The organism is Kitasatospora sp. NPDC015120, from assembly GCF_043080305.1.
In the GTDB taxonomy this organism is placed as follows: Bacteria; Actinomycetota; Actinomycetes; order Streptomycetales; family Streptomycetaceae; genus Kitasatospora.
The window spans coordinates 476678-532460 of record NZ_JBIBVJ010000001.1; the positions used below are offsets into that span (position 1 = coordinate 476678).

Genomic DNA, 55783 nt, shown 5'->3' on the forward strand with positions numbered 1-55783 from the left:
GCCGCCGCACAATGGGGCTCCGGCGAGGACCGGGGCCACCGGTGCGGATCCCGGGCCCCGTCCGGCGGTCCGGCTCGCCGGCGACTTCAGGAGGGATCGGGCATGGGGCACGACACGGTGGAGAGGCCCAGTCTGTCGTTCGACCGGGCCGGGGAGCCGGAGCGGGGCACCCCGTACGCGCGCTACGTCCGGCTGGACGAGCTGCACAGTCTGCAGCACCCGCTCAGCGAGACACCCGCCGAGCTGTCGTTCATCGTCACCACCCAGGTGATGGAGCTGCTGTTCGGCCTGCTGCGGCACGAGTGGACGCTCGCCCAGCAAGCCCTGCGCGAGGACGACCTGCCGGGCGCGCTGTCCGCGCTGCGCCGGGGCACGCACGTCCAGGACGTCCTGGTGGAGTCCTGGGACCTGCTGGCCACGCTCACCCCGGCGGAGTTCAACTCCTTCCGCCCGCTGTTCGGCGAGGCCTCGGGCTTCCAGTCCTCGGCCTTCCTGCACCTGGAGTTCCTGCTCGGCAACAAGAACGCCGCGCTGCTGGCCATGTACCGCGACAGCCCGCGCACGCACGCGGAGCTGGCCGCCGCGCTGCGCTCCCCCGGCCTCTACGACGACGCGATCGCGCTGCTGGCCCGTCGCGGCCTGGCCGTGCCGCGGACCGTCTCCGAACGGCGCCACCAGCCGGACGAGGCGGTCGCGGCCGCCTGGCGGCGCGTCTACACCGAGCCCGGGTACGCCGCCCTGCAACCGCTGGCCGAGGCGCTGCTGGACGTCGCCGAGCGGGTGACCCGCTGGCGCCAGCGCCACCTGGCGGCGGTCAAGCGGGCGATGGGCGGCAAGCCGGGCTCCGGCGGCTCCAGCGGTCTGACCTGGCTGCGCCGCTCGGCCGAGCAGGACGTCTTCCCCGAGCTGTGGGCGATCCGGGACGCCATGTGACGGACCCGGGCACGGCGGGCATGAACGGGTGGGCAGTGGGCACGAGGAAGCACGGGAGAGGCCGGACATGATCAGGCGCGAGGAGTGCGCGGCGCTGGACGCCGCCGACCCGCTGGCGGCGTTCCGCGGGGAGTTCGCCCTGCCGCCGGGGGTGATCTACCTGGACGGCAACTCGCTCGGCGCGCTGCCGGTCCGCACCCCGCAGCGGGTGCGCACGGTGGTCGAGCAGGAGTGGGGCCGGGAGCTGATCCGCAGCTGGAACGACGCGGGCTGGTTCGAGCAGCCGTACCGGCTGGGCCGGCGGATCGCCCCGCTGGTCGGGGCCGCCCCGCACGAGGTGGTGGTCTGCGACACCACCTCGGTGAACCTGTTCAAGGTGCTGGCGGCGGCGCTGCGGCTGCGCCCGGGCCGCTCCGTCGTGCTGGGCGACCGCGCGGCCTTCCCGACCGACCTCTACATCGCCGAGGGCGTGACCGGGCTGGTCCCGGGCACCCGCAGCGTGCTGATCGACCCGGCCGGGCTGGACGCGCACCTGGACGGGGACGTCGCCGCGGTCGTCCTCTCGCACGTCGACTACCGGACCGGCGAGCTGCTGGACATGCCCGGGATCACCGCCCGGGTGCGGGCCGCCGGTGCGCTGATGATCTGGGACGTCTGCCACTCGGTGGGCGCGCTGCCGGTCGAACTCTCCGCGAGCGGCGCCGACTTCGCGGTCGGCTGCAGCTACAAGTACCTCAACGGCGGCCCCGGCGCGCCGGCCTTCCTGTACGTCGCCGAGCGGCACCTGGAGGCGGGTGCGCCGCAGCCGCTGAGCGGCTGGTTCGGGCACGCCCGTCCGTTCGCCTTCGAGCCCGGCTACGCGCCGAAGGAGGGCATCGGCCGCTTCCTCACCAGCTCCCCCTCCCTGCTCGGCCAGGCCGCGCTGGACGCCTCGCTGGACGTCTGGGAGCGGGCCGACCAGGCCGCCGTCCGGGCCAAGAGCCTGGCGCTGACCGATCTGTTCATCGCCCTGGTCGAGGACCTGGACGGCATCGAGGTGGTGACCCCGCGCGAGCACGCCCGGCGCGGCAGCCAGGTGGCGCTGCGGCACGCCGACGGCTACCCGGTGGTGCAGGCGTTGATCGCCCGCGGCGTGATCGGGGACTTCCGGGCGCCGGACCTCATGCGCTTCGGCTTCACCCCGCTCTACCTGTCGCACACCGAGGTGTGGGACGCGGCCCGGCACCTGGCGCAGGTGCTGGAGAGCGGGGAGTGGAAGGACGAGCGCTTCTCCCGGCGGGGCGAGGTGACCTGACCCTCCGGGGGCCGGCCGGGCCGACCGTCGCCCCTGAACGGGCCGACGCGGACAGGCTCGGTCGGGCGGCCGTGCTTGCGCTTCGGGGTTGCACGGCGAGGTCGCGGCCGAGCACCGGGGAAGCGGCGTGAGGGCTCCTCGCCGATCCGGCGGTGTGCCGGTCCGCTCCCCCTCCTGTGCGCACGGCCTGCCGGGCGGGCGGGCGGGGGCGTGAACGGGTCGGGCCGCCCGGTCGGGGAGACCGGGCGGCCCGAACTGTGCGGTGTGCGGCTACCGCGGAGCGGCCTTAGCTGTGGCGGCCGCGGCGACGGGCGGCCAGGACGGCGAGGCCGCCGAGGGCGATCAGGCCGGCACCGATGCCGAAGAGCAGCGGGCCGTTGTCCGAACCGGTCGACGCCAGCTGGCCGCCGCCCCCGCCGCCGCCGTTGGCGGGCGCCGGGAGCTGGGTGGCCGGGCCCTCAGTCGTCGGACCGCCGACGCTGGGCGCGGCGCTGGACGAGCTGGAGGTGGCGGCGGGGCTGGTCGGCGCGGCCGAGGTGGTGGTCTCGGTCGGTGCCGGGGACGTGGCGGCCGGGGACGTCGGCGACGTCGCGGTCGGCGTCGGCGTGGTCGCGGTCGCCGTCGGGGTCGGGGTCGGGGTCGGCGTCGGCGTCGGGGTCGGGGTCTGCGTCGGCGATGCCGTGGTCTCGGTCGGCGTCGGAGTCGGCGTCGGCGACGCCGTGGTCTCGGTCGGCGTCGGAGTCGGCGTCGGCGACGCCGTGGTCTCGGTCGGCGTCGGAGTCGGCGTCGGCGACGCCGTGGTCTCCGTCGGCGTCGGAGTCGGCGTCGGAGTCGGCGTCGGCGATGCCGTGGTCTCCGTCGGCGTCGGGGACGCCGTGGTCTCCGTCGGCGTCGGAGTCGGCGTCGGCGTGACCTCGCAGTCCGGCAGATCCCCGTCGAACGGGTAGTTGTGGATCTCGTAGCCGCCGTTGCCGGTCTGGATCAGGTTGCCCGCCAGGTACACCCGGCCGTTGAGGCCCGCCATGTCGATGGTCGTGGTGCCGGCCGGGTTGCCCGCCATCACCGAGCCCTGGAACTGAGCGGTGCCGTTGACCTGCGCGCTGGTGGCCGTGGGGAAGTTCCACATCAGCTTGGAGCGCATTTCGGTGGTCGGGTCGCCCGGCAGGCCGGTGCCGGTGAAGGTGTTGATGACCGGGTCCGCCGACAGCATGTTGACCACGACGGTCGCGCCGGCCGGGATGCCCGTGAACACCAGGCCTATCTGACCGCCGGTCGGCGAGGTGAGGTTCCCGGTGACGTTGAAGACCTGCTTCATGCTGGTCCCGTCACCGGTGAAGGTCGCCTCGCTGGTGGTGAGCGCGACGGTACCGGTGGCGGCGGCGCGGCCGACGCAGGCGGAGACGTCCTCGATCTGGGTGAGCACCGACTGGTACGGCGCGGCGGCGTTGGCGTCCTGGATCACCTCGCCCGGCGGGTCGACGGCGACCGTGCCGGTGAGCGTGCCGGCGTGCCGCAGGTTGCCGTAGGCCTGGCTCGCGGAGTCGAAGCCTCCCATCAGCAGGCTGTTGCCGGGCTGGACGGTGACGTTGCCGCCGACCGTGAGGAAGTCGCTGCCGTTCGGCGGGACGACCCGCGAGCCGACGCCGACCACGCCCGCGTTGAAGTTGCCGCCGCCGTTCTTGTCGACGGTGAAGTCCCCGAGCGTGACGATCCGGCCCTCGGCCTCGGCCGCCCGGCCGGAGACGGTGTAGTTCCCGCCGGTGAAGACGCTGATGGCCCCGTCCCGGCCGGGGAAATCGCCGTTGTTGACCGGCGGCCAGGTGGCGGGACAGTCAGGCCCGCTGCACGCGCCCAGCGGCGGGGCCAGCGGTGCGGCCGAACCGATCGTCAGCGCTGCCGCGAGCGGAAGCAGCGCGGTGGCGGCGGCCGCCGCCACGATCCGGGCGTTCCGACGTCCGCGTGGGGCTGGGATCCGCCCCACGATGGGTCTTCTGTGACGGGGCGTACCCGTGCTCTGACTCATCGACACAATCCTCCGTGCAGAGAAGAAGGCAGGCGGAAGAGCACGCCCGCCGTGTTCAGTTGATTGCGGATCATCCCGACTCATCAGGAAGAGTCCATAGATGTCGGCACATCCGATATCAAATCGGACGTTCCGTACCATACAGACCATCAGTGTTCATATGAAAATCCTGAGGTTCATTGCGCCAAACGTGTCGCCCCCGGGCACCCGCGACCCCGCTAAGTTGGTGGCATGACCTCCGACGCGATCGCCACCGTCGCCACCAGCGCCGACGTGCTGCGCCACCCCGGGGCCGGCGAGCACCTGCTCACCGCCGTGGAGAAGGAGCGCGCCGCCCGGTTCCGGCACGAGTCCGGGCGGGTCGACTTCATCGCCGCGCACGTGCTGGTCCGGCTCTGCGCCGCCGCCCTGCTCGGCGTTCCCGCCGACCGGGCGGTCCTCGCCCAGCACTGCCCCGACTGCGGCAAGGGCGACCACGGCAAGCCGTACCTGCCCGACCACCCCGGCATCGAGGTCAGCCTCTCGCACACCAGGGGCGTGGTCGCGGCGGCCGCCGCCCACCGGCCGGTCGGCGTCGACGTCGAACTGACCGGCCGCGGCGGCACCCTGCTCGATGTCGCACCCCGGGTGCTCACCGCCGAGGAGTTGCGGCGGGTGCGGGAGCACCCGGACCCGGCGCGGGCCTTCCTGCGGCTCTGGGTCCGCAAGGAGGCCCTGATCAAGATCGGCCGCACGACGCTGGACGGCCTCGCCGGCGTCGACCTCTCCGGGCTCCCGCTCGACCTGCCCGGCGGCCGGCCGCAGCTCAGCCCCTTCGAGGGCCTCCAGCTCCTCGACTGGGTCGACGAGGCGCACGGCGCGGCCGTCGCGGCGGTCAGCGAGGTGCCGCCGCGGGTGGTGGAGCTGGGCGCCCTCTGAGCCCCACCTGGGAGGGGCCGGTCGGATAAGCGGTGTTAGCGTCCTGGGCGGGGCGGGGAGAACCGGCCGCCCCGGCTGCCCGCGCCGCGACCGCCGACGGGGCCGCCCCCGATGAGTCCCAAGGGTGCCCCGCCATGGCCAAGTTCCTGCTGAGCCTGCACGTCCTCGCCTCGGTGCTGTTCATCGGCCCGGTGGCCGTGGCCGTCAGCATGTTCCCGCGCCGGGCGAAGGCCGCGCTGGCGGGCGGGCCCGAGCAGGCCGCGGACGCCGGCATGCTGCGGCTGCTGCACCGGATCACCCAGGTCTACGCGCTGCTCGGGATCGCCGTGCCGGTCCTCGGCATCGGGGTCGCCCAGGTGATGGACGTGCTCGGCCAGTCCTGGCTGATCGCCTCCATGGTGCTGACCGCGGTCGCCGCCCTGGCGCTGCTGCTGTTCGTGCTGCCCGCGCAGCAGGCCGCGGTGGACGCGCTCGGCGCCCCGGCCGGCTCGGAGGAGCACGGCAAGGCGGTCAAGGGGCTCACGCTGCTGCCGATGACGGCGGGCGTCTTCAACCTGCTCTGGGCGGTCGTCGTGGTGCTGATGATCATCCGCCCGGGCTCGACCACCGGCGCCTGACGCCCCGGCGCGGGCGGTAGTACCCTCCCGGCCATGACGATCATGGTGGGGATGGGGCCGGAGGCCGCCGGGACGGGCGTGGGCGTGCTGCTGCGCGGCTGGCGGGAGCGGCGCCGGCTCAGCCAACTGCAGCTGGCCCTGCTGGCCGACTCCTCGGCCCGGCACATCAGCTTCATCGAGAACGGCCGCGCCCGGCCCAGCCAGGAGATGGTGCTCAGGCTCGCCGAGCACCTCGACGTCCCGGTCCGCGAGCGCAACGCGCTGCTGCTGGCCGCCGGGTACGCGCCGCACTACCCGGAGAAGCGGCTGGACGACCCGGCGATGGCGGCCCTGCGCTCCGGCATGGAGCGGCTGCTCGCCTCGCACGACCCGTACCCGGCCCTGGTCGTCGACGGGACCTTCCAGGTCCTCGCCGCCAACCGGGCGCTCGGGCTGCTGCTGTCCGGGGTCGCCCCGCACCTGCTGGAGCCGCCGCTCAACGCGATGCGGATCACCCTGCACCCGGAGGGCGTCGCGCCGCGGATCCTGAACCTGCGGCAGTGGCGGCGGCACCTGCTGGAGCGGATGGAGCAGCAGGTCGGACTGGTCCGCTCGGAGCCGCTGCGGGCGCTGCTGGAGGAGGTCCGGGCCTACCCCGAACCGCCCGGCGCGGCGGCCGGCGGGGGCGAGGAGGACATCACCGAGCTGTTCCCGTTCGCGCTGCCGCTACGGATCGTCCACGAGGGGCGGGTGCTGTCGTTCCTGTCGACGATCGCGACCTTCAACACGCCGATGGACGTGACCGTCTCCGAGCTGGCCATGGAGACCTTCCTCCCGGCCGACGAGGAGACGGTCGCGTTCCTCCAGGACGCCGTGGGCACGGCGCGGTAGTCAGCCGGGCAGCCGGCGCAGGGCGGTGAACTGGAGACCGGCGAACAGGGCCACGGTGGCGGCCTGGAGCGGGATCCAGACGTAACCGGCGGTGGTCGGCTCGAACCACAGCTCCATCGCCACCACGCTGAGCACCGCCCAGACCAGGTTGACGTCGATCACCGCCCGCACCGCGAGCCCCGGCGGCTGCGGGCGGGTCGCCAGCAGGCCGACCGCGAGGCCGAACACCGCCAGGACGGCGCCGAGTTCGAGCAGGGTCGAGCGGCCGACGCCCAGCAGCTCGCCGAGCGGGCCGGGGAAGGCCAGATAAGCGAGGCCGTTGCCGCCGCTGACGACGGCGTCGAGGGCGAGGAAGCCGCGCAGCGCCCTGAACGGGGCGGGCGCGGTGCGGCGGGCGGTGGTCAGGGTGTGCGCGGACATGGCGGACCGGCCTCCGGGGGTGGGGTGGGATCCCGGTCGGCGGTGCCGCCGCCGGGTGAGCACCACTGTGCCGGGGCCCGGAGCGGGCGTCGATTACCTCGGACGTCATGCGCCTCGGACGTCAGGCGCCCCGGACGTCAGGCGCCCCGGACGTCAGGCGCCCCGGGCGTCAGGCGCCTCGCGCGTCACGCCCGGGCCGGGCGGCGGGGGCCCGCGGCCCCCGGCCGGCGCAGCACCGCGCCCGCCCGTTTGACCGCCCGCGCCACGATCGTGGTCTCGGCCCGGCCGACGCCGAGCGGGCCGAGAGTGTCGGTGACGAACCGGTAGAGCCCGCCGTGGTCGCGGCAGAACACCGCCGCCATCAGGTTGGCCGGCCCGCTGGTCGCGAGGACGCCGTGCACCCGGGGGTGCCGGGCCAGCGCCGCGCCGACCGCCGCGAGCCGGCCCGGCGGCACGTCCAGCCACAGGTTGGCGTCCACCGCGAAGCCCAGCAGCCGCGGGTCGACGCTGACATGGGTGCGCACCAGCCCGGCCCCGTCCAGCCGGTGCAGCCGGCGCCGGACGGTCGACTCGGGGGTGCCGACGGCCGCCGCGAGCATCGCGTGGGACTGCCGGGCGTCCTCGCCGAGCCGGGCCAGCAGCGCCCGGTCCAGCGCGTCCAGCGGCACACTGCCCGGGGCGGCCCGCTCGGCCGGCGGTGCGGCGAGCGCGGCCGCCTCGGCCTCGGTCAGGTGGCCCGAACGCCACTGGCCGGCGTCGGCGAAGGCGTGCAGCACGGCGTGCACGGTGGTCTCGGCGACGGCGGCGGTGGCGGGCAACTGCCCGTGGAGCAGGCGGTCGCGGGCGCCGGCGTCGCTGAGCATCACCGCGCCGATCTCCTGGCCGCCGAGCATGACGTCGACGAACGGCACGTCCGGCCGCTCGGCGAGGGCCTGGGCGACGGTGTCGGCCCTGCCGCCCAGCACCCGGATCCGCAGCAGCAGCGCGCCGACCGCGGCGTCCTCGGCGTCGGGCATCCGGACCACCCGGACCAGGCCGGTCTGCTGGAGCCGGGTGAGCCGGCGGGTGACCGTGCGCCCGGAGACACCGAGCACCTCGGCGATCCGCCCGGCCCCGGCCCGGCCGTCGACCTGGAGCGCGCAGACCAGCCGGCGGTCCAGGCCGTCCAGCACGGTGTCCGGATCAGCAGCTGTGACGTCCATGGTGTCCGATCTCCGTCGATCCGTCGCCGTTCGGCGTCCTGTCCGGCCGCTCCGACGGTACTCCTGGAGCAGGCGAGCAGGACGAACGGGAGAGGGACGATGGGCGACGACGAGGTGCGGGAACTGCGCGGGCTGCTGGCGGGCGTGGAGACGGCGGTCCGGGCGGTCGGCGCGGGGCTGGCCGCCCGTCGGCCGGACGGGCCCGCCCCGGTGTCCACCCTGGCGCGGGCGAGGGCGCGGTTCGCCGCGCTGGACGGCCCGGCGTCCGCCGAACTCCGCTCCCGGCTGGGCGCGTTGCACCCCGGGGCGGGCTGGGTGGACGGCGAGCTGGAGGGCGCGGTGCCCGCCGAGGGCGAGTGGTGGCTCTGTGACGCCACCGACGGTGCGGTGCAGTACCTGCTCGGGCTGCCGCAGTGGGCGGTGACCTCGACGCTGCTGCGGGACGGCGCGGCGGTGCTGGCCGTGGTGCACGCCCCGCAGCTCGGCGCCACCTACCGCGCGGTGCGCGGCGGCGGCGCGGAGCTGGACGGGCGGCCGATCGCGGTCGCGGAACGGGAGTTGGCGGTGACGGTGGCCGGGACCAGCCAGCCGCCGCTGGTCTCGCGGGACCCGGTGGCGCTGCGCCGGGCGGGCGCCTCGCTGTCGGTGATGGCGGGCGCGGTGCCGGCGGTGCGCAACCTCGGGCCGACCTCGCTCCAGGTGGCCCAGGTCGGCTCCGGACACCTGGGACTGTTCTGGGAGTTCGGGCCCGACGCGCCCAATCTGCTGCCCGGCGCGCTGGTCGCGGCGGAGGCGGGCGCGACGGTGACGGACGCCGCCGGCGCCGCCTGGACGCCCGTCGCGGACGGCTTCCTGGCCGCCGCGCCCGGCCTGCACGCCCGGGCGCTCCCGCTGCTCAGTGGAATTGACTGAACCTCACATCCGCTACAGCGAGGCCGCGTTGTCGGGGCCGGCGGCGGGCACCGGCTTGGCGCGGTCGATGATCGCCGCGGCGTCCGGGCCGGGCGGCAGGGTGCCGAAGGCCGCGCCGTGGTCACCGCCGAGCCGGGAGGCGCAGAACGCGTCGGCCACCGCCGGATCGCCGTACCGGACGAGCAGCGAGCCCTGGAAGGCCAGCGCCATCGCCTCCACCAGCCGGCGGGTGCGGTACTCCAGCTGGTCGAGGTCGGTGAGCTGCTTGCGCAGCCCGGCCACGGCCGCGTCCAGGCGGCGGTCGGCGCCCGCGGCGGCGTCCAGCTCGCCGAGGAAGGCGTCGACCGTCTCCGGGCGCTTGGCCATGGCGCGCAGCGCGTCCAGGGCGGCGACGTTGCCGGAGCCCTCCCAGATGGAGACCAGCGGCGCCTCCCGGTAGAGCCGGGGCATGCCGGATTCCTCGACGTAGCCGTTGCCGCCCAGGCACTCCAGGGCCTCGGCGGCGTGCGCCGGGCCGCGTTTGCAGACCCAGTACTTGGCGACGGCCAGGCCGAGCCGGCGCACCAGCGCCTCCTGCTCGTCCCCGGCGAGCGCGGCGTCGGTGGCCTGGGCGAGCCGCATCGCCACCGTGGTCGCCGCCTCGGACTCGACGACCAGGTCGGCGAGCACGTTGCGCATCAGCGGCTGGTCGGCCAGCGCCTTGCCGAAGGCGCGGCGGTGCAGGGCGTGCTGCACGGCCCGGGTGGCGCCGAGCCGCATGCCGGAGGCGGCGCCGATGGTGCAGTCCAGGCGCGTCATGTTGACCATCTCGATGATGGTCCGCACGCCCCGGCCCTCCTCCCCCACCAGCAGGCCGTACGCCTCGTCGTACTCGATCTCGGCGGAGGCGTTGGACTTGTTGCCGAGCTTGTCCTTGAGCCGTTGCAGGTGCAGCCGGTTGCGGGTGCCGTCGGGCAGGACGCGTGGCAGCAGGAAGCAGCTGAGGCCGCCGGGCGCCTGGGCGAGGGTGAGGAAGAGGTCGGACATCGGCGCCGAGGTGAACCACTTGTGGCCGGTCAGCCGGTAGCCGCCGTCCGGCTGCGGGACGGCGGTGGTGGTGTTGGTGCGGACGTCGGAGCCGCCCTGCTTCTCGGTCATCGACATGCCGGCGATCAGCCCGCGTTTGCCGTGCGGCTCGCGCAGGCCGAAGTCGTACGTGGTGGCGGCGAGCAGCGGCTCGAACTCGGCGGCCAGCGCCGGGGTGGCGCGCAGCGCGGGGACGGCGGCGTAGGTCATCGAGACCGGGCAGGTGTGGCCGGCCTCGACCTGGCCCCAGACGTAGAACTTGGCGGCGCGGGCGGTGTGCGCGCCGGGGCGCTCGTCCCGCCAGGGGGCGGCGTGCAGGCCGTGGCCGACGGCCGTGCGCATCAGCTCGTGCCAGTACGGGTGGAACTCGACCTCGTCGATCCGGTGGCCGAAGCGGTCGTGGGTGCGCAGCACCGGCGGGTTCTCGTTGGCCAGCCGGCCCCACTCGGCGGCCTGCTCGGAGCCGGCCAGCCGGCCGAGTCCGCGCAGTTCTGGCTCGGCCCAGCCGGCGCCGGCCCGGTGCAGCGCGGCGAGCAGCGCGGGGTCGGCGGAGGTGTCGTGCCCGTACGGCGGCGGGACCTGGTTGGTGACCTCATGCGTCGCTGGCATCGCGTTCTCCAAGGGCTCGGAGGGTGAAGGAGACGAGGGCGGGGACCACGGCGCCGGGGGCGGTCCCGGGGTCGGGCGGGGGGACGGCGGCGAGCGGGCCGGTGAGCGCCTCGGCGGTCGCGCCGACGATCGCGGCGGCGGTGAGCTGCGGGTCCTGGGGCGGCAGCTGCCCCGCGGCGAGGGCGGCGGCGATCTCGGCGGCGAGCACGTCGCGGAAGGTGCGGCGGAAGACCAGGCGTTCGGCGTCCACCACGGTGTCGGCCGGTTCGACCAGCAGGGCGTGGGCGAGCCGGGGGGCGCGCAGGGCGCGGGCGGCGAAGGTCTCCACGACGGCCGCGATGCGCTCCCGGGGGGTGTCGTGGCGGGCCACGGCCTCGTGCACGGCGGCGACCTCCCGGGTGACCACCCGGCGGAAGAGCTCGACGGAGAGGTCGGCCTTGCTCGCGAAGTGCCGGTACATCGAGCCGGTGGCGATCCCGGCCCGTTCGGCGACGGCGGCCATGCTGCAGCCGCCGTAGCCGCGCTCGGCGAGCAGGCCGACCGCGGCCTGGAGCACCGCCTCGCGCTGGGCGTCCAGGCGGGCTTGCACGGCGGGGGTGCGTCGGTAGGCCATGCAAGCATTGAAGCACTGATTCACTGCTTCGGGGAGGGGGTGCGCGGGGGCCCGCAGGATCGCGCAGGGCCCGCAGGATCGCGCAGGGGTGCGCGTGGGTGCGCGTCATTGCGCGCGGGTGCGCGCGGCCGGGGACGGCGAAGGGCCGCCCGGCGGCCGGGCGGCCCTTCGTCGTGCTTCGGTCGGGTGGGACCGGACGTGCGCCGGACGGACTACAGCCGGACGCGGTCCTGCCGCAGCCCCGCCTCGTCCAGCGGGCCGATCGGCGGCACCTGGTACCCGCCGCTCAGCGCGCGGGCGGCGTCGGCGCCGAGGCCGGCCCACTCCAGCACCTTGGCGGTGGCCGCCGCGGAGTCCCCGGCCGGGAGCCCGGCGATGTTCGAGCCGTGGTTGCCGCCGGGCACGGTGTAGACGTAGCTGTCCTCGCTGCCCCGGCCGAGGCGGAACGGCTCGGCGCCCCACGGGTCGTTCTGGCCGTAGACGAAGATGATCCGCTCGGCGGAGCCGCGCACCCAGCGGTCGATGTCGCGCATGGCGGACGGGTCGAAACGCATCGGGATGCTGCGCGGCACGTAGGTGCGCGGCGCGTACAGCTCCTTGTAGTCGTAGTGCAGCACGCCGGCGAGGTGCGAGACGTCGAAGGCGGGCGAGCCCAGCTCGGTGCCGGCCTGGTAGTAGTACGCGGTGTACCCCGCGAGCGCCTGGTCGCTGTTGCCGGTGATGCCGACCTGCGCGTCGAGCCAGGCGTACAGCGCGTCGTCGGTGCCGGCGGCGCCCGGGACCTTCGCGCAGTCGGCCGCCAGGCTGTACTGCCAGAACGCCCAGACCGAGTCCAGCACGGCGAGCTCGTAGGCCCGGTCGGCGCTGCCGATGGTGGTGAAGGTGGAGCCGGCGGCGGCGTTGTCGGCGGCGTAGCGGGCCTCCAGCCGGTCACGGCGGACCAGCAGTTCGCGCTGGGTGGCGTTCAGCGCGGCCCGGCACTCGGGGGTGCCGACGGTGCGGAAGAACCGGCTGTACGCGGAGTCCTCGCGGTCGTCGACGTCGTTCGGCGCGACATAGGCGATGGTGCCGGCCACGTCGTCGGGGAAGAAGCGGCGGTGGTAGGTGGAGGACATGCCGCCCTTGGAGCCGCCGGTGGAGAGCCACTCCTCCTGGTAGATCCGCTTCAGTGCGGTGATCAGCCGGTGTGCGTCGGTGGCCGCCTGCTTGATGCCGGCCTTCGTCCAGTCGGCGGGGGCGGGCCGGGACGGCGTGAAGTAGCGGTACTCGATGGAGACCTGGTTGCCGTCGACCAGCCGGGTCGGCTCGGTGCGGGTCGGCGCGGTGCGCAGCGTGTAGCCGTTGGTGAAGAAGACGGTCGGCCGGTCGTAGCCGCGGTGCAGCACGCTGAGGCGCTGCTGGAAGGTGCCCAGCCAGGGGCGGTTGTGGTCGACCGGCTGGGTGTAGGTCAGCAGGAAGAAACGGTGGCCGGTGGTGGTGGGCTGCTCCTCGGTGACGGTCATGCCGGGGATCGCCGCCAGCCGGGCCTTCACGTCGGCCGACGGGTCGTCGGCGGGCGAGCCGGGCCGGGCGGCCGCGGCGGCTGCGGCGGCTGCGGCGGCGTCGGTCCCGGTGGCGAGGGCCGTCGGGGCCAGGCCGAGGCCGAGCAGCGGTATCAGCAGAACGGCGACCAGCAGCCTTCTCATCATGGTGGTCATCAACTCTCCATCGGGTCAACGGAACTGGGTGGTGCCGTGGTCCGTACTACTCTCCGGCAGCCGGTGGTCGGCCGCCGGGCGGACCGGCCGTCCGATAGACGGCCGAATGGGCCACCCGCCGGTCGCGGATGGCCCATCGGGGGCGAACGTGCTGGTCAGGGGCGAGGCAGGGTGCAGCCGGCCTTCGTCAGGTCGAGCCTGTTGCCGGTGCTGAAGCAGGCGGGGATGAGGTACGTCTCCTGGGCGTAGCCGATGCCCCGGCGGACCGTCACCGTGCCGTTCTGGTCCACCTCGCACGGGTTGTTCAGGGTGCAGCGCTGGCCGCTCTCGTTGATGGTGTTGTTCACCGCGACGACCTGGCCGCTGGTGGCGTCGACGACCGGCGAGCCGGAGGTGCCGCCGATGACGTTGCACCCGGAGGTGTAGCGGAGGGAGTCCTTGAAGGTCCAGTCCGCTTCCTTGAGCCGGTAGGCGAAGCCGTCGGCCGAGCAGGAGTAGATCCGCTTCCAGTACCCGGAGACCACCCTGATCGAGGTGCCCTGGACGGGGTGGGTGGCCGCGACGGTCAGCGGGGCGATGCCGTAGCCCGACTGGATGGCGGCGTAGGTGGTGTTCAGCTGGTAGATCGACACGTCGGTGTCGGTCATGGTGCCGTAGACCAGCTTGGTGGCGCGCAGGGTGCCGGCCGAACCGCCGCTCGCGTTCAGCAGCGTGAAGGTGCGGCTGGAGGCCTGGTTGACGACCACCTGGCCGGGGCCGGGCATGCCGGTCTCCAGGCAGTGGCCGTTGGAGAGCACCAGCGCCGGGTCGTTGGCGGTGGAGGCGGGGAACCGGACGAGCGAGCCGGAACAGTTGCTGAGGGCCACGGTGCCGGCGAAGGTGACGGCGGCGAGCTTGCCGGCCTGCGCCGGCTCGCTGCCGACGGGTGCGGCGGCGGTGGCGGCGGTCGCGGCGTTCACGGCGGTCGCGGCGGCGGGCACTGCGGCCGTACCGGCGGGCGCGGCGGTGGCGGCCGGGGCTCCGGCGAGGGCGGTCGCCCCGGCGGTCAGGAGCGCGGCCAGCATGCCTATGAGCGGCTTCTTCATGAGAGACCTCTCGGTGTGGGGGTGCCCCAAAGCTGGCGCGGACATGACGCCCTGTCAAGGGATCGGGCGCCGGACCGGGTTCCGGACACCGTGTTCCGGCCGACCGACTCCCGCACGCCCCCGCGACGGCCCCGGTACTGTGGCCGGGACGACAGGGACGACCACCTGGGGGGCTCACATGGCCGGTGACAACCACGCGGACGGCGCGCGACGGGGAGGGACCGGCGGCCGGCTGCTCGCCGTGAGCGACCTGCACGTCTCCTACCAGCAGAACCGTGACCTCGTCGAACAGGTGCGGCCCGGCTCGCCCGAGGACTGGCTGATCGTGGCCGGTGACGTGGCCGAGTCCACCACCACCATCCGCTGGGCCCTGGGCCTGCTCGCCGAACGCTTCGCCAAGGTCATCTGGGCCCCCGGCAACCACGAGCTGTGGACCCACCCCAGCGACCCGGTCCAACTGCGCGGCGTCGAGCGCTACGAGCACCTGCTCGGCATCTGCCGCGAGTTCGGCGTGGTCACCCCCGAGGACCCGTACCCCGTGTGGACCGGCGCGGGCGGCCCGGTCGCGGTCGCCCCGCTGTTCCTGCTGTACGACTACTCCTTCCGGGCCCCCGGCACCACCACCAAGGAGGAGTCACTGGCCGCCGCCTACGACTCCGGTGTGGTCTGCGCCGACGAGCGCTTCCTCCACCCGGACCCGTACCCGGACCGTGACTCCTGGTGCCGCGAACGCGTCCGGCTGACCGAGAAGCGGCTCGCCGAACACGACCCCGGGCTCCCGCTGGTGCTGGTCAACCACTACCCGTTGGTCCGGCAGCCCACCGAGATCCTCTGGTACCCCGAGTTCGCCCAGTGGTGCGGCACCGAGCTGACCGCGGACTGGCACCGCCGGTTCAACACCGCCACGATGATCTACGGGCATCTGCACATCCCCCGGCGCACCAGCTACGACGGGGTCCCGTTCGAGGAGGTGTCGCTCGGCTACCCGCGCGAGTGGGGCAAGCGCGGCGTGCCGGACCCGCTGCTGCGCGAGGTCTTCCCCGGCGCCTGACGGACGGCGGGCGGCGCGCCGGTCGCTCCCGGCGCGCCGCCCGTCACCCCCGCCCTACTCCCCCTGGTTCCCCTGGTTCCCCTCCGCCCCCGCCCCCGCCCCCTGCCCCTGCTCCTGCTCACCGTTGCTGCCCTCGGGCCGCGCCAGCACGACCCTCAGCTCGCCGTCCGACACCTCCGCCACGAGCGTGTCCCCCTCCCGCACGGTGCCGTCCAGCAGCAGGTTGGAGATCCGGTTGTCCAGCTCTTGCTGGATCGTCCGCCGCAGCGGCCGGGCCCCGAACTCCGGCTGGTAGCCGCGGTTCACCAGCCACTCCTTCGCCCCCTGCGTCACCTCCAGCGCGACGTTCTGGGCCCTGAGCCGGCGCCGGGAGCGGTCCAGCAGCAGGTCCACCACCTGGAGCAGGTCCTGGCGGGTGAGCGCGTGGAAGACGATCACCTCGTCGATCCGGTTCAGGAACTCCGGCCGGAACTGCCCCCGCAGGTCCCGCATCAGGTCGTCCCGGATCTCGTCCACGGCACCCGCGTGATCGAGGATCCGCTGCGAGCCGATGTTGCTCGTCATGATCACCACGGTGTTGCGGAAGTCGACCGTCCGGCCCTGCGCATCCGTCAGCCGCCCGTCGTCCAGCACCTGGAGCAGCAGGTTGAAGACGTCCGGATGGGCCTTCTCCACCTCGTCGAAGAGCAGCACGCTGTACGGCTTGCGGCGCACCGCCTCGGTGAGCTGGCCCGCCTCGTCGTAGCCGACGTACCCGGGCGGGGAGCCGACCAGCCGGGAGACGGTGTGCTTCTCCTGGAACTCGCTCATGTCGAAGCGGATCATCCGGTCCGGGTCGCCGAACAGCAGCGCGGCCAGTGCCTTCGCCAGCTCGGTCTTGCCGACGCCGGTCGGGCCGAGGAACAGGAACGAGCCGGTCGGCCGGTCCGGGTCGCCCATCCCCGCCCGGCCCCGGCGCACCGCCTGGGCTACCGCGGTGACCGCCTGGTCCTGGCCGATCACCTTCTCGTGCAGGTGCTCCTCCAGCCTCAGCAGCCGCTCCCGCTCGGTCGCGTTCAGCTCGGCGACCGGGATGCCGGTGCGGCCGGAGAGCACCTGGGCGATGTCGTCCGCGGTGACCGCCACGACCTCCTCGCGCGACTCGGCGATCGCGGACAGCTCGTCCTCGGTCTGCCGCAGTTCGGTCTTCAGGTTGGCGGCCCGAACGAACTCCTCGTCCGCCACCGCCTCCTCCAGCTCGCGGCGCAGCTTGGTGATCCGGTCCTGGACCGGCATCGCGACCGTCGAGCCGCTCAGGCTGCGCAGCCGCACCCGGGCGCCGGCCTGGTCCAGCAGGTCGATCGCCTTGTCCGGCAGGAAGCGGTCGCTGACGTAGCGGTCGGAGAGGCTCGCGGCCGCGTCCAGCGCCTCGTCGGTGAACCGCACCTGGTGGTGCGCCTCGTAGGCGTCGCGCAGGCCGTGGAGGATCTCGACCGTCTCCTCGACGCTCGGCTCCGGCACCAGCACCGGCTGGAAGCGGCGCTCCAGCGCGGCGTCCTTCTCGATGTGCTTGCGGTACTCGTCCAGGGTGGTCGCGCCGACCACGCTCAGCTCGCCGCGGGCCAGCGCCGGTTTGAGGATGTTGCCCGCGTCCATCGAGCCCTCGCCGCCGCTGCCCGCGCCGACCACGGTGTGCAGCTCGTCGAGGAACAGGATCACGCTCTGCTCGGCCGCCGTGACCTCGTCGATCACGCTCTTCAGCCGCTCCTCGAACTCGCCCCGGTACTTGGAGCCGGCCACCAGCGCGGTGAGGTCCAGGGTGACGACCCGCTTCTCCTTGAGGCTCTGCGGCACGTCGCCGGAGACGATCCGCTGCGCCAGGCCCTCCACGATCGCCGTCTTCCCGACCCCCGGCTCGCCGATCAGCACCGGGTTGTTCTTGGTCCGGCGGGAGAGGATCTCGACGGTCTGCTCGATCTCCCCGGCCCGGCCCACCACCGGGTCCAGCCGGCCCGCCCGGGCCTCCTCGGTGAGGTCGCGCCCGTACTCGTCCAGGGTGGGCGTCCGGCTCTGCCCGGCCCCGCTCCGCTCCCCGCCCGTCCCGCGCCCGTCCAGCACCGTGCGCAGCGCCTCCTGCGAGGGCGCGACATTGCGCAGCGCCGCACCGGCCCCCGAGCGCTCCTCCTCCAGCAGCGCGCCGAGGATGTGCTCCGGCCCGATGTACGAGGCCCCGGCCCCCTGCGAGCGGGCGTGCGCGGCCAGCAGCGCCCGTTTGGCGGCCGGCGTCAGCGCGGGCCGCCCGTCGGCCGCCGGCACCCCGCTCCCGTCCCCGGCCGGCAGGACCTTGTCCAGATCACCCGCCAGCCGGTCCGGATCGATCCCGGCCCGCTCCAGCATCCGGCGCGCCGGCTCCACCCGGGTGGCCGCCCACACCAGGTGCGCGGTGTCGAGATCACTGCTCCCGTCCTCGGCCGCCCGCTGGGCCGCCGAGGACAGTAACTCCTGGGCCGACTCACTGAGCAGCCGCCCGATCGGCACCCGCTGCACGGCGGGCGGCGAAGCCAGCGGGCTCATCCCGAAGAACCGGCTGAGCAGATCGGAGAAGGGGTCGTTCGACCCGAACGGCGGCATGGTCACGGAGGCTCACCTCTCCCAAACGGTTAGCGCCCACACAAACACACCCCGCCACCCCCCGCCTCCCGAAACCGACCCCCGGGGACCGCCCGCCACGAGCCGTCCCGCCCCGAGGCGAGAACAGCGCCACTCCTCCGCCGTCGTCGGACAGCTGAGTCGTCCCTGCTCATCACAACAGGTACGCCGAGTGATCGGCTCTGGACTTTCAGGCCGGCCGCTGGAGGATGCCAGGCCTCCGGGAACGACAGGCGGACTTGACCCGACTGAGCGTCAACGCCTGACCGCACACCCCCGCAGAATCCGCCCCTCACTCCTCGCCCGGCAGCAGACACGGGACGGGTGAAGCCATAGAAACGATCAAGGGCCAGTTCGGGAGGATCGTGCCTCCGAACTGGCCCTTCGCATCGGTGGGCGCGGACGGTTTCGAGCCGCCGACATCTGCTTTGTAAGAGCAGCGTCCGGCTGTACGGCCTGACCTGCACCTCGCGCGACCTGCCCGCTCCCCGGCCACCGCACCGCCGGCACCCGCGACTGACCGCCACGTACCGCCCGATCTGGCACGCCTGTGGCACGCCCCTATGCGCGATCCGCAATCCGATGCACACCGGGCATGCGCCTCGCTCCTGATCGACAGCCTAGGCTGGACTACTACCCTGATGCCCAAGAGAGACCTCAGCAGAGGCAGTTCGCAACTCTCCGTCCACCTGCCGAGCCAGCTCACCAAGCGCCGACACGTCAGCAGCTGTTACAGGCGCCTCTAGTACACCGCCATGCGCCAGCACGTTCCGCATGGACTGATATCGAGAAATCTCCGAATATCGCCCAGCATCCAGATACCCTTCTGAGACCAACAGGGCAGCCATTGCCGACGAGTTTGGCGTGTACCTCAATCCGAGCCTCTCGCACCACCTACCCAAGGTAAGCTCTAGTGCAGATGCGACAAGAACGAAGGCCGAAGAAACAAAATATGGATTTCGCGAATCGACACCCATATCGGCCATTTGAATTGCCGATGAAATCCGATTATGAATGTCATCATCACTATCCGGCAAGACGATCTCAGGAGCAGATAGGATGACAACCTCAAGGTCCCACCCTTCAATCCCCTGAATCCTCCGCCGCAGATCCTCAATTGCGCGAAGCTTATCCTTCGATCGCGCAAGGCTTCCTCGTGCGACGACCTCATATACGATTCCCCCGTCGGGCCCCTTCGCGATCGCATCAAACTCACGCCCTGGCGACACCGAGAACGGCAGATCATCCGGCCCAGGGTTAACAATCATGACCCAGCCTTCAGGCAGCCTGGAGGCCCGCTCCCGCAAAGCTAGCTGCTCGGCTCGGCGCCAATCCATGGCAGCTCCTCCTGACTCATCGCCTCAGCGATAGAAACATAAACGAACGGATCACCGGCAATGACATGCGGCAGAATAATCGCCGGGGGGTTGCGGATAGACAAAGTTCCGGAGATATCCCTGCGGGAGCCAGAGACATCCTGCACCTGACTGTCATCTGCAATCACTTCCGGATGAATACCGTCCAGGATTCTCTTCAGCATGTTGTCGACGTCAAGGCTATCCTCAACATGGAAGAAGACCACGGACACAGCAACATCAGAGATTATTGGGAATCCCTCGGCCGGGAGGTTCCGAGTCGCATGTTCTCGAACAGTGGCAATCCACTGCTTCTTTCCGGGGCCCTTCGCGTTGACTGAAATGGGAATTCCCGGTACGACAAATTCCCACTTCATTCATCCGCCCCACGACCGCTGAATAAGTTGCTCGCCTAGGCCATCATGCCACTCACGCGAGCCTGTCACCAGTCTCAAGCCGACCCCCTGCGTCCCGCGCAGGCGGCGGAGCGGTTTTGGCCGGTGTCCTGTCTGGTCTGGGGTCGAGCATGATCGGGGGGCCGTAAGCTGTTGCGACTCGGTCAGGGCTTTTGGGCCTGACCGCAATTTGGCCGAGTGGCCCCCCGGTCTTGCTCGACGCGGGTCCCAGTCCGGAGAGGTGGGTAAAACCGCGGAGCCGCCCGCCCCAGCCATCGCAGGCTCTGGCCTCAGCCGCCCTGCGCGGCCGGCCGCCGCCGGAGCGGGGCGAAGACAGGAGCGGCGGCGAGCGGCAGGGCCGCGCGCTGGCGCGCCGTGCGCGCCCTTGATGAAGTAGAGAAAGTCGTAACAACTCCTCCTCGAACTCCACCCAGTGGTTAGAATTCTAACGCTCGCCGGGGCTCAGCCTGCGGCCCGTCCACCTAGCAACTGCCGGCCGTCGTGGGTCCGGATGCTCGGGGCCGCATCGCTCCGGAGGGCGTCCAGCACGCGGACCGCGAAGACCTCGCCCATACGCTCCTCGACCTCGCCCGGGGTGAGCCAGTCGACCGCGGTGGACTCGTCGGAGAGCTGCTCGGTGCCCCCTTCGGGGTGGCAGCGGAAGACCAGGGCGACGACCCCGCGCGTCACGTTCTTACCGCCTCTTCTAGAGGAGAAGCAGCCATTGCTGTGTTCAAGGTCGACACCTCCACCGCGTTCGTGTTCGTCGCCGTCCCGCCGGCGCCGAAGGTGGTGAACCGGCAGACCGGGGAGATCGCGGTCGACAAGGAGACGGGCGCCCGAATGATGACCGTCGGGCTGACGATCGCGGACGACGGTGAGGCCAACCTCTACACCGTGTCCGTGCCGGAGACCGGGATCTCGGACGGGCTGGGCGTCGGTATGCCGGTCGCACTGACCGGGCTGAAGGCGCGGGACTGGGAGAACGAGTTCAACGGCCAGAAGCGGCACGGGATCTCGTTCCGCGCGGCGGCGGTCACCTCGCTCGTTCCGGTTCAGGGCTGACGGCCGTGGCCTCGGGGGTTCAGTTCCTCACCGAGGTGGCTGCTCCGGTCGGCGCCGTCGCGGGTGGGGCCGCGCTCGCTCGGGCCAAGGCCCCGGCGCTGTACTGGTCGGCGATCGGTCTGCCGGTCACCGCGGCACGGCTGTCCGCGACCTACGGCAGCACCATGGACGCCTGCGGGCTGACTGTCCCGCCTTCCCGGCTGCGGGTGCTGGTGACCCGGGCGACCAGCACCCGGGAGATCCGGCCGGTCCCGCCGCGCATCCGCCGGGCCACCCCGACCACGACCGGGCTGCGGCTCCGCCTCCGGCTGGCGCCGGGCCAGGAGCCGGCCGATGTCGCCGCCTCGGCGGAACGGCTGCGGCACGCCTGGGGTGTGCACAGTGTGCACGTGATCGTCGTCCGGCCGGGTGTGGTGGAGCTTCGGATGACCGGGTTCGATGTGCTCAAGCGGGTACGGATGCCGCGCCGTCGACCGGCCGGGGCGCTGGCCGTGCCGGTGGCGATGAGGGAGGACGGGACGGCGTTCGTCCGTGACTACCTGGCCGTGCCGCACGCGCTCACCCTGGGCACCACGCTGTCCGGTAAGTCCGTCTACATGCGCAACCTGATCAGCGGACTCGCCCGGCTGGACGTGGCGCTGGTTGGGATCGACTGCAAGCGCGGTGTCGAACAGGCCCCGTTCGCCCCGCGGCTGTCGGCGCTCGCCACCGATCCGCAATCGGCCGACGGCCTGCTGGACGCGTTGGTGGAGGTGATGGAGGAGCGCTACGACCTGCTCCGTAACCACCAGGGGATCGCCGGGTCGGTGGCCTCGCACGAGATCACCTCGGACATCTGGGGCCTGCCGCCGAAGCTGCGGCCGGTGCCGGTGGTCCTCCTCGTGGACGAGGTGGCGGAGCTGTTCATGGTCGCCACCCGCAAGGATGAGGAACGGCGGGACCACATGGTCACCCAGCTGATCCGGCTGGCCCAACTCGGCCGGGGCGCGGGGATCTTCGTGGAGGCGTGCGGTCAGCGCTTCGGCTCGGAACTGGGTAAGGGCGCGACCATGCTCCGCGCCCAGTTGTCGGGCCGGGTGGTCCACCGGGTCAACGACCGCCCGACGGCTGAGATGGGCCTCGCGGACGTCTCCCCGGAGGCGGTGCTGGCCGCGACGCAGATCGCTCCGGACATGCCGGGCGTCGCGGTCGCCGGGGACTCCTCGGGCGGCTGGTCCCGGATCCGCACACCGCACCTGTCCCTCGCCCGCGCGGCCGAGATCTGCCGCGCCAACGCGCACCGCACTCCGACGCTGGCGGGCCTGGAGCCCTTCCGGCCGGTGGTCCCGCCGGTCCTGGTCGTCCCGCCGATGCCCTCGGCGCCGCCGCGCTTCGCCGCGGCCCCGTCCGCCGAGTAGCGCACCCGCTCCCCCATCGGCGCATCGCGCCACGTCCCTACCCCGCCATGTCCGAATCCCGGAAGGGGACCGACTGTGCGTCTGCCCCGCCCCGACGCCGTACTGATCCAAGCCGCCATCGCCGGCGCCCTCTCCTTCGCCCACCTGCACGACCTGGCCGCAGCGGCCGGGCAGCACGGCTGGAAAGCGTGGGCCTACCCGGTCTCCGTCGATCTGCTGCTCGTCGCCGCGTGGCGCAGGATGCGGATGCTCCGCGCCGCCGGCGAACCGGCCCGCGCCGCCTGGACCTGGTTCGCCATCGCCCTGGCCGCCTCGCTCGGCGCGAACGTGGCCACCGCCGGGCTGCTCGACCTCGGCCACGTCCCGACCTGGCTCCGCATCTTGGTCGCCGGTTGGCCCGCCCTCGCGTTCTTCGGCGGCACCCTGCTGGCTCACAGCAACGGGGAGCCTGCCGCCAGCCCGGCCGTCGTCGACGACGCGCCGCTGCCCGTCTACGAGCAGCCGGCCGCCATGACGCAGCCCGAACCGGTCGAACCGCTGCCCGTCGCTGAGGAGTTGCCCAGCCTCCCACCTGCGCCGGCCCCGGCGCCCGCACCGTCGGCCCCCAACCTCCCCGCCGCGCTGGTCGACCACGCCCGCAAGGTCGCCGACGACCACCGCGCCCGCACCGGCGAGCCGATCGACACCGACACCCTCGGCTCCCGCCTCGGTGTCCCGCCGCAGCTCGCCTCCGCCATCGCCGTCCAGCTCGCCTGATCCGACAGGAGGCCCGCATGCCCCGCCCGATCCGCCCCCGCAACATGATCCGCATCGGCCCGGTCCACGTCGCCACCTTCTACGACGGCCGCGGCCGGGAGCGGCACAGCGCCGTCTGCACCGCCCCGCGCTGCGGCTTCTCCGCAGAGTACGACTCGCGCGCCGCCGCCGAGATCGCCGCCCGTACCCACCGCTGCACCGTCCGCTGACAGGAGCACCTGCCATGTCCGTCACCCTGCCCGTGGTCCTCGTCCTCGGCATCGCCGCGTGGGCCGCCATTCGCTTCCTCGGCGTCCGGCTCTGGGTCGCCGTCGTGATCGGCCTCTTCGGCTTCTACCTCGCCGACACCTTCGTCGCCCCGTTGATCGACGGCACCGCCCGCACCGGCGTCCAGGTCGTCAACGACACCCAGCGGGAGAAGCCGTGAGCACCGCCCTCCTGCTGCCGCGCTCCCTCGCGCTCACTCCGGAGGGCGCCGCCTTGGTCGCCGAGATCGAGCGCTACCTCGCCCAACTGGCCACCACCGCACCGCCGGCCGTCCCGTACGTCTGCCCGCTCGGCTCCACGGTCCAGCCCTGGAACTCCGGCTTCCCCGTGCCCCGCCCGACCCTGCTGGACCGCCTCACCCACCGCCCCGCCCGCCCGGTCCCGGTGACCGTGGCCGACCACCTCCGCCTCGCCTCCCGCTACATCTCCGCCTTCGGCTGGCTCCAGGGCGCGCTGTGGGACCCCGCCGGCCGGGTCTGCCTCCTCGGCGCCCAGGCCGCCGTCCTCGTCCACGGTTACGGCACCCCGGACACCGCGGTCTGGGCCCGCGCCCAGGTCATGGAAGTCCTGCACGCCACCGGACGGCCGGTCAGCTCGCTGGACCAGTACAACGACCGACCCACCACCCGGCAGGCGGACGTTCACCTCCTGCTCGACCGGGCCGCGGCCCGCGCACAGTCCCTCGGCCTCTGACCGGTCCCGGGGCGGACAAAGCCGCCAAGCATCCCACCGCCCCGGGGTCCGCAACCCGCATCGGAAGGACCCCGCACACATGGACCTCGCCCCGATCCTCGCCGTGGCCGGCGTCCCGCTCGTCTGCTGGAGCGCCCACGGCACCTGGCTCCACCGCCGACTCGCCCACGCCCGCCGCGACCCGCTGACCGGCCTGCTCACCCGCGACGGCTCCACCGCCCGCGCCGAACGGCTCATCCGCTCGCACGCCGAGCATGTGACCGTCCTCCTGGTCGACCTGGACGACTTCAAGGCGGTCAACGACAACCACGGCCACGCCGCCGGGGACGCCGTCCTCGCCGCCACCGCCGACCGGCTCACCCGCTGGTGCGGCTCCCACGGCCTGGCCGCCCGTCTCGGCGGGGACGAGTTCGCCGCCGTCGTCCTCGACTCCGCCCACCGCCTGGACGACCTGCGCGCCGCGCTGCGCGAACCGGTCCCGTTTGCCGGCGCCCTGCTTCCGGTCGGGGCCTCCGTCGGCGCCTCGCACCCGGCCGCGCTCCTGCTCACCGAAGCGCTGTCCGCCGCCGACCGCGACATGTACGCCCGCAAGCCCAACGGCCGCAGCGCACGCCGCCGCTGACCGGCCCCGGGGCGGCAAAAGCCGCCAAGCATCCCGCTGCCCCGGAGCCGCAACCCCTTCCCGAACCGAAGCCCACAAAGGAGAGCACCATCATGCCCCAGCACCACCACGCCCCGGCCCGGATCACCCGCATCTGCCCCGACTGCAACGGCTTCGCCCGCGCCGCCGTCGCCACCGGCACCCGCCTCCCGGACGGCACCCGTGCCACCCTCCACACCCTCTGCCACACCTGCGAGGGCACCGGCACCGGCACCCGCCACACCGCCGCCGCGGCTCAGCTCTGAGGTGACCCGCTTGTCCATCACCACCCAGGTCGTCCCGGACCGGCTCGCTCTGGCAGACCTCACCAGGCTCGCCGCCCGGGGCGACCTGCCTCAGCTGACCGAGCAGATCCGCCGCACCGGAGGCTGCGCCAACCCCATCCACCTCCAGGGCTTCCGAACCCTCACCCACGGCCCGACCGGCGCCGTCTGGCACCGCTACTCGACCGACCACGAACCCGGCCACCGGCTCAAGGTCGCCTGCGGCAACCGCCGCGCCTCCCGCTGCCCGTCCTGCGCGCGCACCTACGCCGCGGACACCTACCACCTCATCCGCGCCGGACTCGCCGGGGACCAGGCCAAAGGAGTGCCGGCCACCGTCCGCTCGCACCCCCGGGTCTTCGCGACCCTCACCGCCCCGTCCTTCGGCCCGGTCCACAACCGCCCGGACTCCCGGGCATGCCGCTGCGGCACCGTGCACCCCACCGGGTCACCGCTCCTGGGCACCCCGCTCGACCCCGACACCTACGACTACGCCCACGCCGTGCTCTGGAACAACCACGCCCCCGACCTGTGGCGGCGCTTCACCATCTACCTGTTCCGCACCATGGCCAAGCTGTCCGGGCTCACCCAGAGGGACTTCAAGGAGCGCGCGAAGATCTCCTTCGGCAAGGTCGCCGAGTACCAGCGCCGCGGCGCCGTCCACTTCCACGCCGTCATCCGCGTCGACGGACCGGAGGGGCCCGGCACCCCGCCGCCCGCCTGGGCCACCCTCGCCCTGCTCAACGCGTCGATCCGCGCCGCTGCCCGCCGCGCCGGCGTCCCGCTCGCTGCCGCCGGGGGCCGACCCGCCCGCGTCCTCCAGTGGGGCACCCAGGTCGACGTCCGCCCGATCGGCGCCTTCGCCACCGGCGAGATCAGCGAACAGGCCGTGGCGTCCTACGTCGCCAAGTACGCCACCAAGTCCGCCGAGACGACCGACTCCGTGGACCGCCGGATCCTGGAGCGCCACGAACTCGACCGCCACGACCTCCCGGCCCACACCCGCCGCCTGATCGAAGCCTGCTGGGACCTCGATCCGCACTACCCGGACCGCCTCCTCGCCCACTGGTCCCACATGCTCGGCTTCCGAGGCCACTTCTCCTCCAAGTCGCCCACCTACTCGACCACCCTCGGCGCCCCCGCCAGGCCCGCACCGACCACCGCGCCGAACAGTCCCGCCAGGAACTGCGCGAGCAGCTGCTCGCCGCCGGCCTCCCGGACCTCGACGACCTGGCCGACGCCGAAACCCTCGTCCTCGCCCACTGGACCTACGCCGGGGCCGGCAACACCCCCGGCGAGTCCATGCTCGCCGCCGCCGTCGCCCGCGAACTGCACGAACGCCACACCGCCGACCGCCAGGAGCTGCGCGCCCAACTCGCGCGAGAAGAGGGGGACGCCGCATGAACCGCCTGCTGACGGTCAAGGAAGCCGCCGAGCTGCTCGGTACCTGGGAGACCAGCAGGGAGCGATTCCCCCGCCGCCTGGTCGCCGAGCGACGCATCACCTTCGTCAAGGTCGGCCGCCACGTCCGCATCCCCGAGGACGCCCTCGCCGCTTACGTCGCCGAGCGCACCGTCCAGCCGGTCAGCCGGAGCCGTCGACTGCGGAGGGCCGCCTGATGGCCAACGCCAAGGGAAGCCGCCGGCGCTTCGGGTCGCTCCGTCAGCTGCCTTCCGGGCGCTGGCAGATCCGCTACCCGGACCCGGTCACCGGGCTGACGCGCAAGGGTGAGGAGACCTACCCGACCAAGACCGATGCCGAGATCGCGCTCACGCTCATCGAGGCGGACATCAAGCGCGACAAGTGGACCGACCCCGACGCCGGAAAGGCCAAGCTCGGCGACTTCGCCGCCACCTGGCTGCGGGACCGCAAGCTGGAGGAGAGCACCCGCGAGCGGTACGCCATCACGCTCCGCCAGTACATCCAGCCCGGCCTGGGCCACCGGACGCTCGCCGAGATCACCCCGGCGCGGGTGCGCTCCTGGCGGTCCGCGCTGCTGGAGGGCGGGGTCGGCGAACCCTCGGTGGTCAAGGCGTACCAACTGCTGCGGGCCATCATGAACACCGCCCTCGACGACGAGTTGATCCAGCGCAACCCGTGCCGGATCAAGGGGGCCGACACCTACGACGTGCCGGAGCTCCCCGTTCTCTCCGTGACCGAGGTGTTCGCCGTCGCCGAGGCGATCGGACCGCGCTGGCGGGCCCTGGTCCTGCTGACCGCCTTCACCACGCTCCGCTTCGGCGAGCTGGCCGCGCTCCGCCGGCGGGACGTCGACCTCGCGAACCGGCTCGTCCGGGTGCAGCGCAACCAGGCGGAGCTGAACAGCGGGCGGCTGTACGACAAGGCGCCGAAGAGCCGCGCGGGCTTCCGGCCGGTGGCCTTCCCCGCCGAGATCGCCGACGACCTGGCCTACCACCTCGACCAATACGCCGGCCCCGGCCCGGACGGGCATCTGTTCATCGGCCCCCGCGGCGGCAAGCTCCGCCGGAGCAACTTCCGGGACGACTGGATCCGAGCCCGCACCGCTGCCGGGGTGAGTGAGGATGCCCACTTCCACGACCTCCGCCACACCGGCAACACGCTCGCCTCGCAGAACGGAGCCAGCACCCGTGAGCTCATGACCAGGATGGGCCACAGCAGCACCCGGGCCGCGCTCATCTACCAGCACATGACCAGCGACCGGGACCGGGCCATCGCCGATCGGATGGGGGCCGCCGTCCGCCAGGCGCTCGGCGAGCAAGTAACGACGGCGTAGGAATCTAGCGCAGATGACACAGAGCGGGTAGCGCCAGAGAATCAACCGAGGGCCAGTTCATGAGGATCATGTCTCTGAACTGGCCCTTTGCGCTGCTGTGCGCGCCGCACACCAGGCATTATGACCATCTAACCTCGGACAGCCCATACACCATGCAATCCGCTCGTGGACTGTCATCGCTCATTCTCAGTCGGAGCCCTACAGAGAGGCACGATCCTGGCGCCACCTATTCGACATAAGGAGGTACTGATGTCGGTGCATGTGTGCCACAGCACAGTGGACGCGATCGAAGGACGTGTCGACCGGCACGGAGGTGCGGTCATTATCCGCAACTCGCTTGTTCGGTCCCTAGAGAGCATGGAACGTCTGAGGATGGTCCGTCTCAAGCAAGTCTTCGCCATGCTGTCCGCCCGCGGGCTGGACTGCTATCCCCGCATTCCTACGTTCTCCAACGAGTGGTGGAGCTTCTTGGTCTATCGTCGTGATCTCCTCACGGTCGACCTTGTGGCTGCGGCAAGCGAGGAAGCAACCAGGGCGGCCGTCGAATGCGTACTCAAGGCGCGAAGCAACTCCCCCTGGAGCTACACCGCGCCTAGCACAGTGGAGCTGCGCTCTGCGGTCAGGACTCTTGGTGAGAAGAAGCTGCCCCGAACCACATAGGTGGGCGTGGCGGGTCGGATCTGGCACGCCAGTGGCACGGGAAGAGTAGGGCCCCGCGAACGACCAAGGGCCAGTTCGGGAGGATCATGCCTCCGAACTGGCCCTTCTCCGCTGTGGGCGCGGACGGTTTCGAACCGCCGACATCTGCTTTGTAAGAGCAGCGCTCTACCGCTGAGCTACGCGCCCCCGGTCGTGTGGGCCCGGTTCGGGCGCACGACGAATGCTTAGGGTACCTGGTCCGGGGGGTGGTGTGGTGCAGGTGGTCGGGGGGTGGGGCGGGTGGGGTGCCGGTGGGGTGGGGTGATCGGGAAGAATGGGCGGTGGATCAGCGGTCGGAACAGGGAGCGCGCAGTGAGGGTGGCCGGCGGAGGCGGGCGGGGGCGGCGGTGGCCGGGGAGTGCGGTGGCCGAGGCGCTGGTGTTGCCGCTGGTCGTCGCGGGTGCGCTGGGGGCTGCGGGGGCGGCGTCGTTCGGAGCCGGCGGGGGCTGGTGGGGGCGGCGCGGCGGGGACGGCATGCGGGCGGACGCCCGGGCGGCGCGGGACGCGGCGCAGCAGGCGTTCTACGACGTGGACTCCACGCAGCGCGAGGTGCGGCTGGCCGTGGAGACGGTGCGCTCCGCCGGGGACGGCGCGACGGCCCGGCGGGCGGTGGCGGACTTCGAGGCGATCTCCGGCCGGGTCGACCAGGTGACCGTGAACTACCTGACCGCCCTCGACGCGCACGATCTGGACGCGGAGGACCTGGAGTCGGGGGCGGCGGCCCGGGCGAAGCACCAGCTGGACGACGTGAAGGGGCAGCTCGGGTCGGCGCTCGCGGAGCTGAACGACTTCCTGCGCAAGCTGCAGCCGGCGCTGGAGCGCGCCGAGCAGCAGCTGATGCGGGTGACCCCGGCGATCGAGCAGGCCAAGCGGGCGCTGCTGGGCGCCAGCAACGCGCTGGACGCCGCGCGCGGCGCGGGGCTGCGGGCGGACGAGCTGGCGGCCCGGCTGGCCGAGCTGGCGCCGGAGCTGGGGCGGCTGAACGAGGGCGTGGCGCAGCACGGTGTGCCGGGCACGCTGGAGCGGGCGGACCGGGTGCGCGAGCGCGCGGAGGCGATCGCCGCGGAGGCCGGGCAGCTGCCGGAGCGGGCCCGGGAGATCGACCGGCGGGTGGCCAGTCTGCGGACCAGGATCCAGGCGCTGGAGACCAAGGCCGGGACGGTGGAGCCGGCGCTGAGCGAGCTGCGCCGGCGGTTCACCGCCGCGTGCTGGCAGGACCTCCAGCGGGTGCCGGACCAGGTCGCGGAGACCGGGCGGGCCGCCGAGGGCAAGCTCGCCGAGGCCGCCCGGGCCCGGGACGAGCAGCGCTGGGCGGACGCCACGGGAGCGCTGGGCACGGTGCGCGCGCTGCTGGACACGGCGGACGGTGCGGTGGTGGCGGTGAACGACCGGCTGCGGCAGCTGAACGAGGTGCAGATCGACCCGCACAAGGAGGTCGAGCGGGCCCGGTTCGCCCTGCGGGACGCCCAGCGGCTCGCGATGGCCGGGCGGCACGCGCCGGATCCGCGGCACGCCGGGCCGCTGGACGCGGCGGTGGCCCGGCTGGACCGGGCGGTGGCGGAGCTGGAGGCGGCCGGGCGGCACCCGGACTACTGGCGGTTCCTGACCGAGCTGGCCGCGGTGCGGCAGACGGCGGCGGACGTGGTGGAGCTGATCCGCGGCGAGCTGGGTAGTGGCGCGCGGTAGCGGGCGGCGGGCAGCGGGACCGGCGACAGCGGGCGGTGGCCCGGATACGCTGGCGGACATGCCTCGTTACGACTTCCGCTGCCGCGCCTGTGGCGCCACCTTCGAGCTCCGCCGTCCGATGGCGCAGGCCAACGACCCCGCCGTCTGCCCGCAGGGCCACCAGGACACCGTGAAGCTGCTGTCGACCGTCGCCGTCACCGGTGCGGCCTCCGCCGGCGGCGCGCCGCAGCAGGCCCCGTCGGCCGGTGGCGGCGGCGGGGGGTGCTGCGGCGGCGGCTGCTGCGGCTAGGAGACCGTGACGTCGGCGGGCGCGGGCTCGGCGGCCCCGCCGCGCACGCGGGCCAGGAAGCGGCGGACGATCTCCTCGCCCGCCGCCACGCCCACCTCGTCGAGCGCGGTGACGCCGGGCGCCGTCCACCCGGTGTCGGCCAGTTCGCCGTGGCCGGGGCGCCAGGCGGCGTCGGCGGCGCGCAGCAGGTCGGCGTCGAGCAGCGAGTCCCCGGCGGCGAGCACGGTGGCCCCGCCCACCCGTCGCACGACCTCGGCCAGTGCCGCGCTCTTGCTGAGCGGGGCCGGCACGGCGTACACCTTGCGCCCCTGGAGCGAGACGGTCCAGCCGCGGTCGGCGCACCAGCCGGTGAGCTCGGCGAGCCAGCCCGCGGGCAGTTCGGCGCGCTCGACGACCAGGTAGGCGAACAGCTCGTCGGCGACCCGCCGCTTGTGGGTCCACTCGGGGTCGGCGCAGAGCGCCAGGTGCTCGACCACCTCGGCCAGCGGCGCCGCGCCGCCGGCCAGCCGGGCGGCCATCTCGTCCTGCCAGTCGGCGTCCGGCACACCGTCGACGAGCAGTCGCCCGCCGTTGGCGCAGATGGCGTACGGCGGGACCCAGCCGGGCGTCGGACCGGGCAGGTTGACCCGCTCGTACTGGGCCCGGGTGCGGGTGGTGGCGGGGACGAGCACGGCCTCGCGGGCGAGTTCGACGAGCAGCCCGGCGGCCTGCTCGGTCATGAACGACAGCGCCTTGCCGTCGTGCACCTCGACGGAGAGCAGGCGCGGCGCGAGCGGGTCCGGCACGTCGAGGGCGAGGGCGCGGTTGGAGTAGATCAGGGTGCGGTCGAGGTCGCTCGCGACGACGCAACGGTCCACGGCGCCGCCGTTCATGCCGCCGCTCAGGTAACCAGTCATCGGGGCTCAGGACTCCTTCACCAGGACGGCCGTGCCCGAGGCGCCGGTCGCCCCCCGGGTGTAGCGGGGGTGGATGAGGCCGACGCAGGAGTACGGCAGGTCGTCCACCTCCTCGACCGGGACCCCCCGCTGGGCGGCGAGCAGCCGGACGTGGTCGAGGTCGGCGCCCGCGCCGCGCCGGGCCAGCACCCGCCAGGGGACGCGGCGCAGCATGACCCGGGTGGTCTCGCCGACGCCGGGCTTGACGAGGTTGACGTCGTCGATGCCGAACTCGGTGCTGATCCGCTCGACGGCGGCCCAGCCGGCCCAGTCGGGGGTGCGCTCGGCGGCGTGCCCGGGGGCGAGGAAGCGCCCGGCCGCCGCGACGGCCTCGGCCCGGACGTCCGCGAAGTGGTCGGTGACGGTGTCCAGGAAGGCACCGGAGACGTCGGCGCCGGCCAGCTCGGTGTAGTGCTTGGCGCCGTGGAAGTCGTCCGGGCCGATCAGGCCGGCCCGCAGCACGGTGCGCGAGACCAGGCCGGAGACGGTCGAATTGAGGCAGGCGGAGGGGATCAGGAAGTCGTCCCGGGTGCCGAAGGTGGACACGCAGCGGCCGGGGTCGGCGAGGACGGCGAGGCCGGGGTCGAAGCCGGTGCCGGCGAGCGCCTCGGCGAGTTCCCGGGTGATCGCGCCCTTGCCGGTCCAGCCGTCGACGAACACCACGTCGGCGGCCCGGTGGTGGGCGTCCAGGTAGCGCAGGGCGACCGGGTCGATGCCGCGGCCGCGGACGATGGAGACGGCGTAGTGCGGGGCGTCGACCCCGTGCCCGGCGGCGAGCCAGCGGCGGATCAGGATGCCGACGGGCGTGCCGGCCCGGGCCAGCGAGGCGAGCACCAGGCCGGGGCCGCGTTCGCGCAGCAGGGTCTCGGCGACGGTGCCGACGGCGAGCGCGATCCGCCGGGCGGAGGCCCGCAGGGCCTGGTGGAACAGCTCCTGGTACTCGGGGCTGGGCTGGTACTCGACCGGCAGCGACTCGGCGTAGTGGGCGCCGCCGTTCTGCACGGCCTCCTCGCGCTCCTCGGTGGGCGCCTCCAGGGCGACACCGGAGAGGTCCTTGAGCAGCCAGGACACCTCGTCGGCGCGGTAGGAGGAGAACGCCGGGCCGTGGAGCGGGGCCGGCAGCGGCCCCGGGGCGGGCGCGGCCGGCGCCGCGGCCGCTGCCGGCGGCGCGGGGAGCGCACCGGGCCGGTGGGACGGCAGCACGGCGAGCACCACCCGGTCGGTGACCCGCCGCAGCCGGCCGATCAGGGCCCGCTCGCCCCGGTGCAGGGCCGGGGTGTCGGCGACGTCGTCGACCACCAGGACCACGGTCGCGAAGCGGCGGGCCGGGTCGGCGCCGGGGGCGACGTTGTAGACGTAGCGCTCGCGGGAGGAGTCGTCGGCCGGGTCGTCGTGGGCGGGGAAGGACAGCCGGGTGCGGATGGCGTAGCCGGGGTGGTCGACCGCGAGGACGGGCGAGCGGGTGGTGGTCGAGCTGTGGACGCGGTCGGCGCCGCCGGGGAGCCGTTCGGCGAGCGCGCCGGCCAACCGCAGCGGCGCGTACATCAGCTCCTCGAAGCCGAGCACCAGCACCCGCCCGCCGCCGGCGCCATCACCGTCGCCGCCGTCGCCGTCGCCACCATCACCGTCGCCGCCGTCGGCACCGCCGCCGTCGGGGCCGCCCCCGCCGTGGCCCTCGCCGATCGCCTCCGCCAGCTGCCCGGCGAGCGCCGGCAGCGCCGCCTCCAGCCGGGCCCGGTGCTCCGGGGTGAAGCCGTGCCGTCCGCCGTCGGGCAGCCCGGGCGGCCAGTCCAGGTCGACGCGCACCAGCGGCGCCTCCGGGCCGGCCGGCGGCTCGGGGGCCGGCCCGGCCTCGGCGATCAGCCGCCCGGCCCGGTCGAGGATGTCCGCGGGCAGCTCGACGCCGCCGTCGGCCAGCGCCACCAGGTCCAGCCGGACGCCGAGTTCGGCGGCGGTGTCGGCGAGCCGCCGCCGGTCGGCGGCGCCGCGCAGGTCGACCAGGGCGGCCACCACGTAGTGCTCGCGCGGGTGGCGGGCGTGCAGGGCGCGGATGGTGTTGAGCACGGTGGTGCCGGTGGAGAACTCGTCGTCCACCAGGACGAGCGGCCCGTCGCCGGCCAGCAGCCCGGGGTCCGCGGGCAGCAGCAGGTGGGAGGTGGCGTGCGAGTGCTCCTCCTCGAACCCGCCGAGCGGGGCGATCCCGGGCACCGGGCGGCGGGTGGAGTGCAGGTAGGGGGCGTCCAGCCCGTCGGCGACGCTGTGGCCGAGGCCGGTGGCGGTCTCCGCGTAGCCGAGGACGACGGCGCCGGAGAGGGCCCGCCCGCCGAGCGGGGCGAGCAGGTCGCGGACGAGGCGGCCGAGTTCGAGACCGGCGCCGTGCACCACGGCGGGGCGCTGCGGGACGTGCTTGCCGAGCACGGTGGAGACCAGCAGGTGGGCGCGCTTGCGGTTCTCCCGCAGGGCGAGGCCCACCAGTTCGGGGAGGCGCTCGGAGCCGGTCAGCACGACGCCGGCCCGCTCGGCCACCCAGCGGCCGGTCCACTCCCGCGTCCCGGGGCGCTCGTGCGCTCCGGGGCGCTGCTGCTCTGCTGCTGTCACGAAGGGTCCTGCTTTCGGTGGTGCGGTGCGGTGGGCACGGCCGGGGAGTCGGAGGTCGGGGGTAAGGGGCCGAGGGGTAAGGGGCCGAGGGGTAGGGGGCCGGGGGCGAAGGGCCGGCGGGCGAAGGGCCGGCGGCGGCTCAGCGGCAGAGGCAGGCCGCCAGCAGCTCCGCGAAGCTGACGTCCTCGCGGGCCACCCCGAACACCTCGGCGCGCAGCATCACCCGCTCCGCCCAGGCACGGTGCGGCTTGGCCTCGTTCATCTTGTTGGTGTACGCCGAGCGCAGCACCCCGCCCCCGCCGCGCTCCTGCTGGAGGATGTCGCGGGCGTCGCTGTACTCCTCGTGCGTGACGACGGAGAGCGCGTGCACCGCGGGCACATGGCTGGGGTGGATGCAGGTCTTGCCCAACAGGCCGTTGGCGCGGTCGAGTTCGATCTCGCGGATCAGCCCGTCGAGGTCGTGCTCGATGATCCGCCGGCGGACCGCCTCCCGGGAGGGCTCGGCCTCGGCGAACGGGGTGCGGCGCAACTGCGGCTTGAACATCCGCTCCTGCACCGGGAAGTACTCCCAGACCGGGCCGGTGACGGTGAAGCCGGTGCCGTCGGCGCGGCCGAGCACATTGACCACGTCGCCGATCACCGAGGCGACCAGGGCGACGTCGTAGGCGGTGAGGTCGGGCGAGCGGCGCAGGCCGTAGGCGGAGCACAGGTCGGTGACGCCGAGGCGGACGGCGAGGACGCGCTCGCGGTGCTTGTCGAGCAGCCGGGCTATGCCGAACAGCTGCTCGCGGCGGGTCTCCAGGTGGGCGAGCTCGGGGGACTCCAGGACGGGCATGGCGAAGAGCCGGTGCCCGGTGGCGGCCTCGGCCGCGGCGAGCGCCTCCAGGAAGTCCCCGCCGGTCTCCTCGGTGAACTTGGGCAGCACGAAGCCGGTGATCACCCCGATCGCCGGTCCGAGCCGCTCGGCGAGGTCGGTGAGCTGGGCGGCCGTCCGCACTCTGATGAAGAGGAGGGGAAGATCCTGTGTGCAACCGGTGGAGGCCCCGGCCTCGCCGCCACCCTCCGTGACCTCGGCCCACAGCTCGCCGAGCCGGGCCACCAGGTTGGCCTCGGCGTCCGGCACCTCGTGGTCGGCGATGGCGTCCTCCAGGCAGAGGACCATCGAGACGACCCCCTGGGCGGCCTGCTTGCGGATGTCCGCGCGCAGGGTGGGCCGGGTGGCCGGGCTGTAGAGCGTGGCGCCCAGCGCGGTCGCCAGCACGGCCGGGTCGTCGTCCGGGGCGAACTCCCCCGGCGCCGCGAGAAAGAGCCGGTCGCGGACGTCGTCCGCGAGGTGGCCGAAGTGGCGCAAGGTGCTCTCCTCAGGAGTTCGGCCGCCGGTCCGGCGGTGGCGGGGAGGGACGGGTGACGCGCCCCGGTGCTGCACCCGGTTCAACCCGCGCGACGGCCGCGGTGGTTCCCGGCCCGGTTCCGCCGGTCACCGTCGACCGGTCCCCGGAGTCCCCCGCCCGCCCATCGTACGGACGGCTCCGGGCGCACGCCGGTTCCGCAATGGCGAATTCTCGGAAGGTTACCCTCCACTTCACAAACCGCAAGCGTTGGCAAAGTCCCACCCCGACGCCTCCCCCGGTCACGTTGTCCGAAGGGGTGGCGAACAGGCAGGATGGTCGGCTATGACGCACGTGATGGCCAAGGGCGCCAACATCGCACTGCCGGTGGCGGCGGTCCGCGCCGTGCTGCGCTGGAGCGCCACGCCCGGTGCGCCGGACGTGGACGCCTCCGCCCTGCTGCTCGGTCCGGGCGGCAAGGTTCGTTCGGATGCCGACTTCGTCTTCTACAACCAGCCGCGCCACCCCTCCGGCCTGGTGCGCCACCTGCCCAAGCAGCAGACCGCCGACGGCGGCGAGATCACCGACACCGTCGAGGCCGAGCTCGGCAAGCTGCCGGCCGACGTCGACCGGGTGGTGCTGGCCGGCTCCTCCGAGGGCGGCTCGTTCCGCGCGGTGGGCGGGCTGCGCCTGCAGCTCTTCGACGCCGCGGCCGGCGAGGGGGCACCGGCCCTGGCCGAGTTCGCGATGGCCGACGGGGACGAGGTCACCGCGCTGGTCGCGGGCGAGCTCTACCGCCGGGCGGGCGCCTGGAAGTTCCGGGCCGTCGGCCAGGGCTACGCGTCCGGGCTGATCGGGCTGGCCACCGACTTCGGCATCACCGTCGAGGACGAGGGCGACGCGGGCGCCCCGTCCGCCCCGGCCCCCGCCGGGCCGACCGCCGCCCCGGCCACCGACCCGCGGACCGCGCTGCCCGACCCGCGGCCGGCCGGCCGGCCCGAGCCGGGCACCTTCACCCTGGCCCCGGCCGTCCCGCAGCCGCAGGCCGCCGCCCGCACCGCCCCGGCCCCGTCCGGCGTCCCGGCCAGCACGCCCCCGCCGCCGCCCAACCCGCCCACGGTGCCGCCGAACGTCCCGCCGGCCCCGGCCGCGCCGCCGGCCCGGCAGCCCGGCTACGGCTACCCGCCGCCCGCCACCGCGCCCCACGGCCCGCAGCAGGGCGGCTACGGCTACCCGCCGCAGGCCCCGCCGGCCCCGCAGCAGCAGGGCGGCTACGGCTATCCCCAGCAGCAGCCCCCGGCCCCCGCCCCGGCCCAGGGCTACGGCCATCCCCCGCAGCAGGCACCCCAGCAGGCATCCCGGCAGGCCCCGCAGCAGGGCGGCTACGGCTACCCCGGGCCGGCCACCGCGCCCCCGGCGCCGCAGCCGGCGCCCGCCGCCGAGGAGTTCGCCCTGCCCCCGCAGGGCCCGCAGTTCCAGCCCCGCTGAGCCGCCGCCCGGCCCGGTGGTCCGCCGGGCCGGGGCTCACTGCGGCTTGTACCCCCGCTGCCACTGCATCCCGAAGCCGTACAGCCGGTCGATGTCCGACTGGAACCCGTTCACGTAGCGCACCTCGCGCCGCACCGTGAGCATGTTGTCCCCGGCGTTCTCGATCAGCACCACCGCACAGGACCGCGCCGCCGGGGCCCGCTCCTCCAGCTTGACCTCGATCCGCGGCCCGGACTGCGGCACGATCGTCACCACCGCGTTGGTCTGCTCGAAGGCGGGCGTGCCGTCGTAGATGTACACGAACACCAGCAGCCGCTTGAACTGGTCCTTCTTCTCCAGGTTGATGTACATCGTCTCGCCGGACGGCGCGCCGTACTGGTCGTCGCCGCTGAGCTTGACGTACGGCGCGTGCTGGAGGTCCCCGAGGAAGCCGCCCAGCGGCTGCACCACCCCCCGCTTGCCGTCCGCCAGCTCGTACATGCAGGCCAGGTCGAGGTCCACGTTGACCTGCGCGTTCTGGGAGGAGTCCGGCTCCATCGGGCGCAGGATCCGCGGGTTGAAGAACCGTCGCACGGCGTCCCCCGGGGAGGTGCGCGGCGCCCCGGTCCGGGTGGTCCAGTGCAGGTTGACGTAGAGGTAGCCGGTGGTCGCCGCCGCGCCGGTGATCGCGTGCTGCGGGGACGACTTGGTCAGGGTGACCTTGAACTGGCCACCCGTGTCGAGGGTGTTCCGTTCGCCGCGCAGGTACTCCCAAATCGAGGCCATGCCGTCCTCCCCCAGCCCCGCCAGTCGCTCTGACGGTCCGCCGCTCCATGATCGGGCATCAACCCGCCCGCCGGGTACCCGAACTCCCCTACCCACCGCCGCCCCGCGGACACCGGCCGGACACCGGCGGGTCGATTGGCGGGGCGAAGCTCACCTCCCGTACCATGCGGCCACTTCGGACGCGATATCGTCTAGCCGCACAGGTGTCCCGCGCGCCCCCTGTCCGGGCGCGCCGGGCCACCCGTCCGACCACGACGCTTCGTCAGGCCCGGTCCCGGGGACGGATCCTGACCACCGTGTCGCACTGTGACCTGTCCCCTGCGGAAACCCGAGGCCCGACCCGCAATGAACCTGACCTCCATACAGCTGGTCTGGACCGTCATCGGCGGCGCAGCCCTGCTGTTCACCGCCATCCTGGTGGCGACGCTGCGCTTCAAGAACAACAACCGGAAGCAGGACTCCGGCGACTCCTGGGAGCGTAGCGAGGAGCGCCGCCGGCGCAAGGAGATGATCTACGGGATCTCCTCCTACGTGCTGCTGTTCTGCTGCGCCGGCGTCGCGGCCGCGCTCTCCTTCCACGGCCTGGTCGGCTTCGGCAAGGAGAACCTCGGCCTGTCGAACGGCTGGGAGTACCTGGTGCCGTTCGGCCTGGACGGCGCGGCGATGTTCTGCTCCGTGCTCGCGGTGCGCGAGGCCAGCCACGGTGACGCGGCGCTCGGCTCGCGCCTGCTGGTCTGGGTCTTCGCGATCGCCTCGGCCTGGTTCAACTGGGTGCACGCCCCGCGCGGCATCTCGCACGACGGCGCCCCGGAGTTCTTCTCCGGCATGTCGATCTCGGCCGCGATCCTCTTCGACCGCGCGCTGAAGCAGACCCGCAAGGCCGCCCTGCGCGAGCAGGGCCTGGTGCCCCGCCCGCTGCCGCAGATCCGCATCGTCCGCTGGCTGCGCGCGCCCCGCGAGACCTACGCCGCCTGGTCGCTGATGCTGCTGGAGAACGTCCGCAGCCTGGACGAGGCGGTCGAGGAGGTGCGCGAGGAGCGCCAGGCCAAGCTGGACGCCAAGGTGCGCGCCCGCAGTGCCGACCGCCGCGAGCGCGCCGAGCTGAAGGCCATCTCCCGGCAGTCCGGCGGCATGCTCTCGCGCAACCGCGCCGGCCGCCAGGTGCCCGCCCTCGCCGCCGCCGGAGACGGCCCGAGCGCTACGGAGCCTGCCCTAGCCGCCGAGGCGGACGCCTTCACCACCACGACCGTGGCACCGGCCCCGCCGGCCCCGGAGACCGGCCGCCGCCCGCGCAGCGCCACCGCCTCCTCGGCCTCCGCGTCGTCCTACCGCAGCAGCTCGACCATCGACCTGACGCCGGACGACGACACCCTGTCGATGCCCAAGCTGGACTCGCTGGAGCGCAAGCTGCGCGCCATCGAGCAGCAGCTCGGCTGAGCATCCGCCCCGTACGACGCCGAACGGCCGTTCCCCACTCGGGAGGAACGGCCGTTCGGCGTCGTGGCGGGTGCCGCGGGGCTACTGGGCGCTGCCCACCAGCTCCCGGTCCCCGTCGCCGTCCCCGCCGGTGCCCTCGCGCCGGTTGCGCAGGATCGACGAGCCGAGGGCGAGGCCGATGAAGGCGACGCCGATCAGGCCGGTGACGATCTCCGGGATGTGGTGCTTGATGCCCACCAGCAGGATCACCGCGAGCGCGCCGATCGCGTAGTGGGCGCCGTGCTCCAGGTAGACGTAGTCGTCCAGGGTGCCCTTGCGGACCAGGAAGACGGTCAGCGAGCGGATGTACATCGCGCCGATGCCGAGGCCCAGGGTGATCTGGAAGATGTCGCTGGAGATCGCGAACGCGCCGACCACGCCGTCGAAGGAGAACGAGGCGTCCAGCACCTCCAGGTACATGAAGAGGAAGAACGCGGCCTTGCCGCCGACCTGGACGATCGACTTGCCCGCCTTCTCGGCCTCCTCCTCCTTCTCGGCCTCCTCCTCCAGGCCCGACTCGAAGACCGAGGCGAGGCCGTTGACGCTGAGGTAGGTGACGATGCCGAGCACACCGGCGAGGAGCACCGTCTCGGCGTGCTCACCGGCGAAGAAGTTGGACGCCAGCAGCAGGGTGACCAGGGCGACGACGGTGGAGAAGGCCTCCAGCTTGCCGACCTTCTCCAGCGGGCGCTCGATCCAGGCCAGCCAGTTGTAGTCCTTCTCCTCGAAGATGAAGTCGAGGAAGATCATCAGCAGGAAGACACCGCCGAAGGCGGCGATGGCCGGGTTGGCCTGCTCCAGGTACTGGCCGTAGGTGAGGCCCTCGTACGTCTTGTCGCTGTGGATCGCGAGGTCGATGACCGTCGCCGGGTTGAGGTGCGCGGTGAGGCCGACGACCAGCAGCGGGAAGATCAGCCGCATACCGAAGACGGCGATCAGCACGCCGACGGTCAGGAAGATCTTCTGCCAGTACGGGTTCATCCGCTTCAACACCGTGGCGTTGACCACCGCGTTGTCGAACGAGAGGGAGATCTCCAGGATGGAGAGGATCAGCACGATGCCGAATCCCTCGGCTCCCCAGAGCAGGCCGGCGGCGATCAGGCCGAGAACGGTGATCGCGAATGACCAGCCGAATGTGCGGAGGAACACGGGACTTGGTTACCTTTCGGGTTCATGGCGGGACGATCGTGACGATCGCGGCCTTTACTGTACGTTTACGCCGAAATCGAGAGCAATGCCCCGCAGACCCGAGGCGTAGCCCTGGCCGACCGCGCGGAACTTCCACTCGCCCGCGTACCGGTACAGCTCGCCGAAGATCATCGCGGTCTCGCTGGACGCGTCCTCGGTGAGGTCGTAGCGGGCGATCTCCTGGCCGTCCACCGAGTTGACCACCCGGATGTACGCGTTGCGGACCTGCCCGAAGTTCTGCGACCGGTTCTCGGCGTCGTAGATGGACACCGGGAAGACGACCTTGTCGACCTGCGCCGGCACCAGGTCCAGGTTGACCAGGACCACCTCGTCGTCGCCGTCGCCGTCACCGGTGAGGTTGTCACCGGTGTGCTCGACCGAGCCCTCGGGGCTCTTGAGGTTGTTGTAGAAGACGAAGTACTCGTCGCCCAGGACCCGGTTGTTCGAGCAGAGCAGCGCGCTGGCATCGAGGTCGAAGGGCGCACCGGTGGTGGACCGGGCGTCCCAGCCGAGACCGATCTGCACCTGCGTCAGGTTCGGCGCGGCCTTCGTCAGCGAGACGTTGCCGCCCTTGGCGAGCGTGACACTCATGGCTTGTCCTTCCTCCCTTGCCTCCCGGGGCGCATCTCAGGTCTATTCCCCCGCGGCCCCGCCCGGCCCCCGGGGACCGGCTGAACTTTCCTGAACTCACATCCTTCCAGTGCGCCGGGAACGACGGAACGGCCGGGGCGGCCGCCGACGCCCTCGCGTCCGCGGCCGCCCCGGCCGTTGGTACCGCTGCACCGGGCCGTCACCGGCCCCGCCCGACTCAGACGTTGACGCCGAAGTCCTGGGCGATGCCGCGCAGGCCGGAGGCGTAGCCCTGGCCGATCGCGCGGAACTTCCACTCGGCGCCGTTGCGGTACAGCTCGCCGAAGACCATCGCCGTCTCGGTGGAGGCGTCCTCGGTGAGGTCGTACCGGGCCAGCTCCTTGTTGTCCGACTGGTTCACCACGCGGATGAACGCGTTGCGGACCTGGCCGAAGTTCTGCGACCGGTTCTCGGCGTCGTAGATGGACACCGGGAAGACGATCTTCTGGACGTCGGCCGGCACGGTGGCCAGGTTGACCTTGATCTGCTCGTCGTCGCCCTCGCCCTCGCCGGTGAGGTTGTCACCGGTGTGCTCGACCGAGCCGTCGGGGCTCTTGAGGTTGTTGAAGAAGACGAAGTTGCCGTCCGAGCCGACCCTGCCCTCGGTGTTGCAGAGCAGGGCGCTGGCGTCCAGGTCGAAATCCGTGCCCGTGGTGGTGCGGACGTCCCAGCCGAGGCCGACCACCACGGCGGTCAGGCCGGGGGCTTCCTTGGTGAGCGAGACATTGCCGCCCTTGCTCAGGCTGACACCCACTGGTCCTCCAAGATTCGGGAGGCACTCCTCGGTGCCCCCGTGGTGCGGTCCGAGGCCCGACGGCGAACCGTGCCGGGCCTCTGACCAGCCAACGAGCCGATCGTAGTGCGGGGTTCCCGTCCGCGCCGGGGAACCGGCCCGACGCGGGCGGGGCGAGGTCCGCGGACGCCCGCGGACCCGGCTCAGAGCGCGCCGAGGGCCGCCAGGTACTCCTGCTCGTCCCGGGCGTCCGGCAGGCCGTTCACGACGCTCCAGCGGACCACGCCGGCCTTGTCGATCACGAAGGTGCCGCGGACGGCGCAGCCCTTCTCCTCGTCGAAGACGCCGTAGGCGCGGGAGACCTCGCCGTGCGGCCAGAAGTCGGAGAGCAGCGGGAACTCCAGGCCCTCCTGCTCGGCGAAGACGCGCTGGCTGAAGGGCGAGTCGTTGGAGACGCCGAGCACCTGCACCTCGTCGTTCTGCAGGCGCGGCAGCTCCTTCTGGATCGCGCAGACCTCACCGGTGCAGACACCGGTGAAGGCGAACGGGTAGAAGACCACGACGACGTTCTTGTCGCCCCGGAAGTCGGAGAGCCGGACCAGCTCGCCGTGCTGGTTCTTGAGCTCGAAGTCCGGAGCCTCGGTGCCGATCTCGATGGCCATGCGGGGACCTTTCCCACTCGACGCGACTGGGCCGCGCGGGTGGCGCGGCGAGCGCCATCCTCGCATTCGCCGGGGCCCGCTGGGCCGGACGGGTGAGGGCTGCGCCGTCCGGGACCACCGCTTTCGCCCTGGGCGAACGGTTCGGCCGTCCGGGGCGGCCGGCGGGCCGGACGGGGCGTGGCGGACGAAGCGGGGCGGCCGGCGGACGCGGCGGCCCGCGGACACGGCCGGCGGGCGGAGCGGGCGGAGCGGGCGGGAAAACGACCGGGCCCCGCCGGAGGATGCTCCGGCGGGGCCCGGTGAGGCCCGTCAGGCGGCGCTCAGCGCTTGGACTGCTTGGCGGTCGACTTGGTCGCCAGGCGGGTCGCGGCCCAGTCCTTGGCGATCGCGATCGAGCTGGTCTGGGAGAGCCCGGCGGTCTTCGCGGCGTCGGCGATGTCCGAGGCCTCGATGTGGCCGTCCCGGCCGGTCTTGGGCGTCAGCAGCCAGATCAGGCCGCCCTCGGCCAGGTACTCCAGGGCGTCGACGAGGGCGTCGGTGAGGTCCCCGTCGTCGTCGCGGTGCCACAGCAGGACGGCGTCGGCGACGTCGTCGTAGTCCTCGTCGACGAGATCCGTCCCGGTGATCTCCTCGATGCCCTCGCGGAGGTCCTGGTCAGTGTCTTCGTCGTACCCCAGCTCCTGGATGATCTGGCCCTCTTCGAAGCCGAGACGGTTCGCCGGGTTGGACTTGTCCGCGGGGTCCGCGGTCGCGCTCACGGGAATAACCTCCAGTATTCGGCTCGGCGTCCATGCCGAGGCTGTGGCCGTAGTCCACACGGGCGCGGCGGTTCGCGCAAGTACCCGACCCCCGATCCCCTCCAAAGGTTGACGTGTCGCGCCGGGACACGCCGGGCGACGTGTCGGGAATCACACCGATTTGCCCTTCTCTGCATGGGACAAGGATGCTTCGGGGGGTCCTGGTCCACAGGCCGTACGCACGCCCGAGATGCGAACGGCATTCGGGTCCGCGCGTGCGCGGGCGTAGAGTCTCCTGTTGGCCCTCACCCCACCCGTCCGCCATCGGACGGAAGGGAAACCAGGTCGGACCACCTCTGTTCGTAACACCCGGGGGTGCGCAGCCCGGACGATGCTGTCCGGACCGCACATCACCAGACCGCTCCTTCTGTCAGGGAGAGCGGTTACCGATCGGTAGAGATGACGGATCTCCGAGCGCGGTAGCACGATGGAGGCGGCGCGACACACCTCAGTTTCGACCGACAGTGAAGGAACAGCGTGGCTTCCGGATCCGATCGCAACCCGATCATCATTGGCGGCCTTCCGAGTCAGGTCCCGGACTTCGATCCCGAGGAGACCGCGGAATGGCTGGAGTCGCTCGATGCGGCCATCGACGAGCGGGGGCGTGAGCGTGCCCGTTACCTGATGCTGCGGCTGATCGAGCGCGCCCGCGAGAAGCGTGTCGCCGTGCCCGAGATGCGCAGCACGGACTACGTCAACACCATCGCCACCAAGGACGAGCCGTTCTTCCCCGGCAACGAGGAGATCGAGCGCAAGATCCTCAACGCGACCCGGTGGAACGCCGCGGTGATGGTCTCCCGGGCGCAGCGCCCGGGCATCGGCGTGGGTGGCCACATCGCCACCTTCGCCTCCTCGGCGTCGCTCTACGACGTCGGCTTCAACTACTTCTTCCGCGGCAAGGACGCCGAGGGCGAGTCCGGCGACCAGATCTTCTTCCAGGGCCACGCCTCCCCCGGCATCTACGCCCGCGCCTTCCTGCTGGACCGGCTCACCGAGCAGCAGCTCGACGCCTTCCGCCAGGAGAAGTCGAAGGCGCCGTACGGCCTCTCCAGCTACCCGCACCCGCGGCTGATGCCGGACTTCTGGGAGTTCCCGACCGTCTCGATGGGCCTCGGCCCGCTCGGCGCGATCTACCAGGCCCGGATGAACCGCTACCTGGAGCACCGCGGTATCAAGGACACCTCCGACTCGCACGTCTACGCCTTCCTCGGCGACGGCGAGATGGACGAGCCCGAGTCGCTCGGCCAGCTGTCCCTGGCCGCCCGCGAGGGCCTGGACAACCTGACCTTCGTGGTCAACTGCAACCTGCAGCGCCTCGACGGCCCGGTCCGCGGCAACGGCAAGATCATCCAGGAGCTGGAGTCGCAGTTCCGCGGCGCCGGCTGGAACGTGATCAAGCTGGTCTGGGACCGCAGCTGGGACCCGCTGCTCGCGCAGGACCGCGACGGCGTCCTGGTGAACAAGCTGAACACCACGGTGGACGGCCAGTTCCAGACCTACGCCACCGAGTCCGGCGCGTACATCCGCGAGAACTTCTTCGGCGGCGACCTGCGGCTGCGCAAGATGGTCGAGTCGATGACCGACCAGCAGATCCAGCACCTGGGCCGCGGCGGCCACGACCACCGCAAGATCTACGCGGCGTTCAAGGCGGCCCGCGAGCACAAGGGCCAGCCGACCGTCATCCTGGCGCAGACCGTCAAGGGCTGGACCCTGGGCCCCAACTTCGAGGGCCGCAACGCCACGCACCAGATGAAGAAGCTGACGGTCGAGGACCTGAAGCGCTTCCGCGACCGGCTCCACCTGCCGATCACCGACAAGCAGCTTGAGGAGGGCTACCCGCCCTACTACCACCCGGGCCGCAACTCGGAGGAGATCCAGTACATGCACGACCGGCGCCAGGAGCTGGGCGGCTACGTGCCGACCCGCAAGGTGCGGCCGCGCAAGCTGGAGCTCCCGGGCGACGACGCCTACAAGGCGGTCAAGAAGGGCTCCGGCAACCAGACCATCGCCACCACCATGGCGTTCGTCCGGCTGCTCAAGGACCTCATGCGGGACAAGGGCATCGGCAACCGCTTCGTGCCGATCGCGCCCGACGAGTACCGCACCTTCGGCATGGACTCGCTGTTCCCGTCGGCGAAGATCTACAACCCGCTCGGCCAGACCTACGAGTCGGTCGACCGCGAGCTGCTGCTGGCGTACAAGGAGTCCCCCACCGGCCAGATGCTGCACGACGGTATCTCCGAGGCCGGCTGCACCGCCTCGCTGATCGCCGCCGGCTCGGCCTACGCCACCCACGGCGAGCCGCTGATCCCGGTGTACGTCTTCTACTCGATGTTCGGGTTCCAGCGCACCGGCGACCAGTTCTGGCAGATGGCCGACCAGCTGGCCCGCGGCTTCGTGCTCGGCGCCACCGCCGGCCGCACCACGCTGACCGGTGAGGGCCTGCAGCACGCCGACGGCCACTCGCACCTGCTGGCCTCGACCAACCCGGGCGTCGTCGCGTACGACCCCGCGTACGGCTTCGAGATCGCGCACATCGTCCAGGACGGCCTGCGGCGGATGTACGGCTCCAGCGAGGAGCACCCGAACGGCGAGGACGTGTTCTACTACCTCACCGTCTACAACGAGCCCATCAAGATGCCGGCCGAGCCCGAGAACGTGGACGTCGAGGGCATTCTCAAGGGCCTGTACAAGTACGCGGCCGGCACCGCGGGCCAGATCCCGGCGCAGATCCTCGCCTCCGGCGTGGCCGTGCCGTGGGCCCTGGAGGCCCAGCGGATCCTGGCCGAGGAGTGGAACGTCAAGGCCGACGTCTGGTCCGCGACCTCCTGGAACGAGCTGCGCCGCGACGCGGTGGAGGCCGAGGAGTTCAACCTGCTGCACCCCGAGGAGCAGCAGCGCGTCCCGTACGTGACCGGCAAGCTCCAGGGCTCCGAGGGCCCGTTCGTCGCGGTGTCCGACTGGATGCGCGCGGTGCCGGACCAGATCGCCCGCTGGGTGCCGGGCCAGTGGCAGTCGCTGGGCGCCGACGGGTTCGGCTTCGCCGACACCCGTGGTGCGGCCCGCCGCTTCTTCCACATCGACGCGCAGTCCGTCGTGCTGGCCGTGCTCACCGAGCTGGCCAAGCAGGGCAAGATCGAGCGCAGCGCGCTGAAGGACGCGATCGACCGCTACCAGCTGCTCGACGTGGCGGCGGCCGACCCGGGCGCCGCGGGCGGCGACGCCTGAGCCGTTGACCGGTGGTCCTGAGGGGCCGGTCCTCCCGACACGTGCGGGAGGGCCGGCCCCTCGGCCGTTCCCCGGCCGTGACTCCGGTCACAGCCGCTTGAACCTCACACCGGTGTCAGCTCCTAGGCTCGTCCCGACGAACCGGACCGCCGAGGAGGGTCACCGAGATGAACACCGCCCACCCCCAGCCCGCCGACGGCGGGAACCCCGACAATCGCGCCGTGATCGCCGAGTTCCGGGCGGCCGGGGGCGTGGTCGGCGGCGGCTTCGCCGGCAAGGACCTGCTGCTGCTCACCACCCGCGGCCGGCGCAGCGGCGAGTCCCGCACCACCCCGCTGGTCTACCTGCGGGACGGCGGGCGGGTGATCGTCTTCGCGCTGAACGGCGGCGCACCGGCCGACCCGGCCTGGTACCGCAACCTCGTCGAGGCCCCCGAGGTCACCGTCGAGCTCGGCCCGGACGTCTTCGCCGCGCACGCCGTGCCGCTCGACCCGGCCGAGCACGAGGGCCTCTGGGCCCGGCAGATCGAGGCCGAGCCGCTGTTCGCCGAATTCCGCGCCCGAACCACCCGGGTCGTCCCGCTGGTGGAGCTGCGCCCGGCGGGTCGGGCGAGGTCGGTGCCAATTCCCTCTTAACCTTCCCGAGAGTCACGCTTAAGGTGTCCTTCCAGGGGGCGAGGGGAGGGGGCCGGTATCGTGCGCGCACCGAGGACGGGGGCCTTCCCCCTGGCATTGCTGGTCGGAGTGACGACCGGCGCCCTGCTGTCCCAGCTGCTGCCCGCTCCGGAGGAGCTCGGCGGGCCCGCGGTGTCCCTGCCGGCCGCCCCGGACCGGGGCCTGGCCGACCTGCTGCCGGGACCGGCGCCCGCCCCGGGCGGCTCGCCCGCTCCGGCCGCTCCCGCCGACCCCTCCCACCCCGCCGGGGCCGGGGATCCCGGCGGGGCCGGGGCCGGCGCACCGGGCGCGCCCGCGCAGCCGGGGGCGGCGACGGCCGGGGATCCGGCCGGGTCCGCGCCGTCCGGCGGCGAGCCGACCGCACCGGCCGCTCCCCGGGACCGGCCCTCGCCCGGCAAGGGACCGGCCCTCGGGCTGGTCTCCGCCGAGGTGCAGCCGTCCGCACCCCCGACGACCTCCCCGGCCGCGCCGGTCCCCCCGGTCGCCCCGGCCCGCCCGACGGTCCCCGTCTCCCCGCTCGCGCCGCCCGCCGGTCCGGCCGGCGGCGGCGCACCGGCGGCCACCGGGACCCCGGCGCCCGAGCCCTCCCGGACGGCTCCCGCGCCGCCGCCCTCCCCGGCGCCCGGCGGGGGCAGCCACTTCGGCCCGACCCAGGTGCAGCCCTCTCCCACGCCGTCGGCGACGCTCTCCGACGAGGAGTACTGGCAGCGGGCCGAGCAGTGCTGGGCCGCCGCCGAGACCGACCCGACGCTGAACTGCCCGACCTCCTGACCACGGCCGGAGCGGGAGGCGCACCCATGACCGCTGGGCCCCGGGACGGGTCCCGGGGCCCAGCGGCAGGCACCTCGCGCACCTCGGCGCGGCGCGGTGGGGGTCAGATGTGGACGGCGGGGCCGGCGTCCGTCGTGCCCCGGCGGGTGAGGAGGCCGAGCAGGGCGGCGGCGAAGGCGACCACCGAGGCGACCGCGAAGGCCAGCGACATGCCGCTGACGAAGGAGTCGTGGACGGCGCCGGCCATCGCGTCGGCCACCTGCTGCGGGGTGCCCGCCGGGGCGGGCGGGGCGAAGCCGAGCTGGGCGGCCTGGTTGAGGCCCTCGGCCTGCGCCGGGTCCACCGGCGGCAGGCCGGCGTCGGCCCACTTGCCGGGCAGCGTGTCGGTGACCCGGGCGGCCATCAGCGCGCCCAGCACGGCGGTGCCGAGGCTGCCGCCGACCTGCATCGCGGACTGCTGAAGACCGCCGGCGACGCCGGAGAGCTCCAGCGGCGCGTTGCCGACGATGACCTCGGTGGCGCCCACCATGACCGGGCTGATGCCCAGGCCCATCAGCACGAACCAGAGCGCCATCGCGCCGTTGCCGGAGCCGGCGTCCAGGGCGGACATGCCGAACATCGCGGCGGTGGTGATCAGCATGCCGGCCACGATCGGGATCCGCGGGCCCAGCTTGCCGATCGCGATCCCCGCCACCGGCGATCCGATGATCATCATGCCGGTCATCGGCAGCAGGTGGACGCCGGCCTGGACCGGCGACATGCCGTGCACGTTCTGCAGGTAGAAGGTGACGAAGAAGATCGCACCGAAGAACGAGAAGGCCATCAGCACCATCAGCAGGGTGCCGGCCGACAGCGGCAGCGAGCGGAACAGGCTGAGCGGGATCAGCGGCTCCCTGGCCACCCGCTGCCAGAACGCGAAGGCGGTCATCAGCACGACCGCGCCGCCCAGGAACAGCACCGTGGAGAGGTCGCCCCAGCCCCACTCGGGGGCCTTGATGATGCCGAAGACCAGCGCGAACATCGCCACCGAGAGCAGCACGATGCCGGGGACGTCGAAGGACTTGGCGGCCTTCTCGGCCCGCACGTCCCTGAGGATCCACAGACCGAGGGCCAGCGCGATCAGGCCGACCGGGATGTTGATGAAGAACACCGACTCCCAGTTGACGTGCTCGACCAGCAGACCGCCGACGATCGGGCCGGCCGCGGTGGAGGCGCCGATGACGCCGCCCCAGATGCCGATGGCCATGTTGAGCTTCTCGGCCGGGAAGGCCCCGCGCAGCAGGCCGAGCGCGGCCGGCTGCAGCAGCGCGCCGAACAGGCCTTGCAGGACGCGGAAGACGATCACCGTCTGGATGTTCCCGGCGAAGCCGATCGCCGCCGAGGTGACGGCGAAGCCGACCGCGCCGACCAGGAAGGTGTTCTTGTGGCCGAACCGGTCGCCGATCTTGCCGGCCGTGATCAGGAAGACCGCGAGGGCCAGCAGGTAGCCGCTGGTCACCCACTGGATCTCGGAGGGCGCGGCGTTGAGGTCGGCCTGGATGACCGGGTTGGCTATCGCGACGATCGTGCCGTCCAGGGCGACCATCATCACGCCGACGGCGACGGTGAGCAGGGTCAGCCAGGGGTGGCCCTGAAGGCTCCTCCGGCCCGGTGACGTGCCCGGCGGCGGCGTGTCCGCCGTGGGGCTCTTGGTGAGGGACTGGCTCATCTGGGCCCTCCGGGGGCTGGCATCGAGCGGACACGGAGATGGCGCCCCGGCCCACCCGTCCCCACGAGTGCCCGGCCCTGGGGCGCCACCCCGAGGAGATTATGTCAGTCAGTGACATTCGGCAAACTCTGACTTATGCGTCAGACTGCCATTTGTCAGATCGCTACAGTAGCCTCCACAGCCCCGCCCGCTCACCGCCCGGAAGGCCCGCACCATGGCCGCTCAGCCCGCTCCCCCCGCCCCCGCCCAGGAGCAGGGACTGCGCGCCCGGAAGAAGCAGCGCACCCGGGACGCCCTCATCGAGGCGGCCCACCGGCTCTTCCTCGGCCAGGGCTTCGCCCGCACCACCGTCGACGAGATCGCCGGCGCCGTCGACATCTCCCAGCGCACCTTCTTCCGCTACTTCGCCAACAAGGACGAGGTCGCCCTCGCCGTCCTCGCCGAGGCCGAGGACCACTTCATCCGGCAACTGCGGGCCCGCCCCGCAGCGGAGACCCCGCTCCAGGCGCTGCGCGCCGCGATCGTCGGCTCCTGGCGCGAGCACGGCGCCGGCCGGGACACCGGCCCCCGCTCGGTGACGGCGGCGCTGGAGCTGATCCGGATGATCGAGGACACCCCCACCCTGCTCGCCGCCCACCTGCGCCGGGTCACCGAGCAGGAACGGGTGCTGATCGGGATCATCGCCGAGCGCGAGGGCGTCGACCCGGCCGAGGACCTGCGGCCCGCCGTGCTCGCGGCGGCCTTCGGCGGCGTCCTGCGCGCGGCCCACCTGTCCTGGAGCGCCGACCAGGAGGACACCGGCCCGGAGGGCATGATCGCCCTGATCGACCGTCACTTCGACCAGCTCACCCCCGCGCTGGCCGGCCACTGGCGCGCGTAGTACCGGAGTACTACGCCGAAGTCCGGCCCCGAGGGGGACGCCGGCCGCACCGGCCCGCCCTAGGCTGGCCGGATGATCAAGCCACCCGCCGGGCCCGCCCGGGGCGGTCCGGTGCGCGCGCTGCTCGCCCCGCTCACCCGCCCGGCCGCCGACCACACCCCGCTGCTCGCCCAGTCCGCCCGCCGCTGGGTCCGGCTCCTGCCGTACGTCCTGGCCGCGGCCGCGATCGCCGCGCTGCTGCCGACCGGCATCCTCGTGCTGGTCAACGACTACGGGGTGGACGCGGGCCCGGCCGCCGCCCTCGCGGTGACCCAGACGGTGCCGCTGCTGCTCGCCGTCACCCGGCCGCTGCCCGCCTGGTGGATGACCGGCGGCGGCGCCCTGCTGACCGCGCTGCTGATCCTCGCCACCGGTGACGGCGCCGCCCCCGGCGGCGTCGACGGCCCCTGGCCGTGGCCGCCGCCGGGCCTGGTCTGCCACCTCCTGCTGATGCTGACGCTCGCCCTGCGCGAGGCCCGCCGCACCCTGGTCGCGGTCTGGCTGGTCACCGCCGCGGCGAGCCTGGCGCTCTCCGTCGTCGGCGTCACCGGCGGGTTCGGCGGCGACGACAGCCTGCTGGCCGTCGTGCTGACCGGTGCCGTCCTGGTGCTCGGCGGGGCGCTGCGCGAGCGCGCCGAGGCCCGCCGGCTGCTCGCCGAGCAGGAGCACATCAGCGAGGCCGAACGGGAGCGGCGCACCCTGCTGGAGGAGCGCGCCCGGATCGCCCGTGAACTGCACGACGTGGTCGCCCACCACATGTCGGTGATCGCCGTGCAGGCGGCCAGCGCGCCGTACCGGATCACCGGCGTCCCGGCCGAGGCCGCCGAGGAGTTCACCGCGATCGCCGGCACCGCGCGCGAGTCGCTGTCCGAGATGCGGCGGCTGCTGGGGGTGCTGCGCAGCGAGGAGTCGGGCGCCGAGAAGGCGCCGCAGCCGGGCGTCGGCCAGCTCGCCCAGCTGGTCGAGACGGTCCGCCGGGCGGGCGTGTCCACCGAGCTCACCGTCGCCGCGGAGCTGACGGACGACCGGCTGCCGCCGGCCGTCGGCCTCTCGGTCTACCGGATCGTCCAGGAGGCGCTGGCCAATGTGGTCCGGCACGCCCCCGGTGCCGCGGCCTGGGTCTCGCTGGCCGTCGCCGGGGAATCCCTGCTGGTCACCGTGGTCAACGCGGCCCCGCCGGTGCGCACCGAGTCGCTGGAGGCCTCGGCCGAGGGCACCGGCCACGGACTGGCCGGCATGCGCGAGCGGGTGCGGCTGCTGGACGGCCGGCTGGACACCGGGCCGCTGCCGGACGGCGGGTTCAAGGTGGCCGCCGTTCTGCCGCTCACCGGGCTGACGGATACTCGGTCGCAGGACAGCCGGCCGGGCGGGGCCGCACCGGGGGAACCGGGCGGGCCGCCCGCCGCACCGTAGGACGCCCCGGGGAGAGCACCGTATGACCATCCGCGTGATCATCGTCGACGACCAGGCGATGGTACGGGCCGGATTCGCCGCCCTGCTCAACGCGCAGAGCGACATCGACGTGGTGGGGGACGCCGCGGACGGCGCCCGGGCCCTGGAGGTGAGCGGCCTCGCCCATCCGGACGTCGTGCTGATGGACGTCCGGATGCCCGTCATGGACGGCCTGGAGGCGGCCCGCCGGCTGCTGGACCCGGCGGTGCCCGGCGCGCACCGCCCCAAGGTGCTGATGCTCACCACCTTCGACGTCGACGACTACGTCTACGACGCCCTGCGGGCCGGCGCCAGCGGCTTCCTGCTCAAGGACGCGCCCCCGGACGACCTCATCGCCGCCGTCCGGGTGGTCGCGGCCGGCGAGGCGCTGCTCGCCCCCTCGGTGACCCGGCGGCTGATCGAGGACTTCGCCCGCACCAGGCCGGCCAGGCGCCGTGACCCCGCGCTGCGGCTCAACGGGCTGACCCCGCGCGAGACGGAGGTCCTGGAACTCATCGCCCGCGGCCTGTCCAACCAGGAGATCGCCGCCCGGCTGGTCCTCGCCGAGCAGACCGTGAAGACCCACATCGGCCGGATCCTGGCCAAACTCGACCTGCGCGACCGCGCCCAGGCGGTGGTGATCGCCTACGAGTCCGGCCTGGTGACCCCGGGTCAGTGAGCCCGGCCCGCCGGTCCCGGTAGGGGTGTCCCCCGGGGGAAAGCCCCCTGATACCCGGGTACCACCCCGGGGTTGGCCCCGCGGTGTGATGTCCGCCGGGCCACCCGGTTCCTACCTTCCTCTCCATCGAAGCCGAACGGGCCATGGAGGGAACGGACATGACGAGGAACCGGATGGCGCGGGCGGTGGCCGCCGCCGCGCTGGCGCTGGCCGCCGCCCTGGGAGCCGGCGGCTGGGCCGCCGGCGGCGAGCGCGCGGTGACCGGGCCGCCGCCCGGAAGCGCCGCCTGGGTCGCCGACACCGTCCTCGGCGTGCCGCTGCCGGACCCCGCCACCGCCGCCCCCGCCGAGGTGGCCGCCTTCTTCGCCGGGCTGGCGCCCGCCGCCGCCGAGGACCTGGCCCACCGCCACCCGCTGGTGGTCGGCAACCTCGACGGCGCGCCGGTCGGCCTGCGCCACCGGGCCAACGCCCTGGCCATCGCCGCGGAGCGGGAGCGCGCCCTCGCCCGGGCCGCCGACCCGGCGCTCACCGCGCAGGACCGGGCCGCCGCCCGGGAGCGCGCGGAGCGCTACCGCACCCTGCTCGACGACGCCGCGCCCGGCGGGCCCCGCCGCTTCCTCGCCTTCGACCCGCGCGGCCGCGGCCAGGTCGCCGAGGTGTTCGGGGACCTGGCCGGCGCCCGGCGCACCGCCGTCGTCGTCCCCGGCTCCGACATCGACCTGCGCACCTTCGACCGCGCCGGCGACCCCTACGGCACCCCCGTCGGCATGGCCCGGGCGCTGTACGAGGCGACCGGCGGAGCCACCGCCGTGATCGCCTGGGCCGGCTACACCACCCCGGTCGGCCTCGGCCCGGACGCCGCCACCGAGACCCTCGCCGGCGCCGGCGCCGAGCGGCTGACCCGGCTGCTCGACGGACTCGCCGTCAGCACCCGGCCGGAGGCCCCGGCCACGGTGTTCTGCCACAGCTACGGCTCGGTGGTCTGCGGCCTGGCCCGGCCGGGCCCGCGGCAGTCCTCCGGTGTGGTGGTGCTCGGCTCGCCAGGCCTGGGCGTCGGCTCGGCCGCCGACCTCGACCCGGACGTCCCGCTCTGGGCCACCGCCCGCAACGGCTCCGACTGGATCGGCAACGTGCCGCACGTGCGCCTGTTCGGCCTCGGCCACGGCGCCGACCCGACCGATCCGGCCTTCGGCGCCCGCCCGCTGCCGTCCACCGGCTCGCACGGCCACACCGGCTACTTCGCCCCGGGCACCGCCTCGCTGGCCGCCTTCGCCGGCGTCGCCCTCGGCCACTGAGCCGGCCCCGCTCCCGCCCCGCCCCGCCTCGGGCACTCGCACTCGCACCCGCACCCGCACCCGCACCCGCGAACGGAGACCCCGTCATGCCCAGCTCCCTGCTCGCCCCGCTGCACCGTGCCGCCCGCCAGGTGGACGCCCGCACCCCCGAGAGCCGCGACCGCGCCCTGGACGGCCTGCGCGCCCTCGCCCTGCTCGCCGTCCCGGTCGGCCACTGGCTGCTCGGCGGCTTCGCCCGCTCCGCCGACGGCGCCCTGCACAACGCCAGCCCGCTCTCCTCCCCCGCCCTCGGCTTCTTCGCCCCGGTCAGCTGGGGGCTCCAGCTGCTGGGCGTGTTCTTCCTGGTCGGCGGCCACTCCGCGGTCCGCTCGCTGGAACGGGCCAGGGCCGGCGGGGTGGGGTACGGCGGCTGGCTGCGCGGCCGGGTGGTGCGGCTGCTGCGGCCGGTGCTCGGGGTGGCCGCCGTCTGGGCGCTGCTGATCCCGCTGCTGCCGCGCCTCGGCGTTCCCGCCGACACGGTGCGCACCGGTTCGACGCTGGTGGTGCAGCCGCTCTGGTACATCGCGGTCTACCTGGGCCTGACCGCGCTCACCCCGCTCTGCGCGGCCCTCGCCCGCCGCTGGGGCGGCTGGTCGGCGGGCGTGCTGCTCGCCGCGGTCGCCGTCGTCGATCTGCTGCGGTACGGGCCGTGGGCGGAGTCGGTGCCCTCCTGGGCCGGTCTGCTGAACATCCTGCCGGGCTGGCTGTTCGGCTATCAGCTGGGCGCGCTCTGGGCCGGGGGCCGGCTGGGCCGCCCGGCGGCGCGGCTGCTGCTGGTGGGCGGCGGGGCGCTGTTCGCGGTGCTGCTGCTGGTCTTCCACTACCCGGCGTCGATGGTCGGCGTGCCGGGCGCCGAGCGCACCAACTCCCACCCGCCGTCCCTGCTGGTGCTGGCGCTGGCGGCGGTGCAGTGCGGTGCGGCGGTGCTGCTGCGCGAGCGGCTCGGCCGTCTGCTGACCCGCCGTCCGCTGCTCTGGCTGCCGGTCGTGGTGGTGAACCTCTCGGCGATGACGATCTTCTGCTGGCACCAGAGCGCGATGCTCGCGGTCGCGGTGCCCGGCGCGGCCGCCTTCGGCGCGGTGCCGGGGCTGACGGTGGCTCCGGACTCGCTCGGCTGGGTCGGGATCCGGCTGGCGCTGCTGCCGCTGTTCGGTGCCGTGCTGATCGCGATCGGGTGGTTCGCCCGGCGCTTCGACGGCCCGTGGACGGGGCTCTCCCGGCCGGCCAGGGCGGTGGCCGGCGCGGGGGCGGCGTTCTTCGCCGCGTACGCGCTGGGCGTCGTCTGACGCACGCGGGCGCGCGGGGCTCGGGATGGGCGCGGACCGGCCGGGTCCGCGCCCATCGTGCGTCGCCCACCGTGCGTCGTCCACCGCGCGTCGTCCACCGCGCGTCGCCCCCGCCGGCCGCTCACCCGCTTGCGGCCCCCGCCGCCGCCGAACGCAGTGACTCCGCATGCGCACCGCAACCCACCGTGATGATCTGTTCGCTGTCGGCGACGACCGGGTGCTGCCCCGTCGGCCGTTCCCCTTCCGCCGCCCCGAGTCCCGCGCCGGGCGGCCCCGCTCCCGAGGAGATCCATGTCCCTGTCCCCGCCGCGGCCGGCCCGGCGCCTGCCGGCCGTGCTCGCCACCGCCGTGGTCTGCGCGCTGACCACCGGCACCGTCCTGTCGGCCGCCGCCCCCGTCCTCGCCCACGGTTCCGGCGGCCACGACGGCTCCGGCGCCACCGCCCCCCGGGTCGCCGACCCCCGGGTGCAGGCCGAGCTGCGCGACGACGAGGTCGCCGCGCTCGGCCAGGAGCACGCCGAGGAGCACGCCCGGATGCGCGCCGGCATCCGCGGCATCGGCGACTACCCGCAGACCACCCGCACCAACCGGCTGAACGCGCTGACGGAGTCCCAGGCCACCCACAACCGGGGCTTCGCCGCCGAGACCTTCGGGACGTTCAACCAGTACTTCCCCTCCCCCGACTTCGGCGACCACGTCGCGCTGCTGCCCACCGGCAAGGTGCTGCTCTTCTCCTTCGAGCGGATCGAGACCAACCCCGAGAAGGAGCCCGCCCCCACCCAGACCACCGGCACGGAGAACGCCGGCCGGGCCTTCCTCTGGGACCCGGCCCTCGGCTACGGCAAGGACGCGTACAAGCAGGTCACCCCGCCCGTGGTCAACATGCCCGACGGCCTGGACCAGCCCCGCCCGGCGCCGTTCTTCTGCGCCGGCCA

General features: G+C 73.4%; 52 protein-coding genes, 2 tRNA genes and 1 pseudogene (1 of these 55 only partly in view). 32 read left to right on the plus strand and 23 right to left on the minus strand.

Annotated elements, in window-relative coordinates; all coding sequences use genetic code 11:
- The first annotated feature begins 102 nt into the window (after positions 1-102).
- Complete coding sequence (locus tag ACF1AK_RS02115) at positions 103-933, plus strand: tryptophan 2,3-dioxygenase (protein WP_391496837.1); 831 nt, start codon at positions 103-105, stop codon at positions 931-933.
- 67 nt (positions 934-1000) lie between these two features.
- Positions 1001-2227 carry a kynureninase gene (kynU, locus tag ACF1AK_RS02120; RefSeq protein ID WP_391496838.1) on the plus strand — a complete coding sequence of 409 codons (1227 nt, stop codon included), beginning with the start codon at positions 1001-1003 and terminating at the stop codon, positions 2225-2227.
- Between the two features lie 286 nt (positions 2228-2513).
- Here kynU and ACF1AK_RS02125 read toward each other — a convergent pair whose 3' ends face one another.
- Complete coding sequence (locus ACF1AK_RS02125; RefSeq protein WP_391496839.1) at positions 2514-4163, minus strand: choice-of-anchor A family protein; 1650 nt, start codon at positions 4161-4163, stop codon at positions 2514-2516.
- Between the two features lie 318 nt (positions 4164-4481).
- Between ACF1AK_RS02125 and ACF1AK_RS02130 the strand changes: the two genes are divergently transcribed.
- From ACF1AK_RS02130 to ACF1AK_RS02140, 3 genes are all read left to right on the plus strand, one after another.
- A complete protein-coding gene (locus ACF1AK_RS02130; protein ID WP_391496840.1) occupies positions 4482-5168 on the plus strand; it encodes a 4'-phosphopantetheinyl transferase family protein in 687 nt (228 codons plus the stop codon).
- 134 nt (positions 5169-5302) lie between these two features.
- Positions 5303-5785 carry a hypothetical protein gene (locus tag ACF1AK_RS02135; RefSeq protein ID WP_391496841.1) on the plus strand — a complete coding sequence of 161 codons (483 nt, stop codon included), beginning with the start codon at positions 5303-5305 and terminating at the stop codon, positions 5783-5785.
- 33 nt (positions 5786-5818) lie between these two features.
- Positions 5819-6655: a helix-turn-helix domain-containing protein gene (locus ACF1AK_RS02140; RefSeq protein ID WP_391496842.1), complete on the plus strand. Its 837-nt coding sequence runs from the start codon at positions 5819-5821 to the stop codon at positions 6653-6655.
- Here ACF1AK_RS02140 and ACF1AK_RS02145 read toward each other — a convergent pair whose 3' ends face one another.
- Positions 6656-7075, minus strand: coding sequence for a hypothetical protein (locus ACF1AK_RS02145; protein ID WP_391496843.1), 420 nt, complete (start codon positions 7073-7075; stop codon positions 6656-6658). It abuts the gene before it with no gap.
- Between the two features lie 185 nt (positions 7076-7260).
- On the minus strand, positions 7261-8277 hold the full coding sequence (locus tag ACF1AK_RS02150; protein WP_391496844.1) for an Lrp/AsnC family transcriptional regulator: 1017 nt from the start codon (positions 8275-8277) through the stop codon (positions 7261-7263).
- Between the two features lie 99 nt (positions 8278-8376).
- Here ACF1AK_RS02150 and ACF1AK_RS02155 point away from each other — a divergent pair, with 99 nt between their 5' ends.
- Complete coding sequence (locus tag ACF1AK_RS02155) at positions 8377-9189, plus strand: inositol monophosphatase family protein (RefSeq protein WP_391496845.1); 813 nt, start codon at positions 8377-8379, stop codon at positions 9187-9189.
- 12 nt (positions 9190-9201) lie between these two features.
- Here ACF1AK_RS02155 and ACF1AK_RS02160 read toward each other — a convergent pair whose 3' ends face one another.
- The 4 genes from ACF1AK_RS02160 to ACF1AK_RS02175 all read right to left on the minus strand — a co-directional run bounded on the left by ACF1AK_RS02160 (position 9202) and on the right by ACF1AK_RS02175 (position 14258).
- Positions 9202-10863, minus strand: coding sequence for an acyl-CoA dehydrogenase family protein (locus ACF1AK_RS02160; RefSeq protein ID WP_391496846.1), 1662 nt, complete (start codon positions 10861-10863; stop codon positions 9202-9204).
- Positions 10847-11476, minus strand: a complete 630-nt coding sequence (locus ACF1AK_RS02165) for a TetR/AcrR family transcriptional regulator (RefSeq protein ID WP_391496847.1) — start codon at positions 11474-11476, stop codon at positions 10847-10849. Before ACF1AK_RS02165 ends, ACF1AK_RS02160 begins: the two co-directional genes overlap by 17 nt.
- A gap of 212 nt (positions 11477-11688) precedes the next feature.
- Complete coding sequence (locus tag ACF1AK_RS02170; protein WP_391497343.1) at positions 11689-13164, minus strand: S28 family serine protease; 1476 nt, start codon at positions 13162-13164, stop codon at positions 11689-11691.
- 164 nt (positions 13165-13328) lie between these two features.
- Positions 13329-14258, minus strand: coding sequence for a serine protease (locus ACF1AK_RS02175; RefSeq protein WP_391496848.1), 930 nt, complete (start codon positions 14256-14258; stop codon positions 13329-13331).
- A 178-nt stretch (positions 14259-14436) separates the two neighbouring features.
- Between ACF1AK_RS02175 and ACF1AK_RS02180 the strand changes: the two genes are divergently transcribed.
- Positions 14437-15309: a metallophosphoesterase family protein gene (locus ACF1AK_RS02180; protein ID WP_391496849.1), complete on the plus strand. Its 873-nt coding sequence runs from the start codon at positions 14437-14439 to the stop codon at positions 15307-15309.
- 54 nt (positions 15310-15363) lie between these two features.
- On the opposite strand, the gene ACF1AK_RS02185 is transcribed toward ACF1AK_RS02180, so the two are convergent.
- The 5 genes from ACF1AK_RS02185 to ACF1AK_RS02205 all read right to left on the minus strand — a co-directional run bounded on the left by ACF1AK_RS02185 (position 15364) and on the right by ACF1AK_RS02205 (position 20491).
- Positions 15364-17919 carry an ATP-dependent Clp protease ATP-binding subunit gene (locus ACF1AK_RS02185; RefSeq protein ID WP_391497344.1) on the minus strand — a complete coding sequence of 852 codons (2556 nt, stop codon included), beginning with the start codon at positions 17917-17919 and terminating at the stop codon, positions 15364-15366.
- Positions 17920-18330: 411 nt separating this feature from the next.
- Positions 18331-18411, minus strand: a tRNA-Val gene (locus ACF1AK_RS02190).
- A gap of 146 nt (positions 18412-18557) precedes the next feature.
- Positions 18558-19274 carry a hypothetical protein gene (locus ACF1AK_RS02195; RefSeq protein WP_391496850.1) on the minus strand — a complete coding sequence of 239 codons (717 nt, stop codon included), beginning with the start codon at positions 19272-19274 and terminating at the stop codon, positions 18558-18560.
- Positions 19247-19669, minus strand: coding sequence for a RusA family crossover junction endodeoxyribonuclease (locus ACF1AK_RS02200; RefSeq protein WP_391496851.1), 423 nt, complete (start codon positions 19667-19669; stop codon positions 19247-19249). The genes ACF1AK_RS02195 and ACF1AK_RS02200 overlap by 28 nt, the downstream gene beginning before the upstream one ends.
- 480 nt (positions 19670-20149) lie before the next feature.
- On the minus strand, positions 20150-20491 hold the full coding sequence (locus tag ACF1AK_RS02205) for a DNA mismatch repair protein MutT (protein WP_391497345.1): 342 nt from the start codon (positions 20489-20491) through the stop codon (positions 20150-20152).
- Here ACF1AK_RS02205 and ACF1AK_RS02210 point away from each other — a divergent pair.
- From ACF1AK_RS02210 to ACF1AK_RS02265, 12 genes and pseudogenes are all read left to right on the plus strand, one after another.
- A complete protein-coding gene (locus ACF1AK_RS02210) occupies positions 20411-20752 on the plus strand; it encodes a hypothetical protein (RefSeq protein WP_391497346.1) in 342 nt (113 codons plus the stop codon). The two genes, ACF1AK_RS02205 and ACF1AK_RS02210, sit on opposite strands and share 81 nt — an antisense overlap.
- Positions 20753-20757: 5 nt before the next feature.
- The gene (locus tag ACF1AK_RS02215; protein WP_391496852.1) at positions 20758-22149 is read left to right on the plus strand and encodes an FtsK/SpoIIIE domain-containing protein; all 1392 of its coding nucleotides are present in this window, start codon (positions 20758-20760) and stop codon (positions 22147-22149) included.
- 75 nt (positions 22150-22224) lie between these two features.
- The gene (locus ACF1AK_RS02220; protein WP_391496853.1) at positions 22225-22905 is read left to right on the plus strand and encodes a DUF2637 domain-containing protein; all 681 of its coding nucleotides are present in this window, start codon (positions 22225-22227) and stop codon (positions 22903-22905) included.
- Between the two features lie 17 nt (positions 22906-22922).
- Entirely contained in the window at positions 22923-23114 is a 192-nt protein-coding gene (locus ACF1AK_RS02225; RefSeq protein ID WP_391496854.1) for a mobile element transfer protein, read from the plus strand.
- Between the two features lie 14 nt (positions 23115-23128).
- Complete coding sequence (locus ACF1AK_RS02230) at positions 23129-23332, plus strand: hypothetical protein (protein ID WP_391496855.1); 204 nt, start codon at positions 23129-23131, stop codon at positions 23330-23332.
- Positions 23329-23865, plus strand: a complete 537-nt coding sequence (locus ACF1AK_RS02235; RefSeq protein ID WP_391496856.1) for a hypothetical protein — start codon at positions 23329-23331, stop codon at positions 23863-23865. Before ACF1AK_RS02230 ends, ACF1AK_RS02235 begins: the two co-directional genes overlap by 4 nt.
- 79 nt (positions 23866-23944) lie before the next feature.
- The gene (locus ACF1AK_RS02240) at positions 23945-24487 is read left to right on the plus strand and encodes a GGDEF domain-containing protein (RefSeq protein WP_391496857.1); all 543 of its coding nucleotides are present in this window, start codon (positions 23945-23947) and stop codon (positions 24485-24487) included.
- A gap of 92 nt (positions 24488-24579) precedes the next feature.
- A complete protein-coding gene (locus tag ACF1AK_RS02245) occupies positions 24580-24771 on the plus strand; it encodes a hypothetical protein (RefSeq protein ID WP_391496858.1) in 192 nt (63 codons plus the stop codon).
- A gap of 16 nt (positions 24772-24787) precedes the next feature.
- A pseudogene (gene repSA / locus ACF1AK_RS02250) lies at positions 24788-26193 on the plus strand (replication initiator protein RepSA).
- Positions 26190-26408, plus strand: coding sequence for an excisionase family DNA-binding protein (locus ACF1AK_RS02255; RefSeq protein ID WP_391496859.1), 219 nt, complete (start codon positions 26190-26192; stop codon positions 26406-26408). Before repSA ends, ACF1AK_RS02255 begins: the two are co-directional and overlap by 4 nt.
- Entirely contained in the window at positions 26408-27544 is a 1137-nt protein-coding gene (locus ACF1AK_RS02260) for a tyrosine-type recombinase/integrase (RefSeq protein ID WP_391496860.1), read from the plus strand. The genes ACF1AK_RS02255 and ACF1AK_RS02260 overlap by 1 nt, the downstream gene beginning before the upstream one ends.
- A 249-nt stretch (positions 27545-27793) precedes the next feature.
- Positions 27794-28204 (plus strand): hypothetical protein, encoded by a 411-nt coding sequence (locus tag ACF1AK_RS02265; RefSeq protein ID WP_391496861.1) that lies wholly within the window; start codon positions 27794-27796, stop codon positions 28202-28204.
- A 114-nt stretch (positions 28205-28318) separates the two neighbouring features.
- Here ACF1AK_RS02265 and ACF1AK_RS02270 read toward each other — a convergent pair.
- Positions 28319-28390: transfer RNA gene (locus ACF1AK_RS02270), tRNA-Val, on the minus strand.
- Positions 28391-28606: 216 nt separating this feature from the next.
- Between ACF1AK_RS02270 and ACF1AK_RS02275 the strand changes: the two genes are divergently transcribed.
- The gene (locus ACF1AK_RS02275; RefSeq protein WP_391496862.1) at positions 28607-29929 is read left to right on the plus strand and encodes a hypothetical protein; all 1323 of its coding nucleotides are present in this window, start codon (positions 28607-28609) and stop codon (positions 29927-29929) included.
- A gap of 58 nt (positions 29930-29987) precedes the next feature.
- Complete coding sequence (locus tag ACF1AK_RS02280; RefSeq protein ID WP_391496863.1) at positions 29988-30218, plus strand: zinc ribbon domain-containing protein; 231 nt, start codon at positions 29988-29990, stop codon at positions 30216-30218.
- Here the strand turns inward: ACF1AK_RS02280 and ACF1AK_RS02285 are convergent.
- The 3 genes from ACF1AK_RS02285 to ACF1AK_RS02295 all read right to left on the minus strand — a co-directional run bounded on the left by ACF1AK_RS02285 (position 30215) and on the right by ACF1AK_RS02295 (position 35102).
- Positions 30215-31114 carry an HAD family hydrolase gene (locus ACF1AK_RS02285; protein WP_391496864.1) on the minus strand — a complete coding sequence of 300 codons (900 nt, stop codon included), beginning with the start codon at positions 31112-31114 and terminating at the stop codon, positions 30215-30217. The two genes, ACF1AK_RS02280 and ACF1AK_RS02285, sit on opposite strands and share 4 nt — an antisense overlap.
- A 6-nt stretch (positions 31115-31120) precedes the next feature.
- Positions 31121-33751, minus strand: a complete 2631-nt coding sequence (locus tag ACF1AK_RS02290; RefSeq protein ID WP_391496865.1) for a phosphoribosyltransferase — start codon at positions 33749-33751, stop codon at positions 31121-31123.
- Positions 33752-33890: 139 nt separating this feature from the next.
- Positions 33891-35102 (minus strand): HpcH/HpaI aldolase/citrate lyase family protein, encoded by a 1212-nt coding sequence (locus tag ACF1AK_RS02295; protein WP_391496866.1) that lies wholly within the window; start codon positions 35100-35102, stop codon positions 33891-33893.
- Between the two features lie 322 nt (positions 35103-35424).
- On the opposite strand from ACF1AK_RS02295, the gene ACF1AK_RS02300 reads away from it, so the two are divergent.
- On the plus strand, positions 35425-36567 hold the full coding sequence (locus ACF1AK_RS02300) for a TerD family protein (protein ID WP_391496867.1): 1143 nt from the start codon (positions 35425-35427) through the stop codon (positions 36565-36567).
- A 36-nt stretch (positions 36568-36603) separates the two neighbouring features.
- On the opposite strand, the gene ACF1AK_RS02305 is transcribed toward ACF1AK_RS02300, so the two are convergent.
- A complete protein-coding gene (locus ACF1AK_RS02305; protein WP_391496868.1) occupies positions 36604-37332 on the minus strand; it encodes a Tellurium resistance in 729 nt (242 codons plus the stop codon).
- Positions 37333-37677: 345 nt separating this feature from the next.
- Between ACF1AK_RS02305 and ACF1AK_RS02310 the strand changes: the two genes are divergently transcribed.
- Positions 37678-38769 carry a DUF2637 domain-containing protein gene (locus tag ACF1AK_RS02310; RefSeq protein WP_391496869.1) on the plus strand — a complete coding sequence of 364 codons (1092 nt, stop codon included), beginning with the start codon at positions 37678-37680 and terminating at the stop codon, positions 38767-38769.
- 81 nt (positions 38770-38850) lie between these two features.
- Here the strand turns inward: ACF1AK_RS02310 and ACF1AK_RS02315 are convergent, their stop codons facing one another.
- From ACF1AK_RS02315 to ACF1AK_RS02335, 5 genes are all read right to left on the minus strand, one after another.
- Entirely contained in the window at positions 38851-39957 is a 1107-nt protein-coding gene (locus ACF1AK_RS02315; protein WP_391496870.1) for a DUF475 domain-containing protein, read from the minus strand.
- 54 nt (positions 39958-40011) lie between these two features.
- The gene (locus ACF1AK_RS02320) at positions 40012-40587 is read right to left on the minus strand and encodes a TerD family protein (protein ID WP_387671241.1); all 576 of its coding nucleotides are present in this window, start codon (positions 40585-40587) and stop codon (positions 40012-40014) included.
- Between the two features lie 217 nt (positions 40588-40804).
- On the minus strand, positions 40805-41380 hold the full coding sequence (locus tag ACF1AK_RS02325) for a TerD family protein (RefSeq protein ID WP_380298100.1): 576 nt from the start codon (positions 41378-41380) through the stop codon (positions 40805-40807).
- 182 nt (positions 41381-41562) lie between these two features.
- A complete protein-coding gene (locus ACF1AK_RS02330) occupies positions 41563-42021 on the minus strand; it encodes a peroxiredoxin (RefSeq protein ID WP_391496871.1) in 459 nt (152 codons plus the stop codon).
- Between the two features lie 320 nt (positions 42022-42341).
- A complete protein-coding gene (locus tag ACF1AK_RS02335) occupies positions 42342-42779 on the minus strand; it encodes a DUF3052 domain-containing protein (protein WP_380298103.1) in 438 nt (145 codons plus the stop codon).
- Positions 42780-43295: 516 nt separating this feature from the next.
- Between ACF1AK_RS02335 and aceE the strand changes: the two genes are divergently transcribed.
- The 3 genes from aceE to ACF1AK_RS02350 all read left to right on the plus strand — a co-directional run bounded on the left by aceE (position 43296) and on the right by ACF1AK_RS02350 (position 47491).
- A complete protein-coding gene (gene aceE, locus ACF1AK_RS02340) occupies positions 43296-46046 on the plus strand; it encodes a pyruvate dehydrogenase (acetyl-transferring), homodimeric type (RefSeq protein ID WP_391496872.1) in 2751 nt (916 codons plus the stop codon).
- A 167-nt stretch (positions 46047-46213) separates the two neighbouring features.
- Positions 46214-46681: a nitroreductase/quinone reductase family protein gene (locus ACF1AK_RS02345; protein WP_391496873.1), complete on the plus strand. Its 468-nt coding sequence runs from the start codon at positions 46214-46216 to the stop codon at positions 46679-46681.
- A gap of 60 nt (positions 46682-46741) precedes the next feature.
- On the plus strand, positions 46742-47491 hold the full coding sequence (locus ACF1AK_RS02350; RefSeq protein WP_391496874.1) for a hypothetical protein: 750 nt from the start codon (positions 46742-46744) through the stop codon (positions 47489-47491).
- Between the two features lie 103 nt (positions 47492-47594).
- Here the strand turns inward: ACF1AK_RS02350 and ACF1AK_RS02355 are convergent, their stop codons facing one another.
- Positions 47595-49199, minus strand: a complete 1605-nt coding sequence (locus tag ACF1AK_RS02355) for an MFS transporter (protein ID WP_391496875.1) — start codon at positions 49197-49199, stop codon at positions 47595-47597.
- A gap of 214 nt (positions 49200-49413) precedes the next feature.
- Here ACF1AK_RS02355 and ACF1AK_RS02360 point away from each other — a divergent pair, with 214 nt between their 5' ends.
- From ACF1AK_RS02360 to ACF1AK_RS02385, 6 genes are all read left to right on the plus strand, one after another.
- Complete coding sequence (locus tag ACF1AK_RS02360; RefSeq protein WP_391496876.1) at positions 49414-50079, plus strand: TetR family transcriptional regulator; 666 nt, start codon at positions 49414-49416, stop codon at positions 50077-50079.
- 72 nt (positions 50080-50151) lie between these two features.
- On the plus strand, positions 50152-51531 hold the full coding sequence (locus ACF1AK_RS02365; RefSeq protein WP_391496877.1) for a sensor histidine kinase: 1380 nt from the start codon (positions 50152-50154) through the stop codon (positions 51529-51531).
- Positions 51532-51553: 22 nt separating this feature from the next.
- The gene (locus ACF1AK_RS02370; RefSeq protein ID WP_391496878.1) at positions 51554-52228 is read left to right on the plus strand and encodes a response regulator; all 675 of its coding nucleotides are present in this window, start codon (positions 51554-51556) and stop codon (positions 52226-52228) included.
- 158 nt (positions 52229-52386) lie between these two features.
- Positions 52387-53523: an alpha/beta hydrolase gene (locus tag ACF1AK_RS02375; RefSeq protein WP_391496879.1), complete on the plus strand. Its 1137-nt coding sequence runs from the start codon at positions 52387-52389 to the stop codon at positions 53521-53523.
- Between the two features lie 86 nt (positions 53524-53609).
- Entirely contained in the window at positions 53610-54848 is a 1239-nt protein-coding gene (locus ACF1AK_RS02380; RefSeq protein ID WP_391496880.1) for an acyltransferase, read from the plus strand.
- Between the two features lie 291 nt (positions 54849-55139).
- On the plus strand, positions 55140-55783 hold the start of the coding sequence (locus ACF1AK_RS02385) for a galactose oxidase-like domain-containing protein (RefSeq protein ID WP_391496881.1). 1279 nt of this gene lie beyond the right edge of the window; only the first 644 of its 1923 coding nucleotides appear in the window; it begins with the start codon at positions 55140-55142; the stop codon falls past the right edge of the window.

What these genes read in the sequence shown, in the direction of transcription:
- ACF1AK_RS02150 (WP_391496844.1), bottom strand. Translation starts at nt 8,277, where the DNA reads ATGGACGTCACAGCTGCTGATCCGGACACCGTGCTGGACGGCCTGGAC.
- ACF1AK_RS02375 (WP_391496879.1), top strand. Translation starts at nt 52,387, where the DNA reads ATGACGAGGAACCGGATGGCGCGGGCGGTGGCCGCCGCCGCGCTGGCG.
- ACF1AK_RS02300 (WP_391496867.1), top strand. Translation starts at nt 35,425, where the DNA reads ATGACGCACGTGATGGCCAAGGGCGCCAACATCGCACTGCCGGTGGCG.
- ACF1AK_RS02180 (WP_391496849.1), top strand. Translation starts at nt 14,437, where the DNA reads ATGGCCGGTGACAACCACGCGGACGGCGCGCGACGGGGAGGGACCGGC.
- ACF1AK_RS02370 (WP_391496878.1), top strand. Translation starts at nt 51,554, where the DNA reads ATGACCATCCGCGTGATCATCGTCGACGACCAGGCGATGGTACGGGCC.
- ACF1AK_RS02255 (WP_391496859.1), top strand. Translation starts at nt 26,190, where the DNA reads ATGAACCGCCTGCTGACGGTCAAGGAAGCCGCCGAGCTGCTCGGTACC.
- ACF1AK_RS02280 (WP_391496863.1), top strand. Translation starts at nt 29,988, where the DNA reads ATGCCTCGTTACGACTTCCGCTGCCGCGCCTGTGGCGCCACCTTCGAG.
- ACF1AK_RS02355 (WP_391496875.1), bottom strand. Translation starts at nt 49,199, where the DNA reads ATGAGCCAGTCCCTCACCAAGAGCCCCACGGCGGACACGCCGCCGCCG.
- ACF1AK_RS02240 (WP_391496857.1), top strand. Translation starts at nt 23,945, where the DNA reads ATGGACCTCGCCCCGATCCTCGCCGTGGCCGGCGTCCCGCTCGTCTGC.
- ACF1AK_RS02245 (WP_391496858.1), top strand. Translation starts at nt 24,580, where the DNA reads ATGCCCCAGCACCACCACGCCCCGGCCCGGATCACCCGCATCTGCCCC.
- ACF1AK_RS02175 (WP_391496848.1), bottom strand. Translation starts at nt 14,258, where the DNA reads ATGAAGAAGCCGCTCATAGGCATGCTGGCCGCGCTCCTGACCGCCGGG.
- ACF1AK_RS02225 (WP_391496854.1), top strand. Translation starts at nt 22,923, where the DNA reads ATGCCCCGCCCGATCCGCCCCCGCAACATGATCCGCATCGGCCCGGTC.
- ACF1AK_RS02310 (WP_391496869.1), top strand. Translation starts at nt 37,678, where the DNA reads ATGAACCTGACCTCCATACAGCTGGTCTGGACCGTCATCGGCGGCGCA.
- ACF1AK_RS02165 (WP_391496847.1), bottom strand. Translation starts at nt 11,476, where the DNA reads ATGGCCTACCGACGCACCCCCGCCGTGCAAGCCCGCCTGGACGCCCAG.
- ACF1AK_RS02145 (WP_391496843.1), bottom strand. Translation starts at nt 7,075, where the DNA reads ATGTCCGCGCACACCCTGACCACCGCCCGCCGCACCGCGCCCGCCCCG.
- ACF1AK_RS02230 (WP_391496855.1), top strand. Translation starts at nt 23,129, where the DNA reads ATGTCCGTCACCCTGCCCGTGGTCCTCGTCCTCGGCATCGCCGCGTGG.
- ACF1AK_RS02130 (WP_391496840.1), top strand. Translation starts at nt 4,482, where the DNA reads ATGACCTCCGACGCGATCGCCACCGTCGCCACCAGCGCCGACGTGCTG.
- ACF1AK_RS02140 (WP_391496842.1), top strand. Translation starts at nt 5,819, where the DNA reads ATGACGATCATGGTGGGGATGGGGCCGGAGGCCGCCGGGACGGGCGTG.
- ACF1AK_RS02170 (WP_391497343.1), bottom strand. Translation starts at nt 13,164, where the DNA reads ATGATGAGAAGGCTGCTGGTCGCCGTTCTGCTGATACCGCTGCTCGGC.
- ACF1AK_RS02135 (WP_391496841.1), top strand. Translation starts at nt 5,303, where the DNA reads ATGGCCAAGTTCCTGCTGAGCCTGCACGTCCTCGCCTCGGTGCTGTTC.
- ACF1AK_RS02160 (WP_391496846.1), bottom strand. Translation starts at nt 10,863, where the DNA reads ATGCCAGCGACGCATGAGGTCACCAACCAGGTCCCGCCGCCGTACGGG.
- ACF1AK_RS02365 (WP_391496877.1), top strand. Translation starts at nt 50,152, where the DNA reads ATGATCAAGCCACCCGCCGGGCCCGCCCGGGGCGGTCCGGTGCGCGCG.
- ACF1AK_RS02320 (WP_387671241.1), bottom strand. Translation starts at nt 40,587, where the DNA reads ATGAGTGTCACGCTCGCCAAGGGCGGCAACGTCTCGCTGACGAAGGCC.
- kynU (WP_391496838.1), top strand. Translation starts at nt 1,001, where the DNA reads ATGATCAGGCGCGAGGAGTGCGCGGCGCTGGACGCCGCCGACCCGCTG.
- ACF1AK_RS02155 (WP_391496845.1), top strand. Translation starts at nt 8,377, where the DNA reads ATGGGCGACGACGAGGTGCGGGAACTGCGCGGGCTGCTGGCGGGCGTG.
- ACF1AK_RS02185 (WP_391497344.1), bottom strand. Translation starts at nt 17,919, where the DNA reads ATGCCGCCGTTCGGGTCGAACGACCCCTTCTCCGATCTGCTCAGCCGG.
- ACF1AK_RS02305 (WP_391496868.1), bottom strand. Translation starts at nt 37,332, where the DNA reads ATGGCCTCGATTTGGGAGTACCTGCGCGGCGAACGGAACACCCTCGAC.
- ACF1AK_RS02200 (WP_391496851.1), bottom strand. Translation starts at nt 19,669, where the DNA reads ATGAAGTGGGAATTTGTCGTACCGGGAATTCCCATTTCAGTCAACGCG.
- ACF1AK_RS02260 (WP_391496860.1), top strand. Translation starts at nt 26,408, where the DNA reads ATGGCCAACGCCAAGGGAAGCCGCCGGCGCTTCGGGTCGCTCCGTCAG.
- ACF1AK_RS02345 (WP_391496873.1), top strand. Translation starts at nt 46,214, where the DNA reads ATGAACACCGCCCACCCCCAGCCCGCCGACGGCGGGAACCCCGACAAT.
- ACF1AK_RS02115 (WP_391496837.1), top strand. Translation starts at nt 103, where the DNA reads ATGGGGCACGACACGGTGGAGAGGCCCAGTCTGTCGTTCGACCGGGCC.
- ACF1AK_RS02285 (WP_391496864.1), bottom strand. Translation starts at nt 31,114, where the DNA reads ATGACTGGTTACCTGAGCGGCGGCATGAACGGCGGCGCCGTGGACCGT.
- ACF1AK_RS02380 (WP_391496880.1), top strand. Translation starts at nt 53,610, where the DNA reads ATGCCCAGCTCCCTGCTCGCCCCGCTGCACCGTGCCGCCCGCCAGGTG.
- ACF1AK_RS02195 (WP_391496850.1), bottom strand. Translation starts at nt 19,274, where the DNA reads ATGGATTGGCGCCGAGCCGAGCAGCTAGCTTTGCGGGAGCGGGCCTCC.
- ACF1AK_RS02330 (WP_391496871.1), bottom strand. Translation starts at nt 42,021, where the DNA reads ATGGCCATCGAGATCGGCACCGAGGCTCCGGACTTCGAGCTCAAGAAC.
- ACF1AK_RS02360 (WP_391496876.1), top strand. Translation starts at nt 49,414, where the DNA reads ATGGCCGCTCAGCCCGCTCCCCCCGCCCCCGCCCAGGAGCAGGGACTG.
- ACF1AK_RS02265 (WP_391496861.1), top strand. Translation starts at nt 27,794, where the DNA reads ATGTCGGTGCATGTGTGCCACAGCACAGTGGACGCGATCGAAGGACGT.